This window comes from Aetokthonos hydrillicola CCALA 1050 (assembly GCF_017591665.1).
In the GTDB taxonomy this organism is placed as follows: Bacteria; Cyanobacteriota; Cyanobacteriia; order Cyanobacteriales; family Nostocaceae; genus Aetokthonos; species Aetokthonos hydrillicola.
Window position 1 is genome coordinate 1 of the sequence record NZ_JAAKGC010000020.1, and the last position, 57671, is coordinate 57671.

Sequence of the window (57671 nt, forward strand, 5' to 3'; positions counted from 1 at the left end):
CTAGAAAAACTTTCTCAATTTTGGGAAAAACTTGACTGGGAATGGGTTAATGATATTCCATTCTTTAAAGGGTTTAAGGTCAGGAAGTCCGGAATGACAAAAGGACAACACACTGAGTAGCCGTGTGACATGAAAGTGACATGCACGGTTTCGGATGGGAGGGGTGCTACAGTAATGTACACCTCGACCCTAACGGAAACGTATTCATTACAGTTCGCGATCGCGTCGCATTAAATGGCAGAAGTACGGATGGAGATTTTGCTAGTTCAATTGTGACCAAAGTTGAAGAAAATGCTATGGGCAAGGGGAGTAACTTAGAAATCTTCACCAATAGCCTACAGCTAAGCAATGGTGCACAACTGGTTAGCGCAACTTTTGGTATTGGAGATGCTGGCAGTATATCGATTTCAGCACGAGAAAGAGTTTTTGTAAACAGCAGTGGAGCTTTTAGCCGTGTAGAATCTACCGGTCGTGGCAACAGTGGTAATCTACAAATTACGACCGACAACTTGGAAGTGGCTAATCTCTCACAACTTAGTGCCTCTACCCTTGGAGTTGGCAATGCAGGCAATGTCATAATTACAGCAAATCGCGCTTCTATCATTGATAGCGATGTCTTGAGCCGTGTGGGAAGAACTGCTATGGGGAAAGGTGGTAATGTGCAAATTACTGCCAACGTCCTAGAAGTGGTTAACGGTGGCAGTTTTATTGTCAATACTCTCGGCATTGGGGATGCGGGTAATATCATCATCAATGCACGCGATCATGTTTTGTTTAGTGGTATAAGCGCAGATGGAAATTTTCCTAGTGGAGCATTCAGTGAGGTCTTTTTATCAAATGCTCGTGGCAATGGTGGGAATATACAAATTGCCACGAAAACATTAGAGGTGACTAATGGCGCTCAAGTATTTGCGGGAACTTCTAGTGCGGGGAATGCAGGCAATATTGTCATTTCTGCCAACAATATTTTATTGACAAAAAGTCTCCTCAGTGCAGAATCTGCTAGTGTTGATGGTGGTAACATTACTCTGAACGCACGAGATATTCTCTTATTGCGAAATCGCAGCTTAATATCTGCTACTGCTGGTATAGCGCAACAGGGGGGCAATGGTGGCAATATTACCATCAATGCACCCAACGGCTTTGTTGTCTCTTCCCCAAACGAAAACAGCGACATTACCGCTAATGCATTTAGCGGTCGTGGTGGTAATGTTGATATTACAGCACAGGGAGTCTTTGGCATTCAATTTCGCCCCAGCCTCACACCGCAAAGTGATATCACTGCTAGTTCTCAATTTGGTATCAGTGGTGCAGTCGAAATTAACACACGTGATACTGACCCCAGTCGTGGCTTAATCACCCTGTCCACAGTCACCGAAAATCCGCCTAAATTAGTTTCTTCTAGTTGTACCGCCTTTAATGAGACAGCAGGTGGTAACAACTTCACCATTACTGGACGCGGCGGCTTACCCCCCAGTCCTTACGAACCCCTTACCAGCGATGCCATTTGGTCAGACACTCGCCGACCACTAACCACAGTACACCAAAATCAACCCAAGAAACAGGCTGCTAAAATCAAGCACAAACCTATAGAAATTGTTCCTGCTACTGGCTGGGTGTTCAATCGTAAAGGCGAAGTGACACTTATCTCTTCTGTGTCTAACGCTCCTAGTACTCCAACGAGTTGTGCTGCAAGGTGAAGAACTACACCGATTACCCCTTGGGGGAAAATTCTTGATTAAAGTATAGCAAATGGACACAACAGTTTACCTCCCTGACTACTACCGCGTGTTTGAGCGTATTGCTGGTGGATGGCTTATGAAACCAAGTCGGTTTTTTTATCGGCGTACTACATCGTTAAAAACTTCGGACAACGACCTTAAATCGTTGTCCGACATTTCGCCACAGCAAGTTGCCATTGAACTATTTCGTATTAATGGCTGAAAGTCAGGTTATTATTTAGCAGATTTACGTAACAACCACAGACAGACGATTCTGCGATCACCCGATTCCTTGAAATGATGAAGTCTTGTTACGAAAATAGAGTTAGTTACAAACCAGTTGCTCTATGGTTACTTAAATAATGGTTTACTGATAAGTAGTTCTGCGTAACTCATCTTTAACAAAGGAATAACGATGGCTGCTGTTTGGCATCGGTTATTAGGGTTTGCTCTTGGTAGTGCTTGTACATTTTCTGCAAGTTCTGCAACAGCCCAGATTACACCTGATAGGACTCTTCCCAATAATTCCAGTGTCATAATCAATGGCAATGTCTTCAATATTATTGGGGGGACGCAAGCCGGACGCAACTTGTTCCATAGTTTTCAGCAGTTTTCTGTACCAACTGGGGGTATGGCTTCTTTTAACAATGGTTTGGATATACAAAATATTTTTAGCCGGGTAACGGGTGGGTCAATTTCTAATATCGATGGAATAATTAAAGCGAACGGGACAGCGAATCTATTCTTCCTCAACCCAAATGGTATTGTTTTTGGACGTAATGCCAGGTTGAATGTAGGTGGTTCATTTTTGGCAACCACTGCTAATGCGATTCAATTTGGTAATCTAGGAAATTTTCGTGCAAGTGATCCAAATAACCCAGCCTTGCTGACAGTTAATCCAACAGCATTGTTTTATAACCAAATTGCCGCTGGAGCATCCATTCAAAACAGTTCAACAGCACCAGCAGGTGTTGCACCAACAGGAGCTTCTTCATCTGGATTACGTGTCCCAGATGGCAACAGCTTGCTGCTGGTTGGTGGTGACATTAACATGGATGGTGGAAGATTAAGAGCTTATGGTGGACATATTGAATTAGGGGGATTAGCATCTCCAGGAACAGTAGAACTTGCGGTAGATGGTAATAATTTAAGCTTAAGCTTAAAAACGCAAAGTACCAGAGGAGCCGTCTCTCTGACCAATGGAGCTAATATTAATGTCTCGGCAGGTGATGGTGGCAGCATCACTGTTAATGCTAGCGATCTCAATATTACAGGTGGAAGTAGCTTCAATGCTGGTATTGCGCAAGGTTTGGAGTCTGTTGGGGTAAAAGCAGGTGATATTACACTCAATGCTACTGGGGATATAAAGATTGATGGCAAAGGAAGTCGTATTGCCAACAATGTTCAAGAGCGAGCTATGGGCAATGCTGGAAATATTACTCTTTTTTCTAATTCCTTTGGATTAACTGGTGGTGCACAACTTGATGCTAGTACCTATGGACAAGGTAATGCTGGCAATGTCAACATTAAAGCTACAGGTGCTGTAACAATTGCTGGAATTCCAAGCGGGATCTTCACTGATATAAAATCTGGTTCTATAGGGCGTGGCGGAAACATCAATGTACAAACAGGAGAAATTGTTGTTGACAATACTGGGGATAATGGGGGTATATCTTCTATAACCTATGGTAAAGGAGACACTGGAGATATAAATATTAACACTAGAAATCTAATTCTCAAAAATGCACAAATAGGTTCTGACGTATACGGCGAGGGCAATGCGGGGACTTTTAAAGTCAGTGCTTCCAGATCTGTAGAATTAAGCGGAGAAATTCCTGGTGGTGCACAAGGGGCTCCTGGAGGTATATTTGCCCAAGTAGACGTGAACGGGAAAGGTAACGCAGGCAAGATGTATATTGAAACTCCTCGCTTAAGTGTAAGTGATGGTAGTAAAGTGCAAGTTGCTAACTTTGGTGAAGGAGATGCAGGTAGCCTGTTGATCCATGCTGATGAAGTTAATGTTTTTGATACTGAAAGACCACCTTATTATTTCACAGGTATTTTTGCTACTGTTGCTCGTGACCCCCACACAGTTAATCCACCTAAAGGAAATGGTGGAGATTTAACAATTGAAACAAGAACGTTAAGTCTCCGAAATGGTGGACAGGTTGCTGCGTATACTCAAGGAGAAGGTAATGCTGGAAGATTGCTGATCCAAGCTAGTGACTCGGTAGAAGTAACAGGTAGTAACTCACCGCACCTGACTATAATATCTGGTGGAGTTGCTAACAGCGGTATTGGGAACGGTGGCAGTATAACAATTGAAACACCCCAATTAAGTGTTAAAAATGGTGGGGTAATAGAATCTGCTGTCTCACTTCTAACTATTGTGGGAAAGGGGAACGGGGTTACGGTTAATAGTCCAGGCAAAGGTGGTACTATCACTATCAATGCAAGTAACTTACTTCTCAATGACGGTCAAATAAATGCTGCAACTGCTTCCGGTGATGGTGGTAACATTATTTTGAACATATCCGATTACTTACTGCTACGTAATGATAGCCGAATCTCTACGACCGCAGGCACAAGAGGAGCAGGAGGCAATGGTGGTAATATTACAATTAATGCTCCTAACGGCTTCGTTATTGCAACAAGGAGTGAAAATAATGATATCACTGCTAATGCATTCAATGGTTCTGGTGGTGCAGTTAAAATCAACGCCCTTGGTATTTATGACTTTAACCAACGTAGTTTACAAGACTTAGAGAATTCACTAGGAACTAATGACCCAAGTAAATTAGATCCCCAAAAGCTACTAACGAATGATATTACAGCTATTTCTCTGACGAATCCTACTTTGAGTGGTCAAGTCAATATTACTACACCTGATATAGACCCGGCTCGTGGCTTAATCACCCTCCCCACAATCACTGAAAATCCTCCCAAGCTGGTTTCCTCTAGCTGCACTGCCTTTAATGAAACGAATGGTGGTAACAGCTTCACTATCACGGGACGCGGCGGCTTACCCCCCAGTCCTTACGAACCACTCACCAGCTCTGCCATTTGGTCAGACACTCGCCTCCCACTAACCACAGCACACCAAAATCAGCCCAGCAAACACGCTGCTAAAATCAAACCCAAACCCATAGAAATTTTGCCTGCTACTGGCTGGGTGTTCAATGGAAAAGGTGAAGTGACACTTATCTCTTCTGTGTCTAACGCTCCTAGTACTCCAACGAGTTGTGCTGCAAGGTGAAGAACTACACCGATTACCCTCCACATTCTGTGCGATAGCGATTTGCCGCCTACGGCAAATCGCTATTCAGCTCATTCATTAATCAAACTTTTAATCATTATCCTCAGTGCTTTCTTCGTCCCAACAATTTTGTGTCCAAAGGTCGTCAGTACTGTGGACTACCCCGCGAATTTATCATCGCTTATAATTAAAATATCATTATTTTGGAGTTAAAATAAAATGCGCAAACAGACTATTCAATATACATCACCGATAGATGCTTTAGTTGCGATTGCCAAGCGACTCAGTGTGTATGAGAACCAGCAAAAAATGGACTCCGAAGATTTTTTTCACCAATATAATCAGGGACTGTTACCAGATGATGTCCTATTTATAGAATGGGCAAATGATTACCGTCATTACCTTGCCTTACGTCAAGAAATAGAACTCAGATTGAACTATGCTGCCTAACATTCTGTCTGATTACCTTAATCAAGTAGAAAAAGCAATTGTTCAATGTGAAAATGTTTATGTTGAACGTTATGAAGAAGAAATTTTAACTTTACAACGGGCTAATTTAAGAATTAGATTGCGCTTTCATCAAAAATACTTGTTAGAAATAAACGAAGCTATAGTAATCACAGACAATCAGTTAGAATTTCTCGATTATCGTTACCATTTTCAAGACGAACGAAATCGCCTAATTTTTCGTTATGATAGTACACCTCACTTTCCTAATCTCTCTACTTTTCCACATCACAAGCATTTACCAGATAATGTCATCAGTTCTCACAAACCTGAAATTACTCAAGTATTAAAAGAAGTAACAGAGTTATTGAGGTCAGGTCGTCTTGGGTGATGAATATGTAATTTTCGCGCGGGGCAGATCTTCGCACCCAATACAACAAGAACGTCCCCTCGCCTGCAATTGCTCTTAAATTTTTATCAATAAAATTGAGCCTAATTTTGTAAAAAAATCAGGCTCAATCAAGCTTGTCAGTCAAATTATCCTAGAATTTTGGAGAAGTCTACACCTATGTTAACCAAACAAGCTAGGAACAGCTACTGCTAAAGCACCAGCAAAAGCTGAAGCGATTAGGGAAACAACGGCGGTGTTGAATACCCACCAAGCAGCACCAGCAACGGCTTTTTTGGTTTCCATGGCTTGCTTTTTGGCTTCGTCTGTGATAAGTTGCAAGCGTTTTTGTGTTTCCTCTTGAATACGTTCAGCTTGGTGAAGTACGTTATCACGCGCTGCTTCAATTTGGTCGATGATCTTGTTAGCTTGTGCTTCAGAGATATTCTGGCTAGAGCTAAGAATAGAAACTAGGGTGTCACGATCAAATTTGGATAGGCGATCGCGCAATGCTTCAAACCCAAGTTGTGGATCGTCAAACAACTTCCCAAAGTCTTGCTGAATACTTTCGTAGTTCAGTTCGGGGCGATTCAGTGAATTGAGATAGTTACGGATTGAACCGAAGATCTGATCAATCGCTGACTGTAACCTTTGTTGGATCTGCTGAAATTGCTCAACAAGAGAATTGCGTACAGACTCAATTTGATCCACAATACGGTTGGCTTCTTCCTCTGAAATATCTTCACGTTGGGATAGTAAAGCCACAAGTGTAGAACGGTCGAATTTAGAGGCGCGATCGCTTAAACTTCCAATTCCAGCGCTAGGAGAAGACAACAACAATTGCAAATCTCGCTTAATCCCTTCTGGGTTAAGTTCTTCTTTGTTGGTGTGACGTAAGTAGTCTTCCAGATTAGCTTGAAAATCTGAAACTTTCTCAGCAGCGCGTTTTGCCAAACGTTGCGGTGTTTTAACGATCCTACTAATACCTTCTTGCACAGAGTCTATAGAGCGATTTATTTGCTCTTCGCTCAAATCTCCACGCTGACTCAGCAGTTTTACTAAGGTTTCTCGATCTACTTGGGAAAGGCGATCGCGCAAAGCATTAGCACCTTCTTGAGGATTATCCAACAATTTCGTCAAATCTTGTTGAATACCTTCTGGATTGAGTTCCTCTAAGTTAGTATTGCGGAGATATTCAGCAATAGCACTTGTTGTCTGTTCATACTGCTGTTTTGCCTTGTCTGCAACTTTCTGCGGCGCTTGCAAGACATTATCCTTAACAGAGATAAGCTGATCAATGATTTGATTAACTTGCTCCTCGCTCAAATCTTCTCGTTGACTCAATAGCTGTACTAAAGTATCTCGGTCAAATTGGGATAAGCGACTGCGAAGGAGACTTGCTCCTGCTTGTGGATCTTCCAACAAAACTCTAAAATCTCGCTTAATACCTTCAGGATTGAGTTCTTCCTTGTTGGTATTACGCAGATATTCTTCTACTTTTTGCCGCACTTCATTAGCTTTGGCGGTTCCTTGTTCTTGCAGTTCTTTTGCCCGATTTAAGACATTATCACGAGTACTTTCGAGTTTACTAACAATATTATTAGCTTCCTCTTCATTAATGTCTTCGCGTTGCTGTAGTAGTTGCACTAAGGTATCGCGGTCAAATTGCTGTAGGCGATCGCTTAACTGTTCAACCCCATCCTGTGGATCTTCTAGAAGCTTGGTGAAGTCGCGTTCGATACCTTCTGGGTTCAGTTCTTCTTTTCCTGTAGAACGCAAGTAATTTTCGATGCGACTACGCAAACCTTGAGATTCTTCTTTCCCGTCCCCTTGCTGGACAGTTTCTAAAACTTCAGAACGAACACTTTCTATCTGTTCCGCAATTTCTTTTATTCTGGCTTCGCTCAGATCATTCCTTTTTGTGAGCAAGTTGGTGATATACTCAGAGTTGAGTTCTTCCAATTGCTGTCTTACAGTTCCAGGGTTTGCATTTGGGTCATAGATGAGATCTTTGAATTCATCTTTGATCGTAATGCGGTTAAAATGCCAAGGGAAAGAACTAGCTATGTAGTCTTCGACATCCGCTTTTATTGGATTATTGGGTACGGATGGCAATTTTTCCGATATTTGTGCGGCTGCTTGATCTTTAAGCTGTCTGAGCTGGGAGGTAATTTTTTCGACGTCCAAATCTTGGACTTTTTCTTTCAGCTTTGGTAGTTGATCTGTAATTTTTTCTACATCAACTTTAGAAAAATCTACCCTATCTAGAACCGCTGGTAAAACAGCACTTATGCCATATCCAATGGCTTTCGGTATGACACCATTACTTGGCTTACCGTTACCGTTACTTCCTCCTCCAACTGTTACTAATTCTTGAAGTCGTTCACCTAACTCTTCTGAATTCAATTCTTCGGGTGAAGCTGCGGAGAGGAAATTTATCACTTGTTCTGTCGGATTTTGACGATTGACGACTTGTTTCCAAGCAGCTTCAAGTTGGTCAGCAATGCTATTGATATCTTCTTTAGAGAAGTTTGTGCGATCGCCAATTAAATCGACAAATGTCTGACGGTTGATGTTTTTGAGTAAATCGCCATCGCCGATGGATTGCAAATCTACATTACTCAAAAGCTTATCAAATTGGGTGCGAATTTCTTGCAGATTTAGGTTTGGTAGTTGCAGTGAAGACAAAGAACTTTGTAATGTATTTTTGATACTGTCAGTATCAAAACCTGAAGTTAGTTCTTGACGGACTGCCTTGGTAATTTCTTCGGCAGTAGAAACTAATTGGGTTTTTGCAGCATTAGCACCCATAGCAGCAGTTGCTGTACCCATTAATCCCTGTAAGCCAAGATTAGCAGTGCTGACGACAGAACCAATTAAAGAACCTACGGCTGACGAACCAAACCACACTAAGAGGGAGAAGTAGATAGACCAGATAACTACAGCAATAATTGCTCCCAAAAAAGTACTTTCGACTAAGCTAAGTTTCACTGCTAGAAAGCAAGCGCTGAATAGTGCAATAGTTGCCGTAACAACTGCCCAAAAGCCGATAGTGTTTTCAACTTTGCCAATTGTACTACCCAAGTTGTCTGACGAATCATCACCTGAGTTATTCCCTAAAGAAGAAATTCCTATTGCTACAAAGAAGTTTGTCAATAGTAATTGGAAGGCGAATGCCATTACCACACCAGTAAGCAATGCCAAGAAAAATTTAGGGCCAGACAATATTAGTGAGGCTTCTTCTGGAGTAATAACTGCTTGCGCTACGAGCTTGGGTGCTAACGCAAATTCACTTAATAACATTTTTCTTTTCCTCCTTTGAGCTAGTAGCTCAACCTATATGTAGCGTGTGCTATAGCTAATACCAATTCTTTGAGAAAAAAGTTCGACCTTAAAGACGCGATTGAGCGCGTCTTAATAAGGTTTCGGAAAATGGTCTAAGCTATACTGTGCTGTAATTGATTATTTGTGACCACCCAACCATTTAGACGCGATCGCTCCCAATGCTGCGCCTATCATGGGGTTACCCAGAAACTTGAGAATAGCTGGTTGCTCTGCCATTACTTCTTGGAAGATGTCGGGGTGGTTGTGATAAGTAAAAGATGCAAGTTTGGTAAGATCATCAGCATTGATGCGATTGGGGTGGTGGGTAGAAAGACCTAACTGTTGCTCTAGATGACGATCATCCAAACCTCTTTGCTTTAAGTGCTTGAAGAAAGAACGGGCAACATCATCGCGTTCGTTTGGCTTAATTTGTGCGATCGCCTTTTGAAGTTCTGGCTCCAGTTGGCTAGGTGGAATGCTGTCGTGATTTAAAGACTGACGAAATAGTTGACGACGTTCTTCGTGTGACGAGCGTTGAGCAAAATCGTCAAAGTTTTGGTAATCTTTTGTAGGATCAGAAGACGCATCATTAAGAGATTCGGTATTACCGTGGCTCAAATCCTTCATGATTTGACGCTTATATTCATTGCTGCTAGTCATTACTGTTTTCTCCTTGTTTTAAATCAAAGGTCGTCGTTTTTTTGAAAAACTTAGCTAGATTATTTTCAAAGAATTCAGAAGCCGGAAGTCAGAATTCAGCATTCATGCTGCGAAACTTATGGATTGATAAGTGGGTTTAAGCCCAAGGGCTAAATTGATTCTGACTCCTGTATCCTGATTCCTGTATTCTTCTTCATTGGTACTTAACTTGGTTTGACTGAGTGTCATACTGAGCTGTCACAATCAGCTGTTTATCAGGACCATATATCAAAACAGTTAAGTCTTGGTTTGGAAAATTGTGATGGAACCCTTGAACTAAAGATCGTGCTAGGGGTTGGACTTCGTTGGGGCGGACTTGGGGTGTAATCACAACACCTAGCTTATTGTTGTCACGGACATAAGCGTCATTTATTAACCCTTGAGCTGTTTGTACCACCCAATTACCAAAATCCTGTCCGACTTGTGTGTTACCACGTTCCAGTAGAGCATATTCTCCTCTACTACTAACTCCTGGTACATAAGTATTTGGTTGTTTAGCTTGAACTGCTCCACTACAAGCAGTAGTTATAGTTAAAACTAGAATTAAAACAAAAGTTGTTAAAATTTTGCGAAACTGATGAATCATTTCTATATCCTCAAAAGTTTTACCTTTATCTAAGGTAAATAAGAACTTTGTCTAAGTCGTCTTCCCAAAGAAATAACCGAATTGTTATTAAATACCCAAAACAAAACTTAATATCTTTTTGGATTGAAAATAGAATCTAAGGCAAAAGATATTTTACAACAAGGGTTTTTATGCTTTTTAATCAAGCACATTTATCATTTATAAGACTAGAATCTATCACGAGATAGACAGCAAGAAGCAACAGGGAATAGAGAAAACCGAATAATTTAAATTAGAGGATTTGTACTTGGATGTATTTTTTATAAAGTAGTCAGGATTCAGAATTCAGGAGTCAGAATGATTATTGGTTTAAAACCTCTTCCCTTGTCGACGAGAGAGGGACTAAAACTTTTTGACGTAGAATATTTCTTTTATTACCATTGAGAGATAAGATTTATTCCAAATGAGAGATAAAAAGTCAATCAAAAAGTAAGAGTATTATTGTCCGCCTATGAGCCGCCTCAGTTCACTTGATGTTTTCCGTGGTATTGCGATCGCTGGTATGATCCTTGCCAACATGGCAAGCATTGCTGAACCTAATGTTTATCCTCCACTACTCCACGCCGATTGGCACGGTTGCACACCAACCGACTTAGTATTTCCCTTTTTTCTCTTTATTGTTGGTGTAGCAATGACTTTCTCCCTGTCCAAGTACACCGACAGCAATAAACCCAGGTTCTCCGTGTATCAGCGTATTATCCGACGCGCTGTAATTTTATTTGCTCTGGGGTTGCTACTTAACGGTTTTTGGAATAAAGGTGTTTGGACTTTTGATTTGAGTAGCATCCGCATCATGGGAGTTTTACAGCGTATCAGCCTTAGTTATTTACTTGCTTCTGTTGTAGTTCTTAACGTTCCGCGTAAGGGACGGTGGATAATGGCTGGAGTATTACTCATTGGTTACTGGTTGGCGATGATGTATGTCCCAGTTCCTGGATACGGTGCTGGTGTATTAACCAGAGAAGGAAATTTTGGTGCTTATATAGATCGGTTGATTATTCCTAAAGCACATTTGTATAAAGGTGATGGTTTCAACAATTTAGGAGATCCAGAAGGACTTTTCAGCACTATTCCTGCCGTGGTAAGTGTCCTTGCTGGCTACTTTAGTGGGGAATGGATACGTAATCAAGGAGTAAAATCGCGTACAAGTTTAGGGTTAGCGTTATTCGGTATTGGTTGTGTGCTAAGTGGTTGGTTTTGGGATCTAGCCTTTCCTCTCAGTAAGAAAATGTGGACAAGTTCGTTTGTTGTATTTACTACAGGTTGGGCATTGTTGTTACTTGCTGCTTGTTACGAACTTATTGAAGTGCGGGCACTAAGGCGATGGGGGAAACCTTTTAAAGTGATGGGGTTAAATGCTATTTTCGTTTTCGTTGCTTCTGTGCTGCTTATAAAAATCGTAGTAAAAACAAATGTTGGCGCTGGGGAAAAGGCTCCTAGCGTTTATGATTGGATTTACCAGAACCTTTTTGCCTCTTGGGCAGGTGCGTTTAACGGTTCACTATTGTTGGCGATCGCCACGTTGCTATTTTGGTTAGCGGTTGCTTATGTAATGTATTGGCAACGTTGGTTTATCAAAGTTTAAACAAAATAATTTTCTCATGTAGCGAGTAGGACGCTTTTTCAGGAGATTTGCGTAAGTAAGCTAGCCCCGTAGAGACTTGCTTGACGCACTAGTGTCACCACAATCAAAGAAGTTTGTGCAAAGAGAAAAGAGATTCGTAATGCGTGATTAACCGCTACGTGGTAAGATTTGGAGTCACGTTGTCCTTGACGGCTGGGGTTATTCACCTACATCCATCAATTAGTTATGAGATTTTCAAGTTTCTAACTTGACATTCTCATCTAGAGGTATTAATTTACTCTAGAACGAGTGGCACACTGGATCTACCTTACTCCATAGTCAGTACTTTATCGCAGGCTATAGATAAATTGTTTCGTTGCTTCAATATAGTAATACTTTGCTCCGAGTCACGAAATTTCACATAATGGACAGTTCAAGATTGGTTTCTTTAAGCGGTTTTAGCTTGACTATGATTAATTTTCTATTGTTGAGCCTCTGCTTATCAGCTTGCTGGTTTTACTGCTATGCAATCTATGCAGCAATCACTTTTTTTCGTCGTTCCCATCACATTGCTCAAGAGATACAGCCGGGGGTAAGCATCTTGAAACCAATATGTGGACTCGACGGTGAAGCTTATGAAAATCTTGCCTCTTTTTGTCAGCAAGACTATCCAGAATACCAGATTATATTTGCCGTGCGCGACACACAAGACCTTGGTATAGAAGTCGTGCGGAAAATTATCCATGACTTCCCTTCTTTAGATATTCAGCTGGTAATAAGTTCTGACACAATCGGTACCAACCTGAAAGTGAGCAATTTGTCAAATGCAAGAGATCTTGCTAAGCACGAAATTCTAGTGATTGCTGATAGTGACATCCGAGTTGGGAGAGATTATCTACGGCGAATCATTCAACCACTACAAGACTCAAGTGTTGGTGTTGTTACTTGTCCGTATCGTTCTCGAGCACGAGGGTATGCGGCAACTTTGGAAGCTCTCGGAAGTGCCACCGAATTCCATGCAGGAGTTCTAGTCGGCAGACATCTTGAGGGGATAAAGTTTGCCCTTGGTTCAACCATTGTGATCCGTAAACAGGTGCTGGAGGTAATTGGAGGATTTAAAGCGATTGCTAATTATCTTGAAGATGACTTCCAACTGGGCTACCTATCAACTTTATGCGGCTATAAAGTCGTACTTTCAGACTATGTGGTTGAGCATGTCCTCACAACCAGCACATTATCGGATTCCATCCAACGCCAAATTCGCTGGGCACGTGGTTCGCGAGTTTCTCGTCCTTTGGGCTATATAGGACTGATCTTTACTCACGGAACTGTCGCCAGTTTGTTATTTGTGATTGCAACAGGAGGCTCTTGGTTAGGCTGGGTTGGGTTGGCGTTTACTTGGAGTACAAGGTTGCTAATGGCATGGGTTATTGGAGTTTGGAGCCTTCAAGATCCAGCAACAAAAAAGTTTCTATGGCTTATCCCTGTGCGTGACTTAATGAGCTTTGCCCTGTGGTGCTATAGTTTTATGGGTAATTCCATTAAATGGCGTGGTCAAAAACTGAAGTTGACAAAAAACGGTCAGCTAGTGCTACTAAAAACTAACTCTCAGTGTTAAGTCAATTGCTATTGTAGAGTGACAGCGCGTATCCTCAAGCATTTGACTCAATTGGTGATTGCTTAAACTGTCTTGGTGTTCAAGCATCTTGAGGATTAAGACGCTCCATTGCCCAAGTAGTGTAAGTGCCAATTGGACTCCAAAGCAAGTAAGGGATGAGTAACAATACAGCTGTACTGGAAATTCGTAAAACTGCGATCGCTAATATCAGACATACAAAGAAACCAGTACCACCAATAATTGTACCCACTCTCAAGCTACGAAGTCGGAACATGACAGGAGTATAAGCAATAGTCACAATTTCTAGCAAAAGGTACAAGCCCATGAGAGCCCAAGTTGTTGTAGTTCCTGGATTCTTTTCCCAGACATTATAAGCTGACCAAGCGCCGCAAATAAAGATTACAGTCCAGATAATAGGAATTGCAGCTTCAATAGTCAACCAACTAGGTCTTTGTAACCGCTTGAACCATTTGCGATCATCTGGAGTTATTATATTTGCACCTAATGCAACTAATATAGCTAGACCCCCAATCACCATCCAAGATTTAATCATAATTTCCTCTGCCATATCACGCTTTATAGTGCGATTGTCTCAATATAAAGCGAAGTCTCTCATCAATCCTTGGTGTGATCGCTGGGGGTTAGGATTTTTAACAAAAAATAACTGAATCACACCAAACCAGAACGTAATGCTACCACGGCTGCTTGGACGCGATCGTCAACGGATAGTTTATTCATAATCCCTCGAACATGAGTTTTTATAGTGTTGGGGCTGAGATAGAGTTTCTGTGCAATCTCTGGGTTACTGAACCCTTCTACCATCAGCTTCAACACCTCTAACTCGCGACTAGATAAGTTTGCTGCGTTTTCATTTTTGGTGGGAGATGGTGGTTTAAGATTGTCGATAACTCGTCTAGCTATTTGAGGGTCAAGGTAAGTTGCACCTTCAACTGCTGCTGAAATAGCATTTAATAACCTCTCGATACTCGCACCTTTAATACAAAACGCATCTGCACCGCTTGACAGCGCCGCAAAAATTTCTGTATCTGTTTTATGAGACGTTAGCATCACCACGTGAGTATCTGGGAGTGCTGTTTTAATTTGCTGTGTTGCAGCGATCCCATCTAATCGCGGTAATCCAATATCCATTACCACTATATCTGGTTTGAGTTTCAGTGCTGCTTGAACACCCAAATAACCGTCTTCAGCTTGTCCCACAATTTCTAACTGAGGGTGAGCCATCAACGATTGTTCTAGTCCTAATTGCATCATCGGGTCATCTTCTACAATTAAAACCCGTAGACGAGAGATATTAGCCGGTAAATTTAACAATGTATCTGGAGACATTATAAGGAAGAGGGGTAAGGGGCAATGCGCATGGGGCACGGGGCATGGGGCAATGCGCATGGGGCACGGGGCATGGGGCAATGCGCATGGGGCATATGGAATTAGGAGAGAAAGAGGTTCATGGGTTGCGGTGTTAGCAGTTTATGATCGCTACTTATACCATTTCACACTAATTGAGAGACACATATTTTCCCCAATGCCCAATGCCCAATGCCCAATGCCCAATGCCCCATGCCCAATGCCCAATGCCCAATGCCCAATGCCCCATGCCCCATGCCCCCTTTTATTCTTCCACCCGATAACCTAACTCTGCTAAATGCACTCTAGATTGACGCCATTTGGGTTGGACTTTGACGAACAATTCTAGGTATACTTTGCCTGCGATTAATTTTTGGATTTGTTCGCGAGCTGAGCTACCAATTGCTTTTAGCATTGCTCCGGCTTTACCAATCAAAATCCCTTTTTGGGAATCGCGTTCTACATGAATCGTGGCGAGTACACGGGTAATGGTGGGTGTTTCTTCCACTTGATCAATGGCGATCGCTACTGAATGGGGAACTTCCTCACGAGTTAACAGCAAAATCTGTTCTCGAATTAACTCCCCCATGATAAAGCGTTCTGGCTGGTCAGTTACTAAGTCCGGTGGATAGTATAACGGTCCTGTATCAAGTTGATCAATCAATAACTCTTGCAATTGTTCCAATCCTGCATTAGTTTTTGCAGAAAATTTCACTGTTTGCCATTTATGCAGTTCCGCCAAATGCATATAGCTATTATCTACCACCTCACTGTCTGATGGCTGTTGGTCGATTTTGTTCAAACCCAAGATGACTTTTGTTGGGTTTGCTTCGGGGTTGTCTGTAACATCTCTAGTTAACAAATCCGCAATATAGCGATCGCCTGTACCACACGGGGTAGTTCCATCGACGACAAACAGCACCACATCCACTGATTCAATAGCTATTTTTGCATTTTGCACAAGCACTTCCCCCAATTGATGATGAGGTTTATGAATACCTGGGGTATCCACGAAAATTAGCTGTGCTTCTGGCGTAGTTAAAATTCCTCGTAATCTATTACGTGTAGTTTGCGCTACTGGCGATGTGATTGCTATTTTTTGTCCTACTAATTGATTCATTAAGGTAGATTTACCGACGTTAGGACGACCTATAATTCCTATAAAACCTGACTTAAATCCCGGAGGAGCCTGTGGAATTATTAGATCTTCTGAAATGGAAAAATTGTTATTTTGATTACCAGTCACTTGTGGCTCCATCGTCCTATTTGGCATTTGGTATTAGTTCGTTTTTTGTCGAAAACAAAACAAACATAAAATCACCCTGGTTTTTCCAAAAATTGCCTTTGTTTTAGTTTAAGCTACTCCTTCACATATGTCTCTCATAGCAAATATCGAAATTTTATACACTATAAAAACCAGTCTACTTGTATTTTGTAACACACTAGATTATGTTTCAATTGAACTAAGTATGAGCAACAACATTTCTTTCATAACCTGATATTATGACGCTAGTACAGGGGCCTAGTAAGTCAAGTTACCATCTAAAAGCTTGCGGTATAAAATTTACTTCTACTCTTTATTTTTCTCTTGTTGTACTAGATAATTCCTAAGACAAACTCACCTTCATTCACTGCTTGATTACTTGAGATATCGTAAACTAATCCGTTGTCTTGTGCAAGAACATCTAGTATAGTAAGTAGCTTACCCTCCTTATTAAAAATCAGAATTTGATAGAGTCTTTCTCCAGCTTTCACTGAACTTCCCAATTCAACTCTTGATTGAATCATGCCACCAGATGGAGCATAGTATTTTGTAATTTTACTTCTAGTACTAAAAGTTATTTCTTGGGATGCAGGTTTGTCAATAGGTAAGCCAGATATATACAGAATTTCTTTGTACGCCAAATAATTTTTTATCCCTTGAACACCTTTGGCAACTGAATCTGAATTGATTTGCATTCCTGCACCAAGTTCTAGTGTCCAAGCTTCCACATCAAATCTGATTTCTCTACCAAGCTCTTTAAAACAATTTTCTAACGCTAACCAAGGTTTAATAAACGCTTCATCAAACGCATCCCCATCATAGACATCAAGTAAAATCCCGTGAGAAGGAAGTATTTAGCGCTATCTTCCCGGTTTCGGAAGTAAAAAAGGTAGTTGATAGCTTGATTTGTAGAAGTGTGTAAATCAATCAAGTAGTCTGCATCTAAACTTAAGGATTGCAATTGATAACGAAATTTCTGAGTAAAGGGCACACTACTTGGAGAATTTATCTTATCTAAAATTTTGTTAAATTTTTCTTTAATTTCGTTAAGATAATTTTCTCGTACTATATCTAAGTTTAAATTAATTTGAGATTCTGCAAAAGCCAATAAATCATTAGTCTCTTTTTCATAGTCCCAAAAGATGCGGTTCCAATCTTTGGCTTCATAAACACAGTATCTCCCCGAGGAAAAAATGTGAGAACGTTGATTAGTTCCCATTGGGTTACAAACAGGAACCAGCCAAATTTCTCCTATTAGATTTACAGAATCGACTGTTAGAAGAAAGTCGATAAGTTGATGAATAACTGCATTGCCTGCAATTTCTGCTCCATGTAGATTTGATTGAATATAAACTTTTTTACCAGGGGAAGCACCAATAAATTTGTAAACTTGGAGAGAAAGGTGATCGCCTGAAGCCATTTGACGAAGCGGAATAGTAGTGATAACAGGAATCATGACAAAAGTTAAGTTTTAGGAATTGAACAATTATGGGATTTTTTTATCGAGATGAAATCAGTCAGAAGAGCAATGTTGTAAAATTGATCAAGTAGTCTATATCCGGTGTTGCCAACTATAATAAGGACGAAGTGTTTACCTATCCCCATATAGATTAAATCAACGTTCGTTGGGAATATAGTGATACTTACTTTGGCTGTAAATACATATAATGGAAACAACAGTAGCAAATAATCCTTATCTTAATGGCAACTTTGCCCCAGTAAGCAAAGAAATTACTACCGATAACCTAAAAGTTATAGGTGAATTACCTCCAGATTTATCTGGAATGTTTGTGCGCAATGGACCAAACCCTCAATGGACACCCATTGGGATGTATCATTGGTTTGATGGTGATGGAATGCTGCACGGGGTGCGAATTAGCAACGGTGTTGCAACTTATCGCAATCGCTATGTACGAACAAGAGGATGGGAAATAGAGAATCAAGCAGGTAAGGCTGTTTGGAGTGGATTTTTAGAACCCCCACAGCAGGATAATCCTTACGGTCCTGGAAAAAATACTGCTAACACAGCTATTGTATGGCATGCTGGTCAATTATTGGCATTATGGGAAGGAGGCGCGCCTCATTCCATCGAGGTTCCTGATTTAAATACTATTGGTGAGTATACTTACAACAACAAACTTGCTTCTGCTTTCACTGCTCATCCTAAAGTAGATCCAGTTACAGGCGAGATGATGTTCTTTGGTTATTCCTTCTCCCCACCGTACTTGCAGTATAGTTTGGTTTCCCCAACGGGTGAATTATTACGGACAGTACCAATTGATTTACCTATGGGGGTGATGATGCACGATTTTGCCATCACGGAAAATTATACCATTTTTATGGATTTGCCTTTTACTTTCAGTCCAGAACGAATGCAGAGGGGAGAACCAGCCACGATGTTTGAGCGCGATCGCCCCAGTCGCTTCGGTATTCTCCCACGTTTTGGCGACAACAGCAATATTCGCTGGTTTGAAAGTCCTTCTTGTTATGTCTTTCATACCCTTAACGCCTATCAGGAAAAAGACGAGATAGTATTAATTGGCTGTCGCATGAGTTCTACGACTGTCTTAATACCTCAAGATTCCCAACCCGATCCAGATGCTGATATACCTCGCCTTTATCAATGGCGGTTTAACCTCAGTACGGGAGAGGTTCTTGAGAAGATGTTAGATGATGTGCCTTGCGAATTTCCACGTGTAAATGAAAACTTTTTGGGACGAAAGACACGATATGGTTACACAGGTAGGATGAAGAAGGGTTCCTTGCCTCTATTTGATGGTTTAATTAAGTACGACCTCGAAAGTGGTAAATCAGAAACTCATGAATTTGGGCAGGGGCGATATGGTGGAGAAGCCGTGTTTGTTCCTAATGCTTCCGGTAAGGGAGATGAAGATGAAGGTTGGTTGATCAGCTTTGTTTACGATACGAACAATGAGAATTCTGAGCTAGTGGTTGTTAATGCTCAGGATATGGCAGCGCAGCCTGTGGCGCGGGTGTTAATTCCCCAAAGAGTGCCTTACGGGTTTCACGGTGCTTGGGTTTCTGAAGCACAGTTGAACGATTCTAACGGATAAATTTCTATATAAAACGCGGGCAAGATGCCCGCACTACAATAATTTTAAGTTTTTGTCTTATATAAGATAGCTCCACCTCAGCTGAAATACCAAAAGCCTATATGTCTATTATTGTCTTCGGCAGTATTAATATGGATTTGGTAGCAAAAGTACCCCGGTTACCAGTTCTGGGAGAAACGCTACTTGGATATGATTTTATTACTGTACCAGGTGGTAAAGGAGCCAATCAAGCAGTAGCACTAGCGCAACTTGGAATTTCTACTCGGATGGTGGGGCGTGTTGGTGGTGATAGCTTTGGCACAGTACTTCTCGATAATTTAAAAGCTACTGGTGTACAAACTGATAATATTTTTATAGATAAAACAGTTAGTTCTGGGATTGCCACCATTACGGTAGATGACGCAGGTAACAATCAAATTATCGTCATTCCTGGTGCAAACGGGCGCGTAAATCAAGAAGATATAGAACGGTTATTACCTCTATTACCAACAGCTACAACATTGCTATTACAATTTGAAATCCCTATGTTTAGCATTGTTGCAGCCGCTCAAGCAGCGAGACAAGCAGGAGTCACTGTTATTGTTGATCCAGCGCCAGCACAAATAAATATTCCTGCTGAACTTTATCCATTGATAGATATCATCACGCCAAATGAAGTGGAAGCATCGCAATTGGTAGGTTTTGCTGTTAATGGAGAGTCGGAAGGGTTCAAAGCAGCAGCAGTGTTACTTGAAAGAGGTGTGAGGTGTGCGATCGTTAAGTTGGGTGCGAAGGGTGTTGTTTGTGTAAATGCAAATGAAAGCTTTTTTATCCCAGCTTTTCCAGTTCATGCAGTTGATACGGTGGCGGCTGGAGATGCATTTAATGGCGGTTTAGCAGCAGCACTTTTTGAAGGACTTTCTTTACGAGAGGCGGTTGTTTGGGGTGCAGCAGCAGGCGCGATCGCCGCAACTAAACTAGGTGCGCAATCTTCCCTTCCAAATAGAGAGACGTTTGATGCTTTTCTCAAAGAAAGGGGTGTTGGGAATTGCTATTAATCCAGTCTCAGCGGAAGCCAAGACTGGATAGCTCATGATATTGTCCAATCTTCTATTTTTAAATTAGGAACTTTGGCAAAGTCTTTGGTATTGCGTGTAACTAAAATGCCATCTACGGATAGCGTTATTGCTGCAATACGTAAATCTCTCGTACCTATACGAATTCTCTGGCGAACTAATTCTTGATAACAGTTATAGGCAGATTGGTCAAAGTCAAGTAATTTGATCTGGTTGAGGTATTCTACTCCATCTCTTAATCCTTTGTAAGCCAGTATCAGTTTTTTAGATTGCGAAGGTTGATCGTTATACTTATTAATAACATTCAGCCATCCTTTCATTTGTTCTTCCAATGTTACAATTGTTATGGCTGTACTAGTAAAATTAATTTGATTGATGCGCTGCTTAACAGTTGGATGTTCTCTTTGAAAGAGTGATAAATGATCCGTATCCAGCACCCAAACAACAGTCACTTTACCCCGTCCTGTGAATCCATTTGTCTATAATATTCGTCGATTTCTGCGTCCAGTTTACAACGTTCTGTTTCTATATCAGCCAATACCTCATCAAAAAGTGGATTATCCTTATACATACCAGCTATCTTCGTCCAAGGATTATTTGCTTGGGGAGAATTTATTTCTAAAGTAACTATTTTTGAATTTTGTAACCGTTTTTGCAAAACCTCTTGTAAGTTCTCCAAAGCTTCTTTTTCAGTATTACCTAAACTTTTGCAATCGGATAAGCCTAGCGCTAATGCACTAAACCTACCATCTGGTTCATGTTCAATCAGCACATTATAAGTAAGATTTGAAGGACTAACACTGATCATACTTGTTTATTTTATATGTATATATTTTCATTCTACTGTATATTCTAATTTTAACATTATTGGCTCTCCAGTACTTGTTATGCTAAAATAACAAGTACTGAAGAGGGAACTCTTAACAGGGAACAGGGAACAGTGAAGAAAGGAACAAAGTTTTCTGTTGGCCTTACCTGATAATATTTTTGAAAGTATGACAGTCATGATAGGGAAAAAAAGTATCAAAGCGTTGACAGAAATTCTGGATATAGAAGGGGTAAAAGTCATATCGCATCGGCTCCATGCTGGAATTGGACTCTTACTACAGACTGAATCAACTTCATCATGTAGTATTTGCCCACGTTGTGGAACTAAAAGTCATAGATTACATCAAAATCATCGATATATAGTCAAAGACTTGCCTTTTGGAGAAAAACCAGTCTTTTTAGAAATAAATAGAAGACAATTTAAATGTGATATATGTAAAAAACCTTTTAGTGAGGAACTAAATTTTGTAAGTTGGAAAAGAACTTATACAAAAAGATTAGCCAAAAAAATAATACAAGACGTTTTAGAAAACGATATACACAGTATCGCATCTAAAGGAATTGTGACGACAGAAGAAATAGAAAGAATGTTAAAAGATGCCTCTAATGAACTATATGCATCAAAACCTTTAGGGTTAAAAAGACTTGGGATTGACGAAATAGCTCTGATTAAAGGTCATGGAAATTACTGTACAGTTTTCATAGATTTGGATACCTCTAAACTGATTGCAATGAGCTATGGACGGACGCAAGAAGTTGTGAAAAAAACTTTACTTGAGTGGGGGAATGAGATTTTAGGTAAAATAGAAGAAGTGAGTATAGACTTATGGCAAGGATACAGAAGCTTAGTGAAAGAATTAATGCCTCACGCGCAACTAGTGGCAGATAGATTTCACGTGATGAAACAGATAAACAAGGAGCTAGATACACAAAGAAAGAGAGAAAAATCCCAGATAGAAGAAGTCATTAAAAAAGCTAAATTGCCCCAAGATAAAGCAGATGGAGAAAACTATTTACAAGGAATCACTAAAAGTAAATATGTTTTACTTAAGAACGAAGATGATTTAAATGAAATTCAAAGATATAAATTAATTCAAGTCAAACTAGTTTCTCATAATCTGAATATAATGCATGAATTAAAAGAGGAGATTAGACAGATTTTTGAGAAGACCAATCATTGGTATGATGGCTTATTTAAACTAGGAACATGGTTATTAAAAGCGAAAAAACATTACCTGGTGGAGCTACAACACAATACGTCGTTGGTTGGATGAGATTGTTGCTTACTTTGATAATAAGACGACAAATGGAGTTGTTGAAGGCATTAATAACAAACTTAAGCTAATTAAGCGGAGCGCTTATGGATTCAAAAATTTTGATAACTTTCGAGTTCGATGCTTATTAGCTTGGCAGTTCAATAATTATTAAAAATTAATTAGTTTTCAGATGTTCAAGGATTTTAAATGTCAGAAATTCATGATTTTAAAGACTTAAAAATTTGGCAAAAAGGTATGGATATAGCCGAAAAGTGCTATTTTTTAACTAAAGTCTTTCCCAAAGACGAGTTATATGGCATGATACAACAAATTAGAAAATCAGCAGTTTCTATTCCAGCTAACATAGCCGAGGGATACGGAAGAAGATCGACAGCTGAGTACATCAGATTTCTGGTGGATTGCTCAAGGTTCGGTCAATGAGTTAGAAACACACGTTATTCTATCTCAGCGCGTAGGACTGTCTAAACAAGAAGATATAGAACCGATTCTTTCTTTACTGCGAGAAGAAAGCCGAATGATTATTGCTCTTATTAAGAAGCTAGAGTAATGCTTTCTTTTCCCTTTTTCCCTTTTTCCTTTCTTCACTGTTCCCCGTTCCCTGTTAAGAGTTCCCTCTTCAGTACTTGTTATTTTAGCATAACAAGTACTGAAGAGCCACATTATTTATTGATATACATTTTTGCTCACTACATTTAACAGACATCATCACTGTTCTCAGTGAACTACCCACACTGCTGCAAGCAGTCAGTGTGGGCTTCTGACACCCTGGAGAGGGCTATCAGAACTTCCTTAGAGGTACTAGCTGTCGCAGTAGAAGTAATAACTACTTTCCCTTTCCGGCATTTTATTGTGGGGAACAGTCCCAGCCCCACACGCTTTATATTGATGGATGCATTCACATCACGGTCAACATAAAGCAATTGTTGATGGTCAAAGTAACTCCTGATTGCGCAATCGGTGAATACCAATTCATCCCGATATGCCAGTAACTGTGAAGTGTAAGCAGGATTTACCTTTACTACAGCTGCTCCAGCTTTCGAGGCTATGTAGTCCAGGGTAGTAAAGAATTGACCGAAGCCAGCATCCAACCAAGACTTGTTTAAGCCCGATTTGGCGCTTTGCCCATTCGGAAGAAACTTTCCTTGCTCGTCTTTTTTTGTTTTGTTGCGCTTAGTAAGTCCTTGCAAGTTTAAATCTTCATGAAAGAAAACTTTCTTGCCAGTACGCACCAGTTTATGAGCGGTTTTGTAAGCATGATCTTTACGGGAACGGGCAATACGTTGATGTTCCCGCGCTTCTCGTTTTGCTAATTTTCGGCGACTGGCGCTACCCTTTTTCTTGGTGGCTTTGCGTTTAGAAACCTTGGCGAGTCTTGCTTGAGATTTACGGAATGATTTGAGCGAGGGTAGCTTTTCTCCCTCTGAAGTTGCTAGATAATCATCCTCATGTAACACTGCGTCCATCCCCAAAGAATTATCCCAGGTGGGGGTAATGTCGTCAGGAGCCAGTGCGGTGGACGGAGAGAAGTTGCAAGGAGGAGCCAGTGCTGCAGCCGGGTTTACCGGCGTAGGCAACTGGCGTTGGTCTCCCTCCGGGCAAACTTCGGGGTTTCCCGGCATAAAGCATCTGGCGTGGTTGAACACTGGTACTGTTGGATCTTCGAGGGTAATGGTGCAGTACCAACCATCTGCTTTAGAGGTTAACAATACACTTTTGAGGGTGAAGCCATCCGCTAAAGGTCGATGTAATCTTACTTTCAACCATCCAGGTAGTTTTGAAATTGATAAAAACAACCAATCTTTTTCTACTCGTTCAATGGTTACAGCTTGCCCTTCAAATCTCATTGTCCTGAAACTGGCAGCATTCTTAAATCTGGGCTTACCGCTTTTCTTAGCGTTGCTATCGCCCTTAACAAATCTGTTAAAAGCTAGTTCAACGCGCTTTGAGACATCTTGCAATGTTTGGGATGGTACAGATTTAAAGTCCAATAGTTCACCAGAATGACCAACTTTGATAAAGTCCTCTTTCAGATCTGGCAACAGCTTCTTTTGACTGTAAAAATTTGGTTTATCCCTAAGTTCTTTAGGCGGCAAGGAACAAGAAATATAGCAAAACTCACCTTGTGGGAATAACGTATAATCTCTGTTTTTCTCCCACCATTCAAATCTGTCTCGTAGCTGCCAGTTGTACCAATACCTAGAGGTTCTTAGCCAGCTATTCAATTTCAGCTTTTGTTGAGTTTCTGGATAAGCCCTGTATTGGTGATTTAGCAGCAATCTAATAACCTCCTTTGATTTAGTGTTGTTATAATTGACTACAGTTAGTATATCATAATTGCCGAAAAGTTTGTGAAAAATGATTTTGTTTCAAAAGGCAGGTCGATCAGTGACCTTAAAGTCCACCTAGTTCTGACTACAAAATATCGCCGCAAAGCTTTAACCGATAACATGCTGAAGCGTTTGCATACTATGCTTGAGGACTTATTGATTAAATGGGATTGCAAGTTAATTGAGTTTAACGGCGAGGAAGATCATGTGCATGTACTCTTTCAATACCATCCAGACCTACAATTAAGTACATTAATTGGCAATATTAAATCAGCTACTTCCCGTAGAATTAGGCAAGAATTCACTGAACACTTAAGCCAATTCTATTCAAAAGATGTTTTTTGGAATGGTTCTTATTTTGTGGCAAGCTGCGGTGGCGTAACCATTACAACTTTGCGGCGGTACATTGAAAGCCAAGACCAACCACAGTTTGGGGATTCGTCAGACACCCCGCTCCCTGGTTGAGCGTTGCTCAACTCTGGTCGGGGGTGCATTCCTCATCCCCTCGCCATTCATCCCACGCTTCCCTTCGGGTAAGACTTGGGGCTTCTGGCTGGCTAGCTAAAAGGATTGTGGCGTTAGCAAAGCTCACCGAAGGTATCGCTTCGCAGTGGTATTTCTAAGCTATAATTTTCTTCAGTACAGAACTGCTGAAGTTCTTTAAAAACTTGAGATAGAGAGGGTTTTACCTCTTTTTGCCGCCAGTTTAAAAATTACTGAAAAAGCTCAGGATCAAGAATTGCAGCCACTAATTCCTCTTTTGTGTAGATGAGCTGAGGTTCAAGGCTTGTTGCATTAATTATTGATGGTAGCTGTTTTTGGGCTTCTTCAAGTGTCCACTTCATTTTAAAAATCTCCAAGGGGTGGAAGAATCTAATATAGAGCCTTTCCCCAAGTTAACTTATTTATCAGCACATCGCAGTTTGAGCAAGTCAATCATTCCCCGATATCCTCGTTCCACAATTCAGGGTTGCTCTGGATAAACTCACTCATCAAGTGTTCGCATTCGTCAAGCTCTAAATCAACGACTTCCACTCCATGAGATATCATAAACTCTCTAGCACCAGGAAAAGTTCTTGATTCTCCGGCAATGACTTTTTTTATACCAAATTGTACAATTGCTCCAGCACACAAATAGCATGGCATTAACGTTGAATAGAGCGTTGTACCCTTATAGCTGCCAATTCTACCAGCGTTGCGTAGGCAATCAATTTCGGCGTGGGTGACAGGATCTCCGTCTTGGACACGCTTATTGTGTCCTCTACCGATAATTTTGCCATCCTTTACAAGAACAGAACCAATCGGAATTCCGCCTTCAAGTTTTCCTTGTTTTGCTTGTGCGATCGCAGCTTCCATAAATTCGTCCACAGTTCAACTCTCCTATATGAAAAAACAACTTGTATTAATGGATCACGACGGCGGTGTAGATGACTACTTAGCAACTATGCTACTGCTGACAATGGATCATATTCAACTTCTTGGTGTCGTAGTCACTCCAGCTGATTGCTACGCTCAACCGGCTGTAAATGCTACACGTAAAATTCTAGACTTAATGGGGAGTTTTCATATCCCAGTAGCAGAAAGCACCGTGCGCGGTATCAACCCATTTCCCCGCCTTTACCGTCGCGATTCATTTATCGTAGATCATCTACCTATTCTTAATCAACGTGAAACCATTCGCACACCTTTAATTGCAGAACCTGGTCAAGATTTTATGATCCAGGTCTTGCGTGAGGCAACAGAACCAGTCACACTAATGGTAACTGGGCCATTGACAACAGTTGCAACAGCATTAGACAAAGCACCGGATATAGAAGCAAAAATTCAAAAGATTGTTTGGATGGGAGGTGCGCTGAATGTCTCGGGGAACGTGGAAAAAAGTTTAGAAGCAGGGCAAGACGGTTCCGCAGAATGGAACGTTTATTGGGATCCAATTTCTGCTGCGCGGGTATGGGAAACCCAGATTGAAATTATTATATGTCCTCTAGATCTGACTAACACTGTACCTGTTACATCAGAAATAGTGTACAAAATGGGGCGACAGCGCCACTATCCTGTATCTGATTTAGCAGGACAATGTTATGCATTAGTGATTCCTCAAGATTATTATTTTTGGGATGTTTTAGCAACAGCTTATCTTGGTCATCCAGAATTTTATCAATTACGGGAATGGGAAACAGAGATTGTCCCCACTGGTATTAGCCAAGGACGTACTAAGATAGTTTCTGGAGGTCGCAAAATTAAAGCTATGGCAACGGTAGATAAAGAGCGTTTCTACTCTTATATTTTGCAGCAATGGGCGCGGTAAATTTTCAACCTTTTTAACAAGAAATAAGTGGTTATCGGTGCATCTCAACAATTCAAAATTCAAAATTCAAAATTAAGAATAAAAAAAATTGAATTAATTAATTTCGGGTACAGGCTCCTACTGAATTTAAAAAATCAGTGGTGCTTCTAGGTGATGGGTTTCAAGACTCCACTGATTGTAATTTTGAATTAATAATTTTGAATTTTGAATTGTTTTGACCACGAAATCATCGAAAATAATTTTCAGACTAAAGCTAAGTCGTTCTGTTCTATAAATTCTTTGTTTAAAGATTTTTGTTCCTCTAAAGTTTGAATTTCTAGGAGCAATTCTTCTTCTTCAATTTCAAATTCCTCTTCAGAAATCTCTCCCATGTCAAATCTCAATTGTAGAGATAATAACTGTTTATGTAAATTTTCTTCATCATCAATTTCAGTGTTAACGCGCTCTTGAATTTGTTCTCCAATCCATAAAAGTCCGCTCACTGGTCCAGTAATTGGAAGTAGTAAAGCTTTAAAAAACATAATTTCCTCTTTATAATAAAATTATGAAAATGATCGAAAAAGAAATTTCAATCACCAGATTTCAATGTTTAGGCTGAATTCCTATACAACACTAGTATAGTCTACAGGTCAGTCGAACTCTAAGTTTTTTGTAGAAAAAATTAATAGAATAATACATTCAAGAAAAAATAAGGAAAATTATCATGATCTCGTTATTTATACTGTACTTTAACATGTCTTTAAAGAAGAATCGTCAGTAAAATAACTACAAATTATGAGATCATATGACTTAAGTTCGATATAAACACAATTTAAGCACTGTTAAATTTACAGATGACAAACTTTAGACAACTGAATACACTAAATAAAAACTGAATACACTAAATAAAAATATATGGTTTGAGCAGGTCTATATTTGCTATTGATATTTTATGGCAATTTTTCTAGAATGCTGCTACGCCTGAGTGCTAGAAAATCCTGGTAGAATACTAGCTCTCAAAGATCATAAACCCTCTTTTGGGAAAGGGCTTACCAATTCTCTATGCCATCCTACTGTTAGTATTAGGAGAAACATGCTCATGAAACTACTAAATCCGCTTCTTGTTGGTTATATTGATGGAAAACCTATTTACCAAGGTGATAAGAGTACACTATGTTGTTTATTAACAGATGGTGAACGTATGAAAAATACGATAAAAATGGGGGAAGTTCTAATTCGAGGATTTTGTAATTATTTTGGCAAAGATTTAACATTATGTTTTAAGTTATTTGATTGTAGTACTTTCAAAATTTCTCTTGAGAATCTTTATGATCAAATTATGACAGAATCAGAAATAAAATCAGAATCAGTTACTAGGTTTGCAATTTTACGTAATGACTATAAGAATATAAGCGACGAAGAATGGACGGAATATTTAAATTTGATCAATAATTGTATTGAAGAAATATTTAAATGTAATACAAGAGCAAGACAAAACTTAAAGTTAGAAGTGATATCCAACCTGGAAAAGGTCTATTCTTTTAATTACATCGATACTTCCCAGGTTTCTTATCAATCAATTACCAATGATTCATATTTAATTAATTCAAATTCATGATTTCTCCTATAAAAATAATTGAATTATCTGGATTTTTCAATGCTAATAAAGGTGATGAACTAACTGTTGAAATCAAGGATATTGCTGATACAAAAAAAATTGAAATTCTCTTACTAGATATGAAGAATGTCAACTTCATTGATAGTTCTGGATTAGGTGCTTTAGCAAAGGTAAAGAAAATCATTAATCAAACTAACACTAAGCTATTCCTTTGCTCTTTAAACGATCAAGTCAGGATCCTATTTGAAATGACTCACATGGATTCAATTATTAAAATATTAAAAGATAGAGAAGAATTCGAGCAAGAAATACTAGTACACCACGGCGTAAATAAACCAACCATTTCAAACAGCTAGAAGCCTTGATTTATATCAGTTTTGACTTTCGCGTAAAGCCCTGCGGGCATAGCTGCGCGTCGCACGTAGTGTCTCCGCTCTGCAGTATTTATTCTTCTGACTCCTGAATTCTGACTCTTGAATTCTGTTTGATAAACGCACCCTACTCCAAAAGAGCTAAACCCATACAAAGGGCTGCAATAGTTCCTGCTACGCAAATTTCTCCTTGTAAGATTTTCTCTTTGACTAATGTTTGTGGAATAAGAATAATTTCGATTTCTTCTGTAAGATCTAGCTTTTGTTCTCCTACTTTCATCACATCTTTTGCTAAAAATAAATGTATTTTATTTGTGTCTTTACTAGGTTTATCGTATAAAGTTGCTATTTTAGTTATATTTTGGGCGGTATAACCAGTTTCTTCTTCTAGTTCTCTTCTTGCTGCAACTTCTGGGCTTTCTACTGCTGGTTCAAAACTACCTGCTGGGAGTTCTGTAAAAAATTCACCTACGGCGTGTCTGTATTGGCGAACAAAAATAATTTCCTTATTGGTTGTGATAGGTAAAATTACAGCAACTTCTGGTTTAATATTGACGAAATAATCATCTATAATCTTACCGTTGGGTAATTGTATAACATCTTGCCTGACTTTGCACCAGTGATGGTCTAATACCATTTCTGACCGCAAAATCTCCCATTTCTGTAGGTTTGTCATAAATTAGGACAAATCGTTTTATTTTGAAAAAGCTAGTAGCAATTATACTGCTATATTAAGCATTATTATGCAAATTGAAGTAGAAGTTTTTACTGTAAATAAGCGGTTTCCTTTGACAATTAGTCGGGGGACAACAGCTAAAACGACCAATGTTTGGGTGAGAATGGTTGACGATGGAATTGAAGGTTGGGGGGAAGCATCGCCTTTTAATGCTGATAGTCATCCGCAATCGACTGAAATGATCAAAGTTGCTTTACAGCAAATATCAGATTCTTTGAAAGCATTTAACCCGTTGCAACGCTCATCAGTTGAGTTAGTGCTAAATAAAGCAGGCATTCCTTCGTCTGCAAAGGCTGCATTAGATATGGCTATGCACGATTGGTTAGGAAAAAAGGTGGGTTTACCTCTTTGGCAGACGTGGGGACTTGAGCCCAATTCGATTGTACCAACTTCAGTGACTATTGGGATTAATTCGCCAGAAGGGGCAAGGATTAGGGTGCGTGACTGGCTAGGATTTACAGATGTACGTGTTTTAAAGGTAAAGTTAGGTAGTCCTGATGGAATTGCAGCAGATCAAAAAATGATTATGGCTGTGCGAGAAGAAGCACCTACGCCAGAGTTGTATGTGGATGCAAATGGAGGGTGGAGTTTGGCAGATGCAGAACTAATGTGTACTTGGTTGGCAGATTTAGGTGTAAAATATGTAGAACAGCCACTGTCACGAGGACAGGAGAATAATTTAAGAGAACTGAAAAAGCGATCGCCTCTACCAATATTTGTTGATGAAAGTTGCTTCACTAGCGGTGATATTCCTAAATTGGCAAGTTGTGTGGATGGGATTAATATCAAACTGATGAAATCTGGGGGTTTAACTGAGGCAATGCGGATGATACACACGGCGCGATCGCATGGCTTACAAGTGATGTTGGGTTGCTATTCTGACAGTACACTAGCCAATACGGCTGCTATACAGCTCGCTCCCTTAGCTGACTATATAGACTTAGACAGTCACCTCAATTTAATTGATGATCCCTTCACAGGTGCATTGTTGCAAGAAGGGAAAGTATTGCCAAATAATTTACCAGGTTTGGGGGTTGAACGTCGTGCGTCTTCCACTTAATCAACGAGTTGCCGTTTTACTGCATGACGAAATTCGCGGTACTCATGGCAAAACAGGCTTATCAATTTTACGCTACAGTGAAGCCCCTATTGTAGCAGTGATTGACCGCATGTGCGCAGGGCAATCTTTACAAGAACTAACGGGGATAAAACGTGATGTGCCAATAGTGCGATCGCTCTCTGCTGCATTAGAGTATCAACCCCAAGTTTTGGTGATTGGGGTTGCTCCTAGAGGAGGCATTCTACCAGAAGATTATTGGCATGAAATCAAAGACGCCTTAGCGGCTGGGTTGTCAGTTGTGAATGGTTTGCACAAACCATTAGCAAATATTCCTGAGTTAAAAACACTTCTAAAACCAGGACAATTGATTTGGGATGTGCGTAAAGAACCACCTAACTTAGAAATAGCTAGTGGTATGGCGCGTAGTCTATCGTGTCGGCGGGTATTAACCGTAGGTACAGACATGGCTATTGGCAAAATGTCAACTAGTCTAGAATTACATTGGGCATCGCGACGACGAGGCTGGAGTTCTAAGTTTCTTGCTACAGGTCAAACTGGTTTAATGTTAGAAGGTGACGGGATCGCCTTGGATGCTGTACGCGTGGATTTTGCTGCGGGTGCTGTAGAACAGATGGTGATGCGCTATGGCAAAAACTACGACATTCTCCATATCGAAGGACAAGGTTCTCTGCTACACCCTGGTTCAACAGCAACACTACCTTTGATACGTGGTTCTCAACCAACCCACCTGATACTAGTACATCGTGCTGGACAAACTCAAGTGGTTAATAATATACCAATTCCACCTTTACCAGAAGTGGTAAGGCTCTATGAAACTGTCGCTAGTGTGGCTGGTGCTTTTGCACCTGTACGTGTTGTGGGTATTGCGCTTAACACACACCATTTGGATGAAGCTGCAGCTATTGATGCGATCGCTCAAACTGAGTCTGAAACAGGACTACCTTGTACAGATGTGGTTCGCTATGATGCTGGTAAGTTGTTAGATGCAGTGTTGCAGTCAAATTGATAGCGGTGTAAAGACTAAGCTGTTGCGCGTTTAATTTATATGTTGAGACGCGGGCTGTCCAGCCCGCATTACAATAATTTTACGTTTTCGTCTTATAGAATTTAATTAGTCATGGTGCAAGTACCCAATATTCGGGGTAATTCTTCCTTTGTTATCTGGTCTTGAATTGTCGCCTTGTAACTCGCTTTTCTTGAAACTATGTTAACGCGAATGCGTGCTAAGGGATAAGGGCTTGATCAGAAACATGTCAATCTCAGGCTTTAACTTAGCTAAAAGTAAAGTTTGCTCAATGTAAGAAGTGCACATTGTTGGAGAAACATCATGTCTAATCAAGACATCAGAGGTGTTTGGATTACTAATCGTCCCTATAGTCAAGTGCAGCCATTACAATTGGTATAGTGGAAAGTGCGATCAGAAGCTGAATCAAAAAACAAAATTTTCCGTCACTGGAATTATCCACTCCTTAAGTTAATAATAAGTGTGAGGATGATTTATGTTATCACAGACTTTTAAATTTCTGTTTTTGGGCAGTCTTGGTTTATCCTTATTCATAGGAAATTCGGCAGCATTTGCACAAGCACGTCGTTCATCTGGTGATGTTGTTGTACCAACAGAATCAGGCTCAGTGAATGAATCGTCAACAAGAACCACAACAACAAATAGGACAATACGCAAGTCAACAGATGTAACTAGTGCTACTCGGTTTAGCTGTCAATACTATAATGGTCAGTATACCGTGATGTACCAACCTCAAAGTCGATCTGGTCAATACTTTCCTTGGGCAATTCCTAGAACTTTGGGCGGCGGCTGGGGTATACAAAAACGCTGTGAAACTATTGCTCAACGTTTAGAATCGTATCGTCGAGATGGTTTGGTAGAACTTCAGACAGGTACAGAAAACGGAATGAACACTCTGTGCGTAACAACCGAGGCTGAGAAATCCTGTCGAATTGTACTTACAGTACCACCAGAAAAAGATCCTTACACTGTACGTAATAGTGTCTTCCAAAATCTAACGACTGCTGATAGTGGACAGCAAACTATTGGTGTTAATACTTTTGCTGGTAGTGGTAGTGGCGGTCTAGACCAACTATACAACGCAGGACGCTCAATTTTTAACGGTGGCAAAGAATCTGTTCCTTCATCTTCATTATCATCTTCTTCTGACCCCATTAATCTTAAACCTTTCCTTGATCGCGCTGATGGCGGTACAGGAACCAAGCTCAATAATGGAGTGGCGCTTCAACGTTCATCTCAACCACAAACTGGTAATGGCTTAGATATCCGCAAAATTCGATAAACTACTGCACCTCGTCTATGGACGGGGTTTTTCATTCCCCGTCAGCTTTACACTACTTGATTGAGAACTCTTAATAGGAAAAACTGTTAAGAGTTCCTTGTTATGTGTTATATAAGTTGTTGTAGTAGCGAAGCAATAATATTGCATTTATCAAAGTTTTCAGTTTCTCTTCAGGATGCTTCGCTTGCCAGGGTTTAGCATGAAACACTCGAAAGGACTGAGAAAAACTTAAGTCCTCAGAGAGTAGTATTATACTAGTACAGCACGGTGTAAATAAACCAACCATTTCAAACAGCCAAAAAGCTTGATTTATAACACTTTTGATTTTTGACTTTTGACTTTTGACTTCCGCGCAGCGGTACTAGGGTTGCAAAAAAATATCTACCGGAAATTTGAGATTACAGCATTGGTAATTGGGTGGATTCTACGCGAAATCTTAAACATAAAAGTGAGATGACTTATAATAACAACGATGTTCAAGAATTTCTCCGCAGCCTTGAGGGTTTTAACCAGTTACCAACTGAGGTGATCGCCAAGATATCATCAGCTTTTCAAGTGTGGCGCTACCGCATTGGGCAAAAGATTATAGGTAAAGAAAATATACCAGACCAAGTGGCAATTATCTACGAAGGAAGAGCCCGATTATTAGGATACGATTTTCGTACGCAAACGCCAACTACCTTAGAATTGCTGGAAAAAAAAGCAATTATTGGTGAACTTAGCTTATTAAGAGAGTTAGCTTGTGAAACTGCGATCGCTTCAACCGAAGTCACATGTTTAACAATTAATGCGGCTGAGTATCTTCGCTTATTTGACACGTACCCAAGTTTTGCTAAAGTGCGCAAAAACCAGTGTCATGTGCTAGAGGTCTTTGATATATTAGGCTTACAGCTAGATAAAGTGGCTTATGGTGGAGCAGATCTTAAAGAATTTGCTCAAAATGCTTTACTCTCGGCTCAGGTACATTATCTATCACCGGGAAAAACACCCTTCACTCAACTCAATCATGAAAAGGTGTGGTTTGTCAGTGGTGGTGGAACAGTGACAAACTTCTCTGTGGGATATCCTATAGAATTGAGGGATGTGCAATATGAGATCGAGGTTAAGGACAAGCCTGTACGTTTAATCGGTTTGCGTCCGTCGGATTTGAGATTGCTAGATCGTCATAAAATTCAAGTTGAGATCAAGGATACGACATCTGGCAATATTACTAACAATGTAGAAATTCCTTACGCACCACAGCAAGAACAGCTAATATTAGAACCACATACCACGAATAATAGGCCAAAATCTAGCAAATATCCGGTTTTTAATGGTAAGGGACAACTAAATTCAGCGATCGCGTGTTTCCAAATGATAGCCAAATATTTGGAAATGCCTTTGCGTCGGGAGGTTGTTCGCCGCGTTTTAACTGATCAAATAAAACGCCAAGGTGTTATATCGTTTCAGCTTTGTGCTTACTTAGCAGAGTTACTGGGATTAAAAGGGCAGCTTGTTGATGTACCGGTTTCAGGAGTAACGCGAATTCCCACACCAGCATTGATTCGGTATGGTGATGATTATGCTGTTTTGTATGAAGCAAGCGATCGCGCTATAGTTTTGGGTATACCATCCAAAGGCATCGAGCAATATAAACCTGCTGAATTCATTGACAAGTTAGAAATGGATACGCAGGAAACTAATTATCCTCCGCAAATTAGAGTATTACTCATTTCTGCCACGAGCGCCACACCAAGACAACGCTTTGGGATACAGTGGTTTCTACCGTATTTGACAAAGTATCGGCGAGTCTTGATAGAAGTTTTCATTGCTTCATTTTTTGTGCAGCTAGCAGCGTTAGCTAATCCACTGGTGATACAACTTATTATTGATAAAGTTATCACACAGAATAGTATTGGTACGCTGCATGTTTTAGGTATTTTACTACTCGTGGTTGGGTTATTTGAAGCAGTGCTGGGGACATTGCGGACTTACTTATTTGTCGATACCACAAACCGAATAGATATGGGTTTGGGATCGGAAATTATTGACCACTTGTTACGCTTACCACTACGATATTTTGAAAGACGACCAGTAGGAGAATTATCAACTCGGATCAACGAATTAGAAAATATTCGCTCGTTTTTGACTGGAACTGCTTTAACTGTAGGGTTAGATGCTGTATTTTCAGTGCTTTATGTTATCGTGATGTTGTTTTACAGTTGGCAACTCACACTGGTTGGTTTGGGAACAATTCCAGTTTTTATACTCATCACTTTAGTTGCCTCTCCAACAGTGAGTAGACAGTTACGTAAAAAAGCAGAACGCAATGCTGAAACTCAATCTTATTTGGTTGAGGTTATGTCAGGAATTCAAACGGTGAAAGCGCAGAATATCGAGTTGCGATCGCGTTTTTCTTGGCAAGATCGTTATGCTCGTTATGTAGGGGCTGGTTTTACAACTGTAGTGACTTCTACCCTGGCAAATTCTACCAGCAACTTTCTCAATAAACTCAGTAGCTTACTAGTTTTGTGGGTAGGAGCATATCTAGTTCTTCAAGGACAATTAACATTAGGTGAATTAATCGCTTTTAGAATTATATCAGGTTATGTAACTAGCCCCGTCTTACGCCTAGCTCAACTCTGGCAAAGTTTTCAAGAGACAGCGTTATCTTTAGAACGCTTAGCTGATATTGTCGATACGCCACAAGAAGCCGAAAAAGATCGCGACAATATTCCTTTACCGGCAATTTTGGGATCAGTTAAATACGACAATATTTCCTTCAGGTTTGCAAATAATGGTCCTTTACAACTGTGCAATATCAATCTAGATTTTCCTGCGAATACATTTGTCGGAATTGTGGGACAAAGTGGTTCAGGAAAAAGTACAATGATGAAACTGTTAATTAGGCTTTATGAACCAGAGTCAGGCAGAATTTTAGTCGATGGTTACGATATTGCTAAAGTGGAACTTTATTCTTTACGGAGACAAATTGGTGTAGTTCCTCAAGACACATTGTTGTTTGATGGAACAGTTCAGGAAAATATCGCTCTGACTAATCCTGATGCAACAACAGAAGAAGTTATTGAAGCTGCTCGTATCGCAGTCGCTCATGAATTTATTATGAACCTACCAAACGGTTATAATACGCGGGTGGGGGAAAGAGGTGCATCACTTTCTGGTGGACAAAGACAAAGAATTGCCATAGCTCGTTCTGTTTTACAACGGCCAAAATTATTGGTGTTAGATGAAGCAACTAGCGCTTTAGATTATCCAACAGAGCGACAAGTTTGTCAAAATTTGGCGCAGGCTTTTAAAGATAGTACACTATTTTTTATTACACATCGTCTTAATACAGTCAGAAATGCTGATACTATCGTCGTTATGGAGGGGGGTAAAGTTATTGAAAAAGGAAACCATGAGGAATTAATAGCTTTGCACGGTTATTATCACTACTTATATAATCAACAACAAGTAAAATTATAAAATGCCCCTTGCCCCTTGCCCCTTGCCCAACAATCATTATGACTCAATTAAACGGAAATCACTGGAACGGTCATTACGATAAATTTAAGCTAGATTCATTGTTGCTTACAGATGAATCAAAAACGCCTAAAGTGTCTGTACATGAATTCGATGATCAAATATCTGAGCAATCAGTTATACTCCGTCAATCTCCAGTACTGTCACGCACGATCATGATGACATTGGTTGGGTTAGCAACTTTTGGGGTTGGATGGGCATACTTTGCTAAAATTGAGCAAGTTATTCCAGCAACAGGTCAGTTAAAGCCACAAGGAGCAGTTAAAGAAATTCAAGCTCCCGTTGCTGGAGTGGTTAAATCGGTTTATGTTAAAGATGGACAGCATGTAAAACCTGGGGAGTTGTTGCTAGTCTTTGATTCTACTGCGACTAAAGCTGAATTAGATTCTTTAAATAAGATTCGCAATTCTTTAATTAAAGAAATAGATGTTTATCGTAATTTAACAAAATCAGCTTCTACTGAAACCATTGAAATAGAACTTTTGCGAGGTAATCTCTCAAGAGAAGCTGCTTTTATCCTCAAAAGCCGAGCAGCATTAGTTGCAGAAAATGAGCTATTGCGAACTGAATTAAAAAATTCTACCGCAGGTGGAAATTCTTTGGGAGTTGATGAGCAAGAACGTCTAAAAATTGCGAAGAAAGAGCAAGATTCACGCGTTGCTACAGTGCAGTTGCAAATTGAGCAATCTAAGAAAAAGCTAACTCAAAATCAAGTTCATCTCAGTGCAATCAGAGCAACTTTAGTGATAGAGAAGCAAGTTTTAAACAAGCTTAGAACTCTAGCAGAACAAGGTGGAATTTCACAACTTCAGTATATTCAACAACAAAAACAGGTGCAAGACACCATAGCAGAAATCAGTAGATCATGGGAAGAACAAAAACGTTTGAAGTATGAGATTCAACAAGGAGAACAGCAATTAAAGAATTCAATTGCTACTGCGAATAAGATTACATCTGAGAAAATAGCTGATAACAAAAAACGGATCGCTGAAATAGATAGTCAATTAACTAAAAATCTTTTAGAAAACGAAAAGAAATTGGCTGAGACTAATAGTAAAATTTCGCAAGCACAATTAAACTTTAAGTATCAAGTAGTTCGTGCACCGGTGGAAGGTATAGTTTTCGATTTACAAGCTAAAAATCCTGGTTTTGTAGCAAACGCAAGCCAGAAAATATTACAAATTGTACCTAATGAAAATTTAGTTGCTGAAGCTGAAATTACGAATAAAGATATTGGCTTTGTGAAGGAAGGGATGAAGGTTGATGTAAGGGTTGACTCGTTTCCTTACAGCGAATTTGGTGATGTCAAAGGAGAATTAATTTTGGTGGGTTCCGATGCATTACCGCCAGATCAAACTCACCAGTATTATCGGTTTCCTGCAAAAATCAGATTGGATAAACAATCTCTGTTGATTGGGGGTAGGAATATATCTTTACAACCAGGGATGTCTATCACTGCTAACATTAAAGTGCGAGAGGAACGGACGGTAATGAGTTTGTTTACTGAGTTGTTTACTAAGCAAGTTGATAGTCTCAAACAAGTGCGGTAATACAAATTTCAAAACAGAATGCTACAGATCACTCTGTAGGGGTGTACGACCATATCGCGCTAAAGATAAAAGTCTTCACCATCGTATCAGGTGGAAAGTCGCCATAGTGAGAACTAGCGCCGCATGCTACATATTATCTCACTGTCAAGTCAGAATCGGGCTACGAAGATTTATTATCATGTACTATGGATTATAAGTCAATACGGTTCAGTTAAGGTTAGTGGTAGGTTGGGTTGAACGAAGTGATACCCAACAAAATCCTAAAAATGTTGGGTTTCGTCCCTCAACCCAACCTACGGAATTTTAGGATTTAGGCTTTAACTGAACCGTATTGGATTATAAGTCGGCTCAAGGAGCGATATCTCCGTTTGGATTTGTAGTAAAACAGGTGAAACCAATATGAGTGTAGCAGAACAAGAATTACTAGAAAAGTGGCGTGAACTTCCACTAGATAAACAACAACAAGTTTTAGAATTTGTAGAATTTATTCATTTCAAACACTCTGCAAATAAAATTCAATTGGGGGAACGTTTGCAGCAAATACGTGAAAAGATTGTTGCTTCTGGTAAACCTTTATTAGATGAAGAAGAAATAGCAAAAGAACTTGCTAGTCGTAGAGGTGGGTTAGAGGCTAGAGAAGAATGAAAATAGTTTCACACCTGTAGGGGCGAACGCCGTTCGCCCTTACAATGGGCAGGAACACCTTCATTTGTGGAACAATCCTTCATGGAGACGCTATTAATTCCTACCTCACAACTGATGATTTAACATATACTCAATTATAGATTATTCTGTGTTTTAAATCTATGAAAATTACTGTAGAATTACCTGATATTCCTGATGTAGATCGACGTTATATTAATGAAGCAATTGTGGCAATTCTTTATACTCAAGGGAAGCTTTCTCAATCTCAAGCTTGTCAGGTATTAAACCTTAATCGTCGTGCTTTTGAGGAAATGTTACCAAACTATGGTTTTTCTATTTTAGTTGATAGTACAGATAATATTAATAATGAACTAAGTGCATGAATGATTTGCTTTCTGTTGTCAGTGATACGGGTCCATCGCTCCTCCAGAGCGATCGCATTACCTTTTTACACAGTCACTGCAAGAGTTTGGAAGAACACGCGATCGCACTAAGTCAATAAATCAAGGTAATGAGTTTCTAATTGAAAGGAATGGCAAAATAGTATCATATGGTGAAAATTAAGCCTTTGGGTAGAGATTATGCATAACTTAGAAACTGGAAATATTGATAACAACCCTAACACTGCGAAAAATTATATTATTAGAGTACTAAATCAATTATTGATTGATTATAAAAATACACGAGAAGAACGACGAAAGCTTATGCATTGGGAAGAATTAAAAGATTTCTCAATTTTAGGTGAAATAGAAATTTTTACAACTGATATCCGGGGTTATGCATCTCAAATCACAACCAATAATTTTTTAGAAAATCCTCAAAAAACTGTTGAAAAATTGAAGCGAATACAAATCTTTTCTAACTCGAACTTTGAAGAATGGTACTTTTCTTCAGAAAATGAATATCCACAGCTAAAAAATTATATTGAAAAAATTAACTATCTGCGTTTACTTCTTATTGAGTACATAAGTCAGTATAACTTAATTACGGCTGCATAAAAAAGTGCAGCTATAATTTCTTAAGTTAATGTATCAGGGAGTCTTTAGTAATTTATTGTGGCTTCTTTTTGCAAAAAAAAACGATTTTGTAATGAATAAAGAATCAGCAGTAAGCGATCGCGCAAGCGATCGCTCACTACTGCATTACAAACAGTAGATCGATAAATTTAACTAGAGATACTTTTTAATGGTTGCAGTTTTTAGTGCTAAACGAGTTTACAACGTTGAGCCTCTCTCCAAGCGTGGGGGGTAGTGCTATGGTAATTGCGAAACTGACAGTAAAAATGATTGATATTTTGATAGCCCACTTGTAAAGCAATCCGATTAACAGAGTCTTTAGTTGACAACAGTAACTTGCAAGCTTGAGCTATTCGACGCTCAATAATCCAATCATTGACTGTTTTTCCCGTAAGACGTCGTACTAAGTCTGTTAAGTAAGCTGAGGAATAACCGACTGCTTGAGCTACTTCTTTTAGTCTAATATTTTGATGATAATTCGATTCAATGAACTCGAAAACCTGTTTTATTTTGGGAATAGACGGAAATGTGAACTCTTGAGTATCTGATTTTTTACTTTCCCCAGTAGTGGAAATTTTCTCCTGTCCTAGCTGAACACGAACAAGACCATTTTCTATGCTAATCACTTCAAAGCCTGAGTTTTCCAGGCATTCTATTAAGAAGTTTTTTCCTTTGTTTTCAGCATTAATTAATACAATATTAGCCATTTCTCTCCTACTATTTAAGTAAGTTGAATACTGATGATATTTCATCACTTGAAAGACCCTTTGTTTAGATTCATAGATTTAAGAAGAGCTTATTCATCAATAAAACCAATGTTCGTTAATACATAGGTGTCTTCAAAGCAAAAATAATAAGTTCTTCTACTTTTTACTCAGGGCTTTCCAAGCCTATTTATCTGGAAAAAAGCAATAATTTCTCAAAACTTTACATACGATATGAATAAGAGTAATTATTATTTTGATTTTGAATAAAGTTTAATTAATTGTTAATAAAATTGGGAAGTTACAAACAATAAGCAGCAAAAAAAAGCATCTAAAAAGGTACTTGACGCTCCTAATAAGTAAGTTGGCAAAAAAATTCAATGTATATGAAGAAATGTAAATTGATCGTAGGGGAGGCAGCGCTGCAGGAGGGGAGCCAGTGCTCGACTAGAGTTTCCCGGCATAAAGGAGCCAGTTCTGCAGGAGGGTTTACCGGCGTAGGAATCTGGCGTCACCTGGCGTTCTCCCTCCGTAGGCGACTGCCGTTGTGTTAGGCGAAGCCCCCTTCTATCTATATATTGTGACAGGGCTAAAGTCACTACTAACGTGCTGTCACGCGGCAGACATACTGGAAAGGAATTGTTCTCAACGGTCATAGACTTTGACTTGATCGCCCCGTTCACCATTGCTTCCGCTTTCAGGAAAGATATGTTGGCATTGTTGACATTCACGGTCACAGCACGCTCTTCAGCAGTTCCATTTGCGAATGCTATTATAAACCGATCATCTGTGGTAAAGGCAGCTGCATAGATTTCATTTTGAGCAAAGGGGGGTGATTTCAAGACAAAAGCACCAGGCGGAACAACGGTAGACAGCGTCTTCAGGGCGTAATAAACAGGGCGCTTTGTTGTGTCCAATTTTTCCATACCCCAAAATTGTTCTGGATTCCAGGATTGATCACAAGCTTGCCAAACGATTATGCCATTCGCGCCCATGTTGATGAAAGACAGTGCATTCTCGAAGACACGAACGCCGTAATACTGAGTGTTAGAAGCGAAATTGTCTGCATTACCTTTTTCATCAGCGTAGGTCTGATTATGGAAAGTGGTGCATTTTGTAGCGTACTCAGTCAGGAAGATTGGCTTTGAATGGCTTGGGTCTTTTGCTTTAACTGAATTCAGGAAACCTTGCCAGTTATCACGAACATACTGGGGGTTGTTTATGTCCCCTGAACTCTGCCCCCATTCATAGCCATGAATAGACCATGCGTCGATGGCTGTGATACCATCTGAAGAGAGCGCATCAACCCACTGATCAGAAGCACCCACATCGATGTGAGCCCTACCTGGACCAACAATCCGCGTGGCAGAACAGCCCCGTTCATCTAGAATGCGCCTTACGGACTCCACAATGCTATTGTAATCACTCGCCGCTACATAACCGTTCCAGTCTCCATCGGGTTCATTGAAAAGCTCGATATATTCCGGGGTCACGCCATTCTTCTTCATCCACACGACATGAGATCCCCAGTATTCCGCCAGTTCGTTCACATAGCTGTTGATAAATTTCTGATTCTCAAGCCACACTGGATCTATGCCAAACTGAACATAAATCGGAGTAATCCCCATAGAAGTCAGGGTATTGTGGAGGTTTTTCATCGTTTCTGTGTTGAACTGGCTCCAATAGGCGTCGTACTCTGCACGGGAGTTACGGGACTTTGACAACTTGACCTTTTTACCGTCTGGCTTCTTGTCCTCTATTGACATGCGAACCATTGACCAACCTTGATCTGTGGCTATTCTAACGGCTCTACTGTCGTCCATCCATATTTGCCCGCCGAAACCACTGATCATATGGGATTTGTTAAGCGGATCATAGGTTAGGATAAGGGTGTTTATCTCGTCCTTGCCAAATTGGATCTCTTCCATTTCACTCTTCCTAATGAACGCATCACCGATAAATATATTTAGGTGTCAGGGAAATTAACTTATGCAGTGTATGAAATACGACTCGTGCGGATTTATCCACCGTGGTAAAATAAAAATAGTGGTTAGGGTATTTAACCACTTTAAAATGTCATTATGTCATCAATGGATGTAGTTATATCGTCGGTATTACATCTGGTAATTCATCCTCCACCAGCCGCAGGGGGGGATACTGGTAAGCAGCAATGGTCGTTAGCATAGTACAACAACCCACGACAATGAATATTAAGCTCATACCCGCATGAGAACCAGTACCGATGATTTTCCCGATACTGACTGCTATTGGAAGATCGGAAATCATTAAAGGTTCAAAGATTTTTTCTACTAATGGTCCAGAGACCAGATAAGCCAGTAACCGAAACATACTACCAATCATACTTCTCACTGCAAAAACCCTTCCCTGCAAGTCATACCAATTCAAAAAATGATTGATACAAGGTTTGGGTTGAGGAACGAAACGCAACACATCAAAGCCTTGTCTTTGTTGGATTTCACTTCGTAACCCTACGGGGAAGCAAGCTACAACCCAACCTACCCATCTGTTTCATTTTTTTCGTGAAATGGTATCAGGTGGAACTTTTCTTTGCCAAATAGACATCTCCGAAAAGGAATATAAAAGCCTTACACAGTCAGGGTCAATACCTCATTTCCGGGCATGTCTAATGATTTGATTGCAACCAAAGATGATTGTTAAACAAGAATGTATTGGCGATCGCACACCTGTGAGATTGCACTTCAAAAGTCCGTTTTTATAAGCATTTGGGTTCTCGTTAAATCCACAGGTTGAAAATTTCACTTTATGCACGAAACAAGTAAGAGGCTAAAACCTTTGTCCCACAATCGATTTCACTTTATGCGCGAACCCACAAAAAACTATCTGCAAGATTAATTGGGGAATGATTCTCGTAAATATTACGCGAACTTCTCTTTTTTTGTCCAAAGTCCAATGACATACCTTTAAGGAGATTTTTATCCTATTATCTGACCTCCCAATCAACTAGTCAAAATATTTTTGGTGGACTACTACTGAGTAAGCTTGCATAAGTGCGAAGATCGATCACACATTCAGCTACTGTCCAATTATGCGTAAGTAGCGCCCGTGCATAGCACGGTTCCCCTGATTATGACGGTAATACATCTGGCAATTCATCCTCCATTAACCGCAAGGGGCGATACTGGTAGGCAGCAATGGTTAATAGCACAGCACAAAAACCCACGATAATGAATACCAAACTCATACCTGCATGAGAACCAGTGCCGATAATTTTGCCTATACTGGTTGCTATTGGACTATTGGAAATCATTAAGGGTTGAAAGATTTTTTCTACTAATGGTCCGGAGACCAGATAAGCCAGTAAGCGGAACAAACCAGCAATCATACTTCTTACTGCAAAAGTCCTTCCCTGCAAATCAGGTGGAACTTTCCTTTGCCAAATTACTTGATTGTAACCACAGATAATTGGCCAACCAAAGGAAACAAGAAAAATACAAAGGGCGAGGAGCGGAATTCTAGTATACAACCCCATCAATAAAATACACAGCCCTTCTAGCAATTGAAAGCCGAATAAGCTGTAAATTAGTTTTTGTGAACCTCCCCAAGCACTTATCAATAGACTGCTTACCAATGAACCAATACCACTGATGGATATAATTATACCAAGTGTATTAGTTGAGGTAACTGACAGTACAAATGGGACAAGTAACACGTTAAAGATATTAACGAAGAAGTTGTTAGTAACCATAAAAATTAGCAATCCTAGAAGTTCTTTTCTTGCAGCAATGTAAGTCCAGCCACAGGCAACTTCTTGCAATAGGGAATTTCTAATTACTTGTTGTGTACGCTTTATTTGTACAGCCACCACATCAGGGAATTTAACCAAGAATAGTGTAAATAAAGCAACTAAAAAAGTGGCAAAGTCTAGGAGGATAATTCCCTGAATATGAATGATTCCCAGTAGTGCTACTCCTAGTATAGGAGAAATTAACTCAGTAGCAGACCCGGCTAGTAGCATCATGCTATTGGCACGACTAAGATGCTGTAATGGTACTAGCTGGGCGGTAGCAGCACTATAAGCTGGCCACTGCAAGGTATAGAAAGTTGAGCTCATGGCAGTTGCTAGATAAATATGCCAGATTTCAATACGATTGGTGGCAATCAAAAGAGCGATTACAATAGTGCCCAGAGCAGAAGCTGAGTCACTCAAAATCATAACCCATCGGCGATTCCATCGGTCTACCAAGACACCAGCTAACGGTGACATAACAATTAGTGGTAGGACACTGGATACAGTAATTAGGGTAAATTGGTTAATTGAGCCAGTGCGCTGATATACCCAAATACCTAAAGCAAAATCAGTGAGACTAGAGCCAATTGAGGAGACTAGTTGTCCAAACCAGATGAGGATGAAAACTTTCATTCCAATGTACTTGCAGTATTTTATCATAATTTGCTACTTGCGATTAACGAAAGTATTTGACCCCTGGCATTTACATCAGTTTTAAAAACACCTAAAACTGCATTTGTAATTGTTTTTGAACCGTATTTTAATACTCCTCTATTATTCATACAATTATGTTCAGCTTCAATTACAACAAAAGTACCTAGCGCATTTAGCGTATTATGAATAGTGTTTGCTAATTGATACGTAATTCGTTCCTGCATCTGCGGTCTAGCAGCGATAATGTCGAGGCACCTAGGAATTTTTGATAAACCAACCACTCTACCTTGGGGAATATAACCAACATGAGCAACGCCAGAAAATGGAAGTAAATGATGTTCGCAGAGACTGGAAAATTTAATATCTCGGAGTACAACAATTTCATTATGCTCGCATTGAAAAGTTCGTTGTAAAGGCTGAGATGGATTTTTATGTAGCCCCCACGTCATTTCAGCCCAAAACTTTGCAACTCTTGCAGGAGTATCTTCCATACCTTCAGTGTTAAATGAGTCACCCCATAACAATTGCATTGCTTTTCGTAATAATTCAGATGCTTGAGCTAAATTTTGTGTATGTACTGGTTGAGGCGTAGATTTTGCTGCTTCTAATAATGACAATTCTTGAGAATCTGATTCCTTAAATTGACTCAAGGATATATTTGATAACTTATTGCTAGTAAATGACATAAATTAGTGGAGTAGTGTATGGGTAGGAATTTAGATTTGTTTCTCAAACTACTGAACACATATTAATTTATGAATCTGTAACGATATTCGATAGTTTGGTTTTTGTTTAAGTAACTTCAATGTTAATGGAATGGTTGTAGAACGTTCGTTCCATTCAGGCTGCAAAAAAACAGGAATATTTGTATTATCACTCAAAAAATCTTGATAAAAATCTAGTTCTTTACCTGTACTAATTACAATCTTTAGTTCATTAGCTCTATGCCAAAATTCCTGTTTGACTCGGTACTTAGGATTGATGTGCTGTTTTGGAGATAGGGTAATCCAAGCTTGTTGTGAAATTTCTTGCCAAAAGGAACCTGATGTTTCAATGCTCACATCTTTCCCTGTTTCTAATAAAGCTTGAACCAAGTCTGGCAAATTTTTCTGGATAAACGGTTCTCCCCCACTTATCACAACTCTGCGGGACTTTAATTCAGCTAAAAGTTCACTGATACTTCGTTTTACATATGGTATTTGGTAATTAACTTCAGCATAACCAGTGTCACACCAAGGACAACTAACTGGACAACCGTATAACCGGATAAAGTCTACTAATATTCCTGTCCAATATCCTTCACCTTGAATTGTGTTTTGAAATGTTTCGTGGATTGGTATTTGAACTTGCATAAAAATGTGATGATTGTTGTGAGGTGAGTATAGCTAACTAATAGGAAAATAAGAATTTAAATAACTAGTTAGCTTAATCAAGTTATCTAAATTCTTATTTCCGAGCAAAAAAATTCCAAAAAAGTGAGCGATTTGAATCAGAACCTAGATGTATTTTTTGTTGATGTGGTATAAATTTCCACAGTGTTTTAATTGCTAAATCAGAACCAAGACTACTTGCAGAAGTAAGTTCAAACATTTGCATTCGATTATCATCTGTAGTTTCAAGTAAAAAATTACCATACTCTAAACCGAGAAATTCCTTAAACAATATAGCGATTCCAAAAGTATCCATTACTTCTAGCTCTGATAATTTTCTAGCTATATCAATAAGAAATACTTGATTTTTCATCAGGCTTTCAGCATTTTTTTTGATTTCTAAATCTACAGTTTTAGTGTCAAAAAACTCTAATGGATAGTAAGTAAATTCTAACAATTGATTTTTTTTAATCTTCCAAGAGTATGGAGTTACACAATCCCAGTTTGCTTTAGCTTCAGGCTTGATAGAAAATTTATTGTCAACAATTTCTCTAACAACACGCTCGTCTAATTGTAAATTAAAATGCCTGTGAAGCAAACATACACCAACTATTTCATGTAGCCCATAATGACAAATGATATTTCCGATATATGCCAACTTCTCTAAATTTTCTTGAGCACGCTGATTTGCTACTTCCAAATCATCTAATTCATTGAAAATTTTGAAATCATAATTAGCTTCCATAGCTTCTAATCCTTTTTTATTTAATAGTTGCTAAATTGTGCGCCAATTGCAGATTTTGTATATCTAGCACAACTTGTGCAAGTCTCTTGAATTTCTACTGCATGTAACCCATCCAGTCCAGCTTCTTCTAGTCGTTCAAAAACCCACCTTGCTAAAGCTTCGCTAGTAGGATTAAGAAGTCCAGTTGTTTCATTTAAGTAGTAATGGTCTAAATACTTTTCAACTATAGGCTGAATATACTTTTTTACATCGCCATAATCTATCAGCATTCCTTGCTTACAACCATCTTTAACAAGTTTATTTCCTCGAACGTAAACTCGTCCTACCCAGCTATGTCCATGTAATCTACAACATTTACCATCATGATGTGGTAACTGATGAGCTGCCTCAAATTTAAAATCTTTATATATCAACCATTCTTCCATTTTTTTACACCTATTTAGTATTAGAATCCAGAATTATTTTGGCGAAAAACTAATTATTAACCAGCAATTTACCTTAACATAAAACGCCAAAATATACTGGTAGCACGTTGAGTATCTTGGACATAAAAATCTCTTCCCTTAGCAGTAGCTAAGTCAGACCTACCCGCTTTAATTAAACCAAAGTCTCTAATGCGACAAGCATTACAAATACCGCAAGGTTCTTCTTTTCCTGAATAGCAAGACCAAGTGTCTACAATTGGTACTCCTAGTTGAAGAGCTTGGTTGATAATACTCACTTTGTCATATTTAATTAAAGGAGCAACTAATTTTGGTGCTGTGCCCTCTATGCCATTTCTAGAGTACAAAGAAGCTAAATTTTCAAAGCTTTCTAAATATGACTGTTGAGTATCAGGATAGTAGGTATCGGCAGCATTAAACCCTAGATAAATCAAATTAGCTTCTTTAGCTTCTGCCAAGGAAAGAGCAACAGAAATAAAAACAGTATTCCTTCCGGGAACATAATCGTTAGCAATTATTGTTGAGTGAGTCAAATCTGTAGAATTGAATTTTTCATGATTTGTCAGCGTAGAACCACCCCATTGAGCTAAATTTATGTCCACAACAAAGTGTTCTTTAATTTCTAACTTATGGGCAATTTTTTTAGCTGATTGCAACTCACGTGCGTTTCTTTGACCGTAGTAAACTGATAAAGCAATTACTTCATGACCTGAGGCAAGTGCTAAAGCAGCAACAGTAGCGGAATCTAAACCGCCAGATAGTAAAACAACTGCTTTGGACATAGTTATGTAAATAAAGACGATAAGTTTCGATGGGTGCATCCCAGTTTTTATTCTTTTTCAGGTAAAAAATATACCCATAGCTATACTAAAAACGGCTGAGAGCTTTACCTTTCAATAATCGCCAAAAGCTTTTCTGCACCAAGCTTATAGCCTTTTTTAAAAAGTCTCGTTATTACCCGTTTGCAGTATATATACAATTCCTATCGACCTGATTTTTCTCTTCAGGAACTTTAAAAAGTGAGATGCTCCCGTTTCGATGGCATCAAGAAAGCAGGAGGCAGAAATATTTAATCTATTAAATAAGCAAAAATAAGTACTTTCTAAAATTTGTAAAATTTTTGCTTTTTCAGTTTTTACTTCTGCCTTACCTGACAATTATTCTTGACTTTATACTATTTGTTAATAGGGCAACCTCATTATCTTAGCATTGGATTGTTGCAGTACACCAGCGTCGAGATGGACTGCATTTAGCAACAGGCTGAATTTGGATGAATCGCTCTAATTCATCATCGGTAAGTTCTTTGCCTTGTTCTACTAAAGAAGCTATTTGCTGTTGCTCCATAGGTAATACCAGATAAAGAGTGTCAGGAGTCTCTTCAAGTACTTTAAATCTGGCAACATCAGGGGTGTACTCTAGCCCAAGCTCTTTCATAATTGTGCTTGTAGGATTGTTTAGCAATTCTTGTTTGAATCCTGTGTCCTGTTGAGCTTTTTTAATAATTAAGGCTTCAAGCTCTTGGCGATTTCGAGGGGTTGTTTGTCCTTGGTTTAAAGTTGTAGTAATCACGTTTGTTTTCTTTGAAAAATAGAGTGTTTTTTAGAAATGCTAGGTTTAGTTTGTTTGCTAATCCCTTCGCTCTTTCTTAATATCAATACTATTCTTTTCTAATTGGATTGATAATTAATTATTTTTAGGTACTCATAAAAGTGATATTTAATTATTTTTAGGTGGCAATAATTTATTTATCCTCAAAGAATTCAGTCCTCAGGAGTCAGAATGAGCGTATGAATTCTGTACGACTGGTGAGTCAGTGCAGTCTTGGGATCTCCCCAAGTGGAGCAACTGACGAACCCGAAGAGCGGAGGAATAAAGGGGTTTAGAACCGAATGGCACTAAGAAAAACCTAAAAAGGAGCTGACACGGTGACGCGGGGACGCGGTTAAATGTCGGTTCGCGCATAAATTGAAATTTGTCGCGGATATGTGCGAACCCACACAATAATGGTTAAAACCTCCTCCATAAGTGGAAGTGGGTCGGGGTTGAAACTTTTCCTAAAACATCATCCCTTTATGGGTGGTGTATTCTGACTCCTGACTCCTATTTATTAGCTTCAGTAAAAGTGTTCGGAGGTATGATCATCGCACAGGTGACGATCGCTCTCACTCACATTAGAATTATTGTTGAGATAATCACGAACTTTATCACAACCGCGCTTGAGTAGATCATCTGGAGTCAAATCCAAATCCCAGAAAATAAATCTTCCTGTTTGATCAGAGAAAGCAAGGGTATGACCATCGGGACTGAAACTAATGTTGAAAACAAGGGCGTCTTGTGTCCTGAAAGTTTTGAGTTCCTTCAGTTCCTTATCTTCTAATTTCCAAATTTTGATAGTTTTGTCAGCACTAGCAGTAGCAAGCTTCTTGCCATCAGGGCTAAACCTGACACTATAAACTCCAGCATCATGCACCTTTATAGTCTTAAGTAAATTACCGTCATTCGTCCAAAGTTTGACAGTTTTATCCTCACTAGCAGTAGCAATTATTTTACCGTTGGGGCTGAAACTAACGCTATACACTCCATCTTTATGCCCTCCGTTTTTATCGTCAAGGGTTTTAATTAACTTCCCTTCACTCGTCCAAAGTTTGATACTCCAGTCCCAACTAGCACTAGCGAGCAATCGTCCATCAGGGCTGAAACTCACACTATTGACAGGATCATTATGCTCAAGGGTTGCGATTTTTTTTCCATCCTGGCTACAGAGATTGACCGTTTTATCCGCACTAGCAGTAGCAATCATTTTGCCGTTGGGGCTAAAACTCACTTGATTGACTGCATCTTTATGGCTGCAAAGGGCTCGGATTTTTTGACCATTATTATTCCAAAGTGTAACAGTTCCATTCTTCTGGGCAGTAACAATTTTTTGACTATCCGGGCTGAAACTCATAGTAGTAATCTGGTTATCTACCGTGAAATGTTGAAGTTCTTCACCATCTCGGCTCCAGATTTTGGCAGTATTGTTTATATTTGCGGTAGCAATCTTCCCGTCGGATTGGTTAAAAGTTCCAACATAGATGTTATCATCCGGAAGAAATTGAAGTTCCTTATCTCTCAATCTCCAAATTTTGACAGTTTTGTCCTTACTAGCAGTAGCGATCGCCTCACTATCAGGGCTAAAACTGACATTCCAAACCCAATCTTTGTGTCCACTCAAAGTTTGGATTTTTTCTGGTTTTTTAAAGTGGTCTAAGCTCCAGACATGGACATTGTTGTCACTAGTACTAGTAGCAGCAAGAATTTTGCCGTTAGGACTGAACTTGACGCTGGTAAACTCCATTGTACCCTTAAGGGTATCGAGTTGTTTGCCGTCCAAGCTCCAAAGTTTGACGGTTGTATCCTTACTAGCAGTGGCAATTATCTTACCGTCAGGACTAAAACTAACATCCCGCACCCAATTCTTGTGTGGAAAGGATGTTATTTTTTTACCATCTAGGCTCCAAAGCTTAGCAGTGTTGTCGGAACCTGCAGTCGCAAGCAGTCTACCATCGGGACTGAAACTAATGCTCAATACCAAACCGTCATGTGCCTTTATTATAGTCTTAATTATTTTACCTTCAAGGTTCCAAACTTGGACAGTCCCATCTTCACTGCCAGTAGCAAGCAGTTGACCATCGGGGCTAAAACTTATTCCAAAGATCTTCTTTTTATCCCCTTTAGAGACTATAAAGGTTTTAAGTTCTTTCCCCTCGCGAGTCCAAAGTTTGGCAGTTCCGTCCCAACTAGCAGTGGCAAGCAGTTGCCCATCAGGGCTAAAATTAACACTTCCAACTAAATCCTTGTGCCCTTTTAAGGTTGTGAGTTGCTTGCCATCTAAACTCCAGAGTTTGACATTTTTGTCTTTACTGACTGTAGCAATCATTTGACGATCAGGGCTGAAACTAACACCTATTACTTCATCTGTGTGCTTTTCTAATCGATTGATTTCTCTAACTTTATAAACGGCTTCCTGTAATAAACTATTCAAGGATCTTTCAATTTCAGCTTTTTCCTTAAATCCAGGAAATAGTAGCAGAGAACTGGGTATTTGATTCCACTTTCTTGACGCCTTCAGACTTGCTATCAATGCATCAAAATCTTGGTGTGAGGTTAATAGCAGTTGTGAGGACGCAGCGATAGCTTTGATCTCACTAATGCGTGCATTCTGTTCTTGCCACCAAGCGAGTCCAGCTAGTAACAGGGCTACAACCAAACTACTCGATAGTCCTGAGATAATAAACTGACGTCTACGCTTTTGGTTTTTGCTCTGTTGCGATCGCAACTCCAAACTCAGCCCAATAAAACTTCTCTCCTGCGAACTCAATTCCATAGAACGTTTCAACAGCCAATCTTCCGCATCTACCAGTGGCTTTCCTCTTAACAGCGCCCCTTCATCAAAACCACTACTTTCCCAAATACGCATTGCTACCCGTGACTGTTCTTGCCAGTGACGAAAGTCCCGATCTACTTGCATCCACTGTTGTAATTGTCCCCAACTGCGAATCAGTGCTTCATGAACGAATTCCACAGTGTCTACACCACTTTTCTCGTCTCGTCCCGTCACCACCAAGCGAGAAGACGCCAAACGGGTTACCAAATCCCAATTCTCCTCACCTATCTCCAAGCGGGTAGCGACACGGCGAGTATCCTCTGTACCAAGTCCAGGGTGTACAAGTTGGATAAAAATCTGTTGCGCTCTTGGTTTGTCGTCAAAGTTGAGTTGGCTATATACTTCATCAGCATAACGAGCCAATGCTGCTTCCACTCCCCCAATTTCATCGTAAGCACTGTGCGTCAATTGCCCATTGAGCTGTTTTGCCCATAGCTGAGTTAAGGCAAACTCTAATAAAGGTAAATCCCCTGGTTCAGCGCTCACCGCAGACACAATACGTTCAGTCAGTCCCGACTCAATTGTTACTCCCAGCAACGAAGCTGGCTTTTCTACCGCCGCTTGCAGTTCAGAGTCCGCCATCGGAGCTAGTTTTAAGTCTGCATACTGTAAGGCATCAGCAAAAGGACGGTAAGAGAGCGCTTGTCCCAAAAAATCTGCCCTGAGAGTGATGACAAAAGTAAAATTTTGACAATTCTGAATCGCTGACAGTAATCCATCTAAGAAAGCTTTGCGCTCTTGTAAGTCGCGACAAAGAGTGTAAAGTTCTTCAAATTGGTCAGCAACTAGCAACAAACGCTTTCTAGGGTCTTCAAAGAGGATATCATCCACCATATCCCGCAACCCATTCTCACACTGCCCTAGGTCGCTGGCAAGATTTCTAATGTCCCGCAAGCGTTCAGTGCGGCTAGGGTAGGCTTGTTTGTAAGAAACAAGTGCAGTAGCGAGGGCAAATAAAGGTCTTGAACCAGGACGAAAGTCGATGATATGCCAGTCTCCAGTATCTCGCAAGCACTTCACCAGACCAGCAAACACTACACTAGATTTACCACTACCACTAGGACCAATAACAGCAACTAAGGATTGACTTCGTACAGCCTCCACTAACATTTTAGTAAAAGATTCCCGCCCAAAAAAGAACTGTGCATCGTCTTCTTTAAATGCGAACAAACCCTGATATGGAGAAATTTCGGTGGGACGGCGACCTAAGTCTAACCAAGTTGGCGGAATTGCACCACCATTTTGACAAATGACTGGTAACAAAGAAGCACAGGGATACTTATCCTCAAGCCCATGCAATTTTAACCTTGCTTCCTTAATTGCTTGGTATAAGGACTTGCCAGAAGTAGCATAAGCCACCAAAAAATGCTTTAAAAATATCTGTGCGACTTCATCTGGTACTGGTTCACGCATTACAACAATTTGCGGAATATGTAGCGCTTCTAACTCATACGCTAATCCCAAGCCGTCGCAAGAATTGAAAATCGCCAAAGCTAACCCGTTGCTGGTGGCTTTTTTCAACCCGTACTTCAGGTCATCAGTGCTTAAGCTTTCTTTCTGTTCATTAATGTATATTCGACCACTATCTCCCACAGTTTCGCTATGACCGGCAAAAAACAGGATATCCCAACGCTGTTCCCACAACGAATCATTAATTTCGTGGCGTTGGGGCTGCACCAGGAACGTAACATCGGCATCAGGTAAACTGTTAAGCAATTTTCGGTCTGTTTCAACATCAATACCCATGCTGTTACCCAAAATCGCCAGAATTTTAACTTTATCCCTTTTTGTGGGCGTTTTTGCTAGGGTAAGTTGTTGATAATCTGGCGCACTCAAAGCTAGTTCCGTATAAGGGTATTCTTCCACCAAATCCCAAACCTGCCAAGGAATTTGTCGCAACTGATGATTAGATGTACGAATGAGTATTCGTGCTGAGTCATTTTCTTTCAATTCCTTCAACCAAGTTTCCCGTATGGGGCGAAAAGACTCTGAGCGTAACCAGCCATTTAGATGCTTTTGTAATTCAGTTGCTGAATTTTTGCAGTTGTTATACTTCTGGGAAATAGAATCATCGTAAGTCACTTTTTTAGCTTTCAGTGCGCGAGAAGTGTTCCCCAAACTACGATAATTTGATCTCCACTGGTCAATTGTTGTCTCCAAGTCAGGAACTGGTGGTAAATATCCAGTCACTTCTTTGTGGGGGTTAACACCTTCATTATTCATTGACAGCGAAACTCGTACACCCGACTGTAAGGTGCCATCTAGCTTCAGGACAATCAGCTTTGTCATTGATACTACCAAAGACGTGATTTCAATTCTGTAAGATGTGATGAATGAGTACAACGACCCTCTTGTTAGAAGTCAAGTACTTGGTTGACCCTGAAGAATCTTGAACTTAAGAATCATATTTTTTGTATTTTGTTTTAAATTCTTATTTTATATAGGTGTCAGTATACAACAGCTTATGCAGTTAGGTTAACCCACACAGTGGCAACAATGCTTGTTGAAGTTTCTAGCCGACTTGGGCGCGATCGCGCAGGGAGCCCACTGGCGAAGCCAATCGCCCTAGTGTAAACTAGATAACAAAATTTTCTATCACGGTCATATCGGCCAAAACTACTTTTACACTGAAAGCATCTCCAACAGAAGCGCTAAATTCTAATTCAATTTTTTTATTATCGTTTTTAGAGAATGCCTGCATTATAGCAGTTTCCTCAGAATCCAGAATCATGACCTGAAGCGACGGTGGTAAGTACTCTTGACCATGTGTTGGACGTAACTCCACAAGAATATCGATCTCATTGGGGTTGTTCAACTCCTGATTGACTTTAACAACTATCCCCACTGAGGCTTTGTTGTCTTCTATGCCAAATGTTATGAGCTTAGCACGCTCAGCAAAGTTTTTTGATTTTTCTTCAGGGCTTCTAAATTCCCAAACAGGTTGTGTAAAAAATAGAGACTCTATTGGTAACCAATCTGATTCAAAAATCTTCTCCAACCATCTTATTAAACTCACAATTTTTTTTTGAGATGATTGAGATTTTTGTACCTCTAAATATTCCAGATGATTCAAGAGACTTTCTAAGTTTTGTAAAGAGTTGACAGGTAAATTATCAGTTGATACCTCTTCAACAAATCCGAGCAATTTAGCAGATTGTAAAGATTCACTTATTTCCACAGCTACATAACCAATTCTATTCCTCCACACTTCCGGTGGAACGGAGATAAATTGTGAATTTTCTAGAACTGGACGGCATTCCAACTTCCCTATATTTTTTATCAATAAATCAGCTACATCCATAAGTGTCTGTTCTATCGGATTCCAACTGTCACTAGCTTCTAGGTCGGTTTCAAATCCCATACATTCTAGATAGAAATTCACGAAAGATACAGACAAGGTATTGAGTAGAACTTGCTGACTTTTTTCAGCAGTTGCTTGCCGTCTCGACCATTTTTCTGCTTGCTGGTAAGCAACCGGGGATATATAAGCTGTAAATGTACTCAGAGTTGTCACATTATCCATTATTTATTTACCGTACTCTCAGGTTTCAAAACCACATACATTTTTTAACTCATCCCGAAATTTTTCTAAACATCGTTGATAAAAGTTACTTAATGTTGGAATGGGAATCTTTAATTCATCAGATATATCTTTCCACGATACGCCTGACCATCTTTTTATCGCAATTTCTCTAAAATTCGCCTGGGGATATTTTTTGATATGCTCTTCTCGAAAAATACCAAGGGTATCTTCTTCTATATGTCGTCTTATTTTTTCAAAAGCTGAAGTATAATCCTCCTCATCTTCACTTTGAGCAAATGCCAAACCTTCCAGATCTTCTAATCGAGCAGTTTCAACCCTAATTTCATTGACTGAGCCGATTATTTTGGGAATAGCCTCTTTAAAAAAACGTTGACTCAATAACATATTGATCCAAGTTATAAATTTACCCCTTTCTGGGTCGTATTTGTCAATATTTTTACAGATATACAACAATAGGTCTTGTACCGCCTCCTTGTAAATTTGTTCATAAACTCCTTGGAATTGACCTTTATATGGGTAGCAAAGTTTTCCCGAACGGTAGATCCCATCAATTAATTTTGATAAGGTTATTCGTCTAACAGTTGTACCTAGTGTGTGCTTTTGGGCTTGTAGAGCTAGCTGTTGAAGCTCTTGCTCATTCATGGGTTTACGAGAATTGTACTTCTCTACAAACTATCGGATGCTAATTGTGGATTTTATCCATATCATTATAAAAACTTTACAAATCTTTACAAAATCATTGAGTACAGTAATTACAGCAGTTTTCAAGTAATTAGACCACAGTCGTAGGGGCGCTGCGGCCTTGCGCTCTTACAATAGGGTTGGTTCATTTAGGTGAAAATCGATATAAAGCAGAAAGCACAGAAAAAGTGAAATCTGCTTTTCTCACAAATTGTGCGATCGCCTCTAAAATTAGGTAAACAGCTTGCATAATTAGATTTCTTTTTACTTTTGCCTGAATGAGACCCCAACCTATAAAACCAGATCCCGGACAAGAATCAGTTTGGGATTACCCTCGTCCACCTCGCCTTGAGGATACCAGCAAACACATCCAGATTATATTTAACGGTATTACTATTGCAGATACTCATCACGCTAAGCGTGTTTTAGAAACTAGTCATCCTCCTAACTACTACATCCCACCCACAGATATCAAAATGGAATATCTGGTACTGACACCAAAGTCTAGCTTTTGTGAGTGGAAAGGACGTGCAAGTTACTACACAATTCGTGTTGGTGATCAAGAAGTTCAAAATGGTGCGTGGTTTTATCATAATCCTACACCCAGTTTTGCATCCATTAAAGATTATGTAGCTTTTTACGCTCATCCAATGGATGCTTGTTACGTTGACGGGGAAAAGGTTCAGCCACAACCAGGAAATTTTTACGCTGGCTGGATTACTAGTGATATCACAGGACCATTCAAAGGTGAACCAGGTACTTGGGGATGGTGAGTTAGTGGTTAACAGCTAAAGCATTTGTGAAGCTAATCCAAATATTTAAAGCTTTTAGCGTAGGACTACGGAGAATCAAACAGACTTACTTCAAAAATCAGCACAAATACTAATGCTATCATATAACTTCAAACTTTAGAATATTGTCCATAAAAGTCTTCATTGTTTGATTCATGATTGTGTTCCTCAGCGTGGCGTCAAAAGCGTCACGTTTTTCTTTGTTTGAGAAGTAGGTGAGAATAAGGAGTTGTTAACTGATGATAAGTTCCGCTACCTTTTAGGTGGAGGAGGTAGTGGAATATCCACAGCCGTCCACGCAACAACTTGTTCGGGAGTTAGAATTTCTACATGATTGGTGCGTCCACGACCCAAACTGTACAACACAAATTCTCCCTTCACCAACATAGCGATGTAAAGGTCTCTAGAGCGCGTTGTTACCCAAATCATCTCTCCTTCATTTGGAAGAGTTTTTTTTGCTTCAATCCAGTTACTCATGGCTAATGATTAATTTCTGAAGACCAAACTTGTATGTCTTGTAGTGCTTTGTATCAAGAGTACAAATGCAACGACGGTGAATTGATTTGTGCAGATGCCTCGC

The 57671-nt window shown here is 39.7% G+C and carries 52 protein-coding genes and 2 pseudogenes; 26 read left to right on the top strand and 28 right to left on the bottom strand.

The genetic code is table 11. The features are described from left to right. The first annotated feature begins 140 nt into the window (after positions 1 to 140). The 5 genes from G4P69_RS12435 to tumE all read left to right on the top strand — a co-directional run bounded on the left by G4P69_RS12435 (position 141) and on the right by tumE (position 5815). Positions 141 to 1700, top strand: coding sequence for a beta strand repeat-containing protein (locus tag G4P69_RS12435; RefSeq protein ID WP_208343593.1), 1560 nt, complete (start codon positions 141 to 143; stop codon positions 1698 to 1700). A gap of 52 nt (positions 1701 to 1752) precedes the next feature. After that, positions 1753 to 1944, top strand: coding sequence for a hypothetical protein (locus G4P69_RS12440; protein WP_208343594.1), 192 nt, complete (start codon positions 1753 to 1755; stop codon positions 1942 to 1944). Positions 1945 to 2136: 192 nt separating this feature from the next. Beyond that, positions 2137 to 4977: a two-partner secretion domain-containing protein gene (locus G4P69_RS12445; RefSeq protein WP_208343595.1), complete on the top strand. Its 2841-nt coding sequence runs from the start codon at positions 2137 to 2139 to the stop codon at positions 4975 to 4977. 219 nt (positions 4978 to 5196) lie between these two features. Then, complete coding sequence (gene tumA, locus G4P69_RS12450; protein ID WP_208343597.1) at positions 5197 to 5427, top strand: antitoxin TumA; 231 nt, start codon at positions 5197 to 5199, stop codon at positions 5425 to 5427. Next, complete coding sequence (tumE, locus tag G4P69_RS12455; protein WP_208343599.1) at positions 5417 to 5815, top strand: toxin TumE; 399 nt, start codon at positions 5417 to 5419, stop codon at positions 5813 to 5815. The genes tumA and tumE overlap by 11 nt, the downstream gene beginning before the upstream one ends. Before the next feature lie 180 nt (positions 5816 to 5995). On the opposite strand, the gene G4P69_RS12460 is transcribed toward tumE, so the two are convergent. From G4P69_RS12460 to G4P69_RS12470, 3 genes are all read right to left on the bottom strand, one after another. Further along, complete coding sequence (locus G4P69_RS12460) at positions 5996 to 9115, bottom strand: synaptonemal complex protein 1 (RefSeq protein WP_208343601.1); 3120 nt, start codon at positions 9113 to 9115, stop codon at positions 5996 to 5998. 159 nt (positions 9116 to 9274) lie between these two features. Then, positions 9275 to 9796: a hypothetical protein gene (locus tag G4P69_RS12465; RefSeq protein WP_208343603.1), complete on the bottom strand. Its 522-nt coding sequence runs from the start codon at positions 9794 to 9796 to the stop codon at positions 9275 to 9277. Positions 9797 to 9989: 193 nt separating this feature from the next. Next, the gene (locus G4P69_RS12470; RefSeq protein ID WP_208343626.1) at positions 9990 to 10427 is read right to left on the bottom strand and encodes a hypothetical protein; all 438 of its coding nucleotides are present in this window, start codon (positions 10425 to 10427) and stop codon (positions 9990 to 9992) included. Between the two features lie 484 nt (positions 10428 to 10911). Here G4P69_RS12470 and G4P69_RS12475 point away from each other — a divergent pair, with 484 nt between their 5' ends. Continuing rightward, positions 10912 to 12045 (top strand): acyltransferase family protein, encoded by a 1134-nt coding sequence (locus G4P69_RS12475; protein ID WP_208343605.1) that lies wholly within the window; start codon positions 10912 to 10914, stop codon positions 12043 to 12045. Between the two features lie 448 nt (positions 12046 to 12493). Then, positions 12494 to 13642 (top strand): bacteriohopanetetrol glucosamine biosynthesis glycosyltransferase HpnI, encoded by a 1149-nt coding sequence (gene hpnI / locus G4P69_RS12480; protein WP_243902517.1) that lies wholly within the window; start codon positions 12494 to 12496, stop codon positions 13640 to 13642. A gap of 79 nt (positions 13643 to 13721) precedes the next feature. Here the strand turns inward: hpnI and G4P69_RS12485 are convergent, their stop codons facing one another. The 4 genes and pseudogenes from G4P69_RS12485 to G4P69_RS12500 form a co-directional block, all read right to left on the bottom strand. Next, a complete protein-coding gene (locus G4P69_RS12485; protein ID WP_208343615.1) occupies positions 13722 to 14195 on the bottom strand; it encodes a TspO/MBR family protein in 474 nt (157 codons plus the stop codon). Positions 14196 to 14311: 116 nt separating this feature from the next. After that, entirely contained in the window at positions 14312 to 14989 is a 678-nt protein-coding gene (locus tag G4P69_RS12490; RefSeq protein ID WP_208343617.1) for a response regulator, read from the bottom strand. A 283-nt stretch (positions 14990 to 15272) separates the two neighbouring features. Further along, complete coding sequence (era, locus tag G4P69_RS12495) at positions 15273 to 16265, bottom strand: GTPase Era (RefSeq protein WP_208343627.1); 993 nt, start codon at positions 16263 to 16265, stop codon at positions 15273 to 15275. A 338-nt stretch (positions 16266 to 16603) separates the two neighbouring features. Then, positions 16604 to 17727 (bottom strand): annotated as a pseudogene (locus G4P69_RS12500) (succinylglutamate desuccinylase). Between the two features lie 211 nt (positions 17728 to 17938). Here G4P69_RS12500 and G4P69_RS12505 point away from each other — a divergent pair. Continuing rightward, positions 17939 to 19345, top strand: a complete 1407-nt coding sequence (locus tag G4P69_RS12505) for a carotenoid oxygenase family protein (RefSeq protein ID WP_208343619.1) — start codon at positions 17939 to 17941, stop codon at positions 19343 to 19345. A 101-nt stretch (positions 19346 to 19446) separates the two neighbouring features. Beyond that, positions 19447 to 20382, top strand: a complete 936-nt coding sequence (gene rbsK / locus G4P69_RS12510; protein WP_208343621.1) for a ribokinase — start codon at positions 19447 to 19449, stop codon at positions 20380 to 20382. Between the two features lie 32 nt (positions 20383 to 20414). Here the strand turns inward: rbsK and G4P69_RS12515 are convergent, their stop codons facing one another. Next, positions 20415 to 20852, bottom strand: a complete 438-nt coding sequence (locus G4P69_RS12515; RefSeq protein WP_208343623.1) for a type II toxin-antitoxin system VapC family toxin — start codon at positions 20850 to 20852, stop codon at positions 20415 to 20417. Then, the gene (locus G4P69_RS12520) at positions 20849 to 21208 is read right to left on the bottom strand and encodes a type II toxin-antitoxin system HicB family antitoxin (protein WP_208343625.1); all 360 of its coding nucleotides are present in this window, start codon (positions 21206 to 21208) and stop codon (positions 20849 to 20851) included. Before G4P69_RS12520 ends, G4P69_RS12515 begins: the two co-directional genes overlap by 4 nt. A 196-nt stretch (positions 21209 to 21404) precedes the next feature. Between G4P69_RS12520 and G4P69_RS12525 the strand changes: the two are divergent. The 3 genes and pseudogenes from G4P69_RS12525 to G4P69_RS40230 all read left to right on the top strand — a co-directional run bounded on the left by G4P69_RS12525 (position 21405) and on the right by G4P69_RS40230 (position 23052). Further along, a pseudogene (locus G4P69_RS12525) lies at positions 21405 to 22656 on the top strand (ISL3 family transposase). Between the two features lie 35 nt (positions 22657 to 22691). After that, positions 22692 to 22925: a four helix bundle protein gene (locus G4P69_RS39925; RefSeq protein WP_279605267.1), complete on the top strand. Its 234-nt coding sequence runs from the start codon at positions 22692 to 22694 to the stop codon at positions 22923 to 22925. Positions 22926 to 22941: 16 nt separating this feature from the next. After that, entirely contained in the window at positions 22942 to 23052 is a 111-nt protein-coding gene (locus G4P69_RS40230; RefSeq protein WP_313890545.1) for a four helix bundle protein, read from the top strand. Between the two features lie 175 nt (positions 23053 to 23227). Here G4P69_RS40230 and G4P69_RS39170 read toward each other — a convergent pair whose 3' ends face one another. Further along, positions 23228 to 24781, bottom strand: a complete 1554-nt coding sequence (locus G4P69_RS39170; protein WP_243902777.1) for an RNA-guided endonuclease InsQ/TnpB family protein — start codon at positions 24779 to 24781, stop codon at positions 23228 to 23230. A gap of 72 nt (positions 24782 to 24853) precedes the next feature. Here G4P69_RS39170 and tnpA point away from each other — a divergent pair, with 72 nt between their 5' ends. Continuing rightward, positions 24854 to 25297, top strand: coding sequence for an IS200/IS605 family transposase (gene tnpA, locus G4P69_RS12545; RefSeq protein WP_208346102.1), 444 nt, complete (start codon positions 24854 to 24856; stop codon positions 25295 to 25297). 248 nt (positions 25298 to 25545) lie between these two features. On the opposite strand, the gene G4P69_RS39935 is transcribed toward tnpA, so the two are convergent. Further along, positions 25546 to 25677, bottom strand: a complete 132-nt coding sequence (locus tag G4P69_RS39935; RefSeq protein WP_279605316.1) for a hypothetical protein — start codon at positions 25675 to 25677, stop codon at positions 25546 to 25548. Positions 25678 to 25768: 91 nt separating this feature from the next. After that, positions 25769 to 26200, bottom strand: coding sequence for a nucleoside deaminase (locus G4P69_RS12555; protein ID WP_208344041.1), 432 nt, complete (start codon positions 26198 to 26200; stop codon positions 25769 to 25771). 16 nt (positions 26201 to 26216) lie between these two features. Between G4P69_RS12555 and G4P69_RS12560 the strand changes: the two genes are divergently transcribed. After that, complete coding sequence (locus G4P69_RS12560; RefSeq protein ID WP_208344040.1) at positions 26217 to 27140, top strand: nucleoside hydrolase; 924 nt, start codon at positions 26217 to 26219, stop codon at positions 27138 to 27140. Positions 27141 to 27382: 242 nt separating this feature from the next. Here the strand turns inward: G4P69_RS12560 and G4P69_RS12565 are convergent, their stop codons facing one another. Next, the gene (locus tag G4P69_RS12565; protein ID WP_208344039.1) at positions 27383 to 27661 is read right to left on the bottom strand and encodes a gas vesicle protein GvpG; all 279 of its coding nucleotides are present in this window, start codon (positions 27659 to 27661) and stop codon (positions 27383 to 27385) included. Positions 27662 to 28218: 557 nt separating this feature from the next. On the opposite strand from G4P69_RS12565, the gene G4P69_RS12570 reads away from it, so the two are divergent. Together G4P69_RS12570 and G4P69_RS12575 are read left to right on the top strand one after the other, a co-directional pair. Then, on the top strand, positions 28219 to 28737 hold the full coding sequence (locus G4P69_RS12570; protein WP_208344038.1) for a hypothetical protein: 519 nt from the start codon (positions 28219 to 28221) through the stop codon (positions 28735 to 28737). Further along, positions 28734 to 29093, top strand: a complete 360-nt coding sequence (locus tag G4P69_RS12575) for an STAS domain-containing protein (protein WP_243902556.1) — start codon at positions 28734 to 28736, stop codon at positions 29091 to 29093. The genes G4P69_RS12570 and G4P69_RS12575 overlap by 4 nt, the downstream gene beginning before the upstream one ends. 142 nt (positions 29094 to 29235) lie before the next feature. Here G4P69_RS12575 and G4P69_RS12580 read toward each other — a convergent pair whose 3' ends face one another. Continuing rightward, entirely contained in the window at positions 29236 to 29784 is a 549-nt protein-coding gene (locus G4P69_RS12580) for an NUDIX hydrolase (RefSeq protein ID WP_208344037.1), read from the bottom strand. A gap of 67 nt (positions 29785 to 29851) precedes the next feature. Between G4P69_RS12580 and G4P69_RS12585 the strand changes: the two genes are divergently transcribed. The 9 genes from G4P69_RS12585 to G4P69_RS12620 all read left to right on the top strand — a co-directional run bounded on the left by G4P69_RS12585 (position 29852) and on the right by G4P69_RS12620 (position 39946). Further along, positions 29852 to 30904: a dipeptide epimerase gene (locus tag G4P69_RS12585; protein WP_208344036.1), complete on the top strand. Its 1053-nt coding sequence runs from the start codon at positions 29852 to 29854 to the stop codon at positions 30902 to 30904. Beyond that, positions 30888 to 31931, top strand: coding sequence for a DUF1611 domain-containing protein (locus G4P69_RS12590; protein WP_208344035.1), 1044 nt, complete (start codon positions 30888 to 30890; stop codon positions 31929 to 31931). Before G4P69_RS12585 ends, G4P69_RS12590 begins: the two co-directional genes overlap by 17 nt. 493 nt (positions 31932 to 32424) lie before the next feature. Continuing rightward, the gene (locus G4P69_RS12595; protein ID WP_208344034.1) at positions 32425 to 33231 is read left to right on the top strand and encodes a COP23 domain-containing protein; all 807 of its coding nucleotides are present in this window, start codon (positions 32425 to 32427) and stop codon (positions 33229 to 33231) included. Between the two features lie 453 nt (positions 33232 to 33684). After that, complete coding sequence (locus G4P69_RS12600; RefSeq protein WP_208344033.1) at positions 33685 to 36696, top strand: peptidase domain-containing ABC transporter; 3012 nt, start codon at positions 33685 to 33687, stop codon at positions 36694 to 36696. Positions 36697 to 36734: 38 nt separating this feature from the next. Then, positions 36735 to 38303 (top strand): HlyD family efflux transporter periplasmic adaptor subunit, encoded by a 1569-nt coding sequence (locus G4P69_RS12605; protein WP_208344032.1) that lies wholly within the window; start codon positions 36735 to 36737, stop codon positions 38301 to 38303. A 399-nt stretch (positions 38304 to 38702) separates the two neighbouring features. Beyond that, complete coding sequence (locus G4P69_RS12610; RefSeq protein WP_208344031.1) at positions 38703 to 38948, top strand: hypothetical protein; 246 nt, start codon at positions 38703 to 38705, stop codon at positions 38946 to 38948. Positions 38949 to 39109: 161 nt separating this feature from the next. Continuing rightward, positions 39110 to 39331, top strand: coding sequence for a UPF0175 family protein (locus tag G4P69_RS12615; RefSeq protein WP_208344030.1), 222 nt, complete (start codon positions 39110 to 39112; stop codon positions 39329 to 39331). Further along, entirely contained in the window at positions 39328 to 39450 is a 123-nt protein-coding gene (locus G4P69_RS39940; protein ID WP_279605312.1) for a hypothetical protein, read from the top strand. The genes G4P69_RS12615 and G4P69_RS39940 overlap by 4 nt, the downstream gene beginning before the upstream one ends. Before the next feature lie 79 nt (positions 39451 to 39529). Then, on the top strand, positions 39530 to 39946 hold the full coding sequence (locus tag G4P69_RS12620) for a hypothetical protein (protein WP_208344029.1): 417 nt from the start codon (positions 39530 to 39532) through the stop codon (positions 39944 to 39946). Between the two features lie 206 nt (positions 39947 to 40152). On the opposite strand, the gene G4P69_RS12625 is transcribed toward G4P69_RS12620, so the two are convergent. From G4P69_RS12625 to G4P69_RS12685, 13 genes are all read right to left on the bottom strand, one after another. Next, positions 40153 to 40671, bottom strand: coding sequence for a helix-turn-helix domain-containing protein (locus G4P69_RS12625; protein WP_208344028.1), 519 nt, complete (start codon positions 40669 to 40671; stop codon positions 40153 to 40155). A 374-nt stretch (positions 40672 to 41045) separates the two neighbouring features. Further along, positions 41046 to 42596 (bottom strand): glycoside hydrolase, encoded by a 1551-nt coding sequence (locus tag G4P69_RS12630; RefSeq protein ID WP_208344027.1) that lies wholly within the window; start codon positions 42594 to 42596, stop codon positions 41046 to 41048. 172 nt (positions 42597 to 42768) lie between these two features. Further along, entirely contained in the window at positions 42769 to 43119 is a 351-nt protein-coding gene (locus tag G4P69_RS12635) for a hypothetical protein (RefSeq protein WP_208344026.1), read from the bottom strand. Between the two features lie 655 nt (positions 43120 to 43774). Then, positions 43775 to 45070, bottom strand: a complete 1296-nt coding sequence (locus tag G4P69_RS12640; protein ID WP_208344025.1) for an MFS transporter — start codon at positions 45068 to 45070, stop codon at positions 43775 to 43777. A gap of 23 nt (positions 45071 to 45093) precedes the next feature. Continuing rightward, a complete protein-coding gene (gene folE / locus G4P69_RS12645; RefSeq protein ID WP_243902945.1) occupies positions 45094 to 45741 on the bottom strand; it encodes a GTP cyclohydrolase I FolE in 648 nt (215 codons plus the stop codon). An 84-nt stretch (positions 45742 to 45825) separates the two neighbouring features. After that, positions 45826 to 46443, bottom strand: a complete 618-nt coding sequence (locus tag G4P69_RS12650; protein ID WP_208344307.1) for a 7-carboxy-7-deazaguanine synthase QueE — start codon at positions 46441 to 46443, stop codon at positions 45826 to 45828. Between the two features lie 94 nt (positions 46444 to 46537). Beyond that, positions 46538 to 47206 (bottom strand): hypothetical protein, encoded by a 669-nt coding sequence (locus tag G4P69_RS12655; protein WP_208344308.1) that lies wholly within the window; start codon positions 47204 to 47206, stop codon positions 46538 to 46540. Between the two features lie 20 nt (positions 47207 to 47226). Further along, positions 47227 to 47631, bottom strand: coding sequence for a 6-carboxytetrahydropterin synthase QueD (gene queD, locus G4P69_RS12660; RefSeq protein ID WP_208344309.1), 405 nt, complete (start codon positions 47629 to 47631; stop codon positions 47227 to 47229). A 68-nt stretch (positions 47632 to 47699) separates the two neighbouring features. Continuing rightward, positions 47700 to 48431 (bottom strand): 7-cyano-7-deazaguanine synthase QueC, encoded by a 732-nt coding sequence (queC, locus tag G4P69_RS12665; RefSeq protein WP_208344310.1) that lies wholly within the window; start codon positions 48429 to 48431, stop codon positions 47700 to 47702. A 421-nt stretch (positions 48432 to 48852) separates the two neighbouring features. After that, positions 48853 to 49218 (bottom strand): NHLP leader peptide family RiPP precursor, encoded by a 366-nt coding sequence (locus tag G4P69_RS12670; protein ID WP_208344311.1) that lies wholly within the window; start codon positions 49216 to 49218, stop codon positions 48853 to 48855. Between the two features lie 544 nt (positions 49219 to 49762). Beyond that, entirely contained in the window at positions 49763 to 54364 is a 4602-nt protein-coding gene (locus tag G4P69_RS12675) for an nSTAND1 domain-containing NTPase (protein WP_208344312.1), read from the bottom strand. A gap of 286 nt (positions 54365 to 54650) precedes the next feature. Then, positions 54651 to 55598 carry a DUF1822 family protein gene (locus tag G4P69_RS12680; protein ID WP_243902582.1) on the bottom strand — a complete coding sequence of 316 codons (948 nt, stop codon included), beginning with the start codon at positions 55596 to 55598 and terminating at the stop codon, positions 54651 to 54653. 18 nt (positions 55599 to 55616) lie between these two features. Then, positions 55617 to 56261, bottom strand: coding sequence for a sigma-70 RNA polymerase sigma factor region 4 domain-containing protein (locus tag G4P69_RS12685; protein WP_208344313.1), 645 nt, complete (start codon positions 56259 to 56261; stop codon positions 55617 to 55619). Between the two features lie 317 nt (positions 56262 to 56578). Here G4P69_RS12685 and G4P69_RS12690 point away from each other — a divergent pair, with 317 nt between their 5' ends. Further along, positions 56579 to 57073: a DUF427 domain-containing protein gene (locus tag G4P69_RS12690; protein ID WP_208350095.1), complete on the top strand. Its 495-nt coding sequence runs from the start codon at positions 56579 to 56581 to the stop codon at positions 57071 to 57073. A 270-nt stretch (positions 57074 to 57343) separates the two neighbouring features. Here the strand turns inward: G4P69_RS12690 and G4P69_RS12695 are convergent, their stop codons facing one another. Then, a complete protein-coding gene (locus tag G4P69_RS12695; RefSeq protein WP_208344314.1) occupies positions 57344 to 57568 on the bottom strand; it encodes a hypothetical protein in 225 nt (74 codons plus the stop codon). Positions 57569 to 57671: the final 103 nt, after the last annotated feature.

What these genes read in the sequence shown, in the direction of transcription:
- G4P69_RS12580 (WP_208344037.1), bottom strand. Translation starts at nt 29,784, where the DNA reads ATGACAAACCTACAGAAATGGGAGATTTTGCGGTCAGAAATGGTATTA.
- rbsK (WP_208343621.1), top strand. Translation starts at nt 19,447, where the DNA reads ATGTCTATTATTGTCTTCGGCAGTATTAATATGGATTTGGTAGCAAAA.
- G4P69_RS12630 (WP_208344027.1), bottom strand. Translation starts at nt 42,596, where the DNA reads ATGGAAGAGATCCAATTTGGCAAGGACGAGATAAACACCCTTATCCTA.
- G4P69_RS12600 (WP_208344033.1), top strand. Translation starts at nt 33,685, where the DNA reads ATGACTTATAATAACAACGATGTTCAAGAATTTCTCCGCAGCCTTGAG.
- G4P69_RS12595 (WP_208344034.1), top strand. Translation starts at nt 32,425, where the DNA reads ATGTTATCACAGACTTTTAAATTTCTGTTTTTGGGCAGTCTTGGTTTA.
- G4P69_RS12655 (WP_208344308.1), bottom strand. Translation starts at nt 47,206, where the DNA reads ATGGAAGCTAATTATGATTTCAAAATTTTCAATGAATTAGATGATTTG.
- G4P69_RS12485 (WP_208343615.1), bottom strand. Translation starts at nt 14,195, where the DNA reads ATGATTAAATCTTGGATGGTGATTGGGGGTCTAGCTATATTAGTTGCA.
- G4P69_RS12560 (WP_208344040.1), top strand. Translation starts at nt 26,217, where the DNA reads ATGAAAAAACAACTTGTATTAATGGATCACGACGGCGGTGTAGATGAC.
- G4P69_RS12640 (WP_208344025.1), bottom strand. Translation starts at nt 45,070, where the DNA reads ATGAAAGTTTTCATCCTCATCTGGTTTGGACAACTAGTCTCCTCAATT.
- G4P69_RS39925 (WP_279605267.1), top strand. Translation starts at nt 22,692, where the DNA reads ATGTCAGAAATTCATGATTTTAAAGACTTAAAAATTTGGCAAAAAGGT.
- G4P69_RS12690 (WP_208350095.1), top strand. Translation starts at nt 56,579, where the DNA reads ATGAGACCCCAACCTATAAAACCAGATCCCGGACAAGAATCAGTTTGG.
- G4P69_RS12475 (WP_208343605.1), top strand. Translation starts at nt 10,912, where the DNA reads ATGAGCCGCCTCAGTTCACTTGATGTTTTCCGTGGTATTGCGATCGCT.
- tumA (WP_208343597.1), top strand. Translation starts at nt 5,197, where the DNA reads ATGCGCAAACAGACTATTCAATATACATCACCGATAGATGCTTTAGTT.
- G4P69_RS12575 (WP_243902556.1), top strand. Translation starts at nt 28,734, where the DNA reads ATGATTTCTCCTATAAAAATAATTGAATTATCTGGATTTTTCAATGCT.
- G4P69_RS39935 (WP_279605316.1), bottom strand. Translation starts at nt 25,677, where the DNA reads ATGAAGTGGACACTTGAAGAAGCCCAAAAACAGCTACCATCAATAATT.
- G4P69_RS12680 (WP_243902582.1), bottom strand. Translation starts at nt 55,598, where the DNA reads ATGGATAATGTGACAACTCTGAGTACATTTACAGCTTATATATCCCCG.
- G4P69_RS12565 (WP_208344039.1), bottom strand. Translation starts at nt 27,661, where the DNA reads ATGTTTTTTAAAGCTTTACTACTTCCAATTACTGGACCAGTGAGCGGA.
- G4P69_RS12570 (WP_208344038.1), top strand. Translation starts at nt 28,219, where the DNA reads ATGAAACTACTAAATCCGCTTCTTGTTGGTTATATTGATGGAAAACCT.
- G4P69_RS12620 (WP_208344029.1), top strand. Translation starts at nt 39,530, where the DNA reads ATGCATAACTTAGAAACTGGAAATATTGATAACAACCCTAACACTGCG.
- G4P69_RS39940 (WP_279605312.1), top strand. Translation starts at nt 39,328, where the DNA reads ATGAATGATTTGCTTTCTGTTGTCAGTGATACGGGTCCATCGCTCCTC.
- G4P69_RS12520 (WP_208343625.1), bottom strand. Translation starts at nt 21,208, where the DNA reads ATGATCAGTGTTAGTCCTTCAAATCTTACTTATAATGTGCTGATTGAA.
- G4P69_RS12445 (WP_208343595.1), top strand. Translation starts at nt 2,137, where the DNA reads ATGGCTGCTGTTTGGCATCGGTTATTAGGGTTTGCTCTTGGTAGTGCT.
- era (WP_208343627.1), bottom strand. Translation starts at nt 16,265, where the DNA reads ATGGAGCCACAAGTGACTGGTAATCAAAATAACAATTTTTCCATTTCA.
- G4P69_RS12505 (WP_208343619.1), top strand. Translation starts at nt 17,939, where the DNA reads ATGGAAACAACAGTAGCAAATAATCCTTATCTTAATGGCAACTTTGCC.
- tumE (WP_208343599.1), top strand. Translation starts at nt 5,417, where the DNA reads ATGCTGCCTAACATTCTGTCTGATTACCTTAATCAAGTAGAAAAAGCA.
- G4P69_RS12605 (WP_208344032.1), top strand. Translation starts at nt 36,735, where the DNA reads ATGACTCAATTAAACGGAAATCACTGGAACGGTCATTACGATAAATTT.
- G4P69_RS12650 (WP_208344307.1), bottom strand. Translation starts at nt 46,443, where the DNA reads ATGCAAGTTCAAATACCAATCCACGAAACATTTCAAAACACAATTCAA.
- G4P69_RS12440 (WP_208343594.1), top strand. Translation starts at nt 1,753, where the DNA reads ATGGACACAACAGTTTACCTCCCTGACTACTACCGCGTGTTTGAGCGT.
- hpnI (WP_243902517.1), top strand. Translation starts at nt 12,494, where the DNA reads ATGATTAATTTTCTATTGTTGAGCCTCTGCTTATCAGCTTGCTGGTTT.
- G4P69_RS12435 (WP_208343593.1), top strand. Translation starts at nt 141, where the DNA reads ATGCACGGTTTCGGATGGGAGGGGTGCTACAGTAATGTACACCTCGAC.
- queD (WP_208344309.1), bottom strand. Translation starts at nt 47,631, where the DNA reads ATGGAAGAATGGTTGATATATAAAGATTTTAAATTTGAGGCAGCTCAT.
- G4P69_RS12490 (WP_208343617.1), bottom strand. Translation starts at nt 14,989, where the DNA reads ATGTCTCCAGATACATTGTTAAATTTACCGGCTAATATCTCTCGTCTA.
- G4P69_RS12695 (WP_208344314.1), bottom strand. Translation starts at nt 57,568, where the DNA reads ATGAGTAACTGGATTGAAGCAAAAAAAACTCTTCCAAATGAAGGAGAG.
- G4P69_RS12610 (WP_208344031.1), top strand. Translation starts at nt 38,703, where the DNA reads ATGAGTGTAGCAGAACAAGAATTACTAGAAAAGTGGCGTGAACTTCCA.
- G4P69_RS12585 (WP_208344036.1), top strand. Translation starts at nt 29,852, where the DNA reads ATGCAAATTGAAGTAGAAGTTTTTACTGTAAATAAGCGGTTTCCTTTG.
- G4P69_RS12460 (WP_208343601.1), bottom strand. Translation starts at nt 9,115, where the DNA reads ATGTTATTAAGTGAATTTGCGTTAGCACCCAAGCTCGTAGCGCAAGCA.
- G4P69_RS12685 (WP_208344313.1), bottom strand. Translation starts at nt 56,261, where the DNA reads ATGAATGAGCAAGAGCTTCAACAGCTAGCTCTACAAGCCCAAAAGCAC.
- G4P69_RS12625 (WP_208344028.1), bottom strand. Translation starts at nt 40,671, where the DNA reads ATGGCTAATATTGTATTAATTAATGCTGAAAACAAAGGAAAAAACTTC.
- queC (WP_208344310.1), bottom strand. Translation starts at nt 48,431, where the DNA reads ATGTCCAAAGCAGTTGTTTTACTATCTGGCGGTTTAGATTCCGCTACT.
- G4P69_RS12465 (WP_208343603.1), bottom strand. Translation starts at nt 9,796, where the DNA reads ATGACTAGCAGCAATGAATATAAGCGTCAAATCATGAAGGATTTGAGC.
- G4P69_RS12615 (WP_208344030.1), top strand. Translation starts at nt 39,110, where the DNA reads ATGAAAATTACTGTAGAATTACCTGATATTCCTGATGTAGATCGACGT.
- G4P69_RS12675 (WP_208344312.1), bottom strand. Translation starts at nt 54,364, where the DNA reads ATGACAAAGCTGATTGTCCTGAAGCTAGATGGCACCTTACAGTCGGGT.